Raw genomic sequence first — 57,671 nt, forward strand, 5'->3', positions numbered from 1 at the left:
CCGGCGGGCGCGGCGGTGGTGTGCGGGCCGGTGTCCGCGCCGGTGCCCCGGCCGGGCCCGTTCGTGGCGAGGCGCATGATGCTCTCCTCCGTGGCCCCGGCGGGCAGTTCGCCCACGAGGCGTCCGTCCGACATCACGAGGATCCGGTCGCTCATCCCGATCAGCTCCGGCAGTTCGGAGGAGATGATCAGCACGGCGAGTCCTTCGCGGGCGAGTTCGCGTACGAGGGTGTGGATGGCCGCCTTGGCGCCGACGTCGACGCCCCGCGTGGGTTCGTCGAAGATCAGCACCCGGGGGCTCGCCGCCAGCCATTTGGCGATGACGACCTTCTGCTGGTTGCCGCCGGACAGGAACTGGGCCTGCTGGTCCTCGCCGCGCGACCGCAACCGTACGCGCCCCAGCAGTGCGGTGACCTCACGTCCCGCCGGGGGTCTGCCCCGTACGGCGACGGCGCGGGTGACCAGCAGCGCGTTGTCCCGCACCGACTGGCGCAGGGCCAGCCCCTCGGTCTTGCGGTCCTCGGTGACCAGCGCGATGCCCGCGCGGATGGCCTCGCGCGGTCCCGTCGGCCGCAGCGGCTGCCCGCCGACGGTCATGGTGCCGGTGGTGAAGGGCGCGGCTCCGAACAGCGCGCGGGCCAGCGACGTACGTCCCGCGCCCTGAAGGCCCGCGATGCCGACGACCTCCCCGGCGCGCAGTGTCAGGTCGATGTCCCTGATCCGGGCGTTGCCGCCGCCGCTGACGGTGAGCGTCGCGTCGCCGATCTCCGCCTGCCGGGCGCGCGGCGGGTAGTACGCGGTCAGTTCGCGGCCGACCATCGCGCGGACGATGTCGTCGGGGGTGGTGTCGGCGGTGTGGACGGTGGTGACATGGCGGCCGTCCTTGAGGACGGTGACGCGCCGCGAGAGGTCGAAGACCTCCGCCAGGCGGTGCGAGATGTACAGGATGCCGAGGCCCCTCGCGGTCAGCCGGCGCACCAGGGCCGACAGGAGCGCGACCTCGTGGTCGGCGAGCGGCGCGGTTGGCTCGTCCATGACAAGCACACGCACGTCGGAGGCGAGTGCCTTGACGATCTCCACGGTCTGCTGCCGGGCGACGGACAGGTCACGCACCAGGGTGCGCGGGGTGATGCCCGTCTCGTCGATCTCGGCCAGCAGTTCGGCGGTGCGCCGTTCCATGGCCGTGCGGTCGACGAGGCCGTAGCGGGTCGGCTCCCGGCCGAGGAACACGTTCTCGGCGACGGTGCGGTGGGCCAGGAGCGCGAACTCCTGGTGGATGATCCCGATCCCGGCGGCCTGCGCCTGGCCGGGGTGGCTGAACGTGCGCGCGGTTCCGTCGAGAGTGATCGTGCCGGTGTCGGGGGTGTGCTCGCCGGCCAGGACCTTCATCAGAGTGGACTTGCCCGCGCCGTTCTCGCCCACCAGGGCGTGGACTTCGCCGGGCTGAAGATCGAGTCCCACGTCGTGGAGCACGCGCACCCCGAGAAAGCTCTTGGACACGCCCTGCATCGTCAGCATCCCCTGGCTCCTCGATGGCTCGGTCGCGGTCTGCTGTGCAATGTCGTGACTGGGCTTTGACCTGTCAAGGGTCCAAGCACCCTTCATTTCCGACGAGTTGACGCGGACTTACGCCGGTCGCCGAATCAATGACGTCTTGTGAGCAGCGAAAGTCGTCCCTAAGGTGATGCCATGTCTGCGCTGCCGGATCACAGCAGTTCCGCCGTCTCCCACACACCGGGCGAGGTGCTCACGCTGATCAGTTCCGGGGCCGCCGCGACGCGCGCCGATCTCTCCCGGATGACGGGTCTGGCGCGCTCCACGGTCTCCCAGCGGGTGGACGCGCTCATCGCGCACGGCTTCGTCGACGAGTCGGGACCGGAGGCCGGCGGCTCGACGGGCGGCAGGCCGCCGCGCCGGCTCCGGCTCCGTACCCGCGAGCACGCGGTCGCGGGTGTCGACCTCGGCGCCTCGCACTGCCGGGTGGCGCTGATGGACATCGGCGGTACGACCCTGGCGACACAGGAGGATCCGCTGTCGATCGGGGACGGCCCCGACTCCGTCCTGCGCCATGTGGAGCGCACGCTGCACACGCTGCTGGAGAAGTCGGAGCGCGATCCGCGCACCCTGCGGTCGATCGGGGTGGGGGTGCCGGGGCCGGTGGAGTTCTCGACCGGGCGTCCCGTCGATCCGCCGATCATGCCCGGCTGGCACCAGTATCCGATCCCGGAGTTCTTCGCCTCGCGCTTCGGCGCGCGGGCGCTGGTCGACAACGATGTGAACGTGATGGCCCTGGCCGAACAGCGGCGGGCGTTCCCCGACACCCGTTTCCTGCTCTACATCAAGGTGGGTACGGGCATCGGCTGCGGCATCGTCGCCGACGGCAGACTGCACCGGGGCGCGCAGGGCAGCGCCGGCGACATCGGCCACATCAAGGTCGGTGAGCAGGAGGACGCCTGCCGGTGCGGCAACTTCGGCTGTCTGGAGGCGGTGGCCGGCGGGGCGGCGATCGCGGCGAGGCTCGCGGGCCTCGGTCTTGACGCCGCGTCGGGCAGCGATGTCGTACGGCTGGTGAAGTCCGGCAACAGGGACGCCCTGCGCATGGTGCGCGAGGCGGGCCGCGCGGTCGGTGAGGTCCTGGCGGGGCTGGTGAACTTCTTCAACCCCGACACGGTGGTGCTCGGAGGCGCGCTGGCCGCCGTGCACGACCAGTTGCTCGCGGGGGTGCGCGAGGCGGTGTACCGGCGGTCGCACCCGCTGGCCACCCATGTGCTGCGGATCGAGCCGAGCCGTACCGGTGAGAACGCGGCGGCGTTCGGTGCGGGGATCCTCGCGATCGAGCACGCCCTGTCGCCGGCGCAGGTGGACCGGCAGCTGGCGCGCGGCGTCACGTCGTGAACGCCGCCCGGGCCCTCCGCCCGTGAACGCCGCCCGGACTCCCCGCCCGCACCATTTCTGACGATGCGTCAGATTCAAGAAACGTCCATGTCCGACCAACATCCTTCCAGGTCGGCCGAGTCCGCACATTGGTTCACACCACTGACGCGCCGCAGGCCCGTGGCCTGCGGCCCGGGAAACTCCCCGACACGCGCGCTGACGTGCGAAGTCCCCGCCGTCACGCCTGATTGACGGATCGCCTCCGAGCCGATACCCCTGTACCCCTGCCCTGTACTCCGCCACCGGCCCGCGACGCGTGCCAGGTGCCGGGTACGGCTCCGCGGGCGCTTCGCGCACCACGTCACTGGAGGCCGCATTGCCAGGTTCCGCCCCCACATCCGTCAGAACCGCCCGCAGACGTGCGACGCGAACGGCGGGCGCCGTCGCCTCGGCCGCCCTGCTGCTTCCCCTGGTGTCTGCCTCACCCTCCGCCACCGCCGAACAGCCCGCATCCGGCGCGCTCCAGCGTGACTTCGCCGCGGCGGCGGACCGGTACGACGTACCGGCGAGCGTCCTGCTCGGTGTCTCCTACCTCCAGTCGCGGTGGGACACGCACGGCGGCGCGGCCAGCGTGACCGGCGGCTACGGCCCCATGCACCTCACCGACGCCAGGACCGCGATCGCCGAGGCGCCCCACCACTCGCACGGCGCGGAGGACGCCCGCGGCGACACCTCCCGGCCGGTGAAGACGGGCGCCCCGGACTCCGTACGCGAAGTGGTCGTGCCCGAGAACTCCGAACTGCCGGCCCGGCTGCGCACCGTCGACCGGGCGGCGAAGCTCACCGGGCAGTCGGCGGAACGGATCAGGCAGGACACCGCCGCCAACATCCACGGCGGCGCCGCCCTGCTGGCCGACGCCCAGCGCGCCCTCGGCAGACCGCTGAGCGCCGACCCCGCCGACTGGTACGCCGCCGTCGCCCGCTTCTCCGGCGCCGACGACTCGGCCACGGCCGCCACGTACGCGAACGACGTCTACGCGGTGATCAGGGACGGTCAGCGGCGCACCACCGACAGCGGACAGCGGGTGGCGCTCCCGGCGGCGCCCGCCGTGTCCCCCGACACCTCGCAGGTGTCGGAGCTCGGGCTGCGCACCATCAACGCGGGCAGGACGGAGTGCCCGCGCAGCGTGGCCTGCGAGTGGATCCCCGCGCCGTACGAGGAGTTCGGCGAGGGCGACTACGGCAACCACGACAAGGCCGACCGGCCCAAGGCCGGGTCCCCCTCCATCAACTCGATCGTCATCCATGACACCGAGGCGACCTGGGACACCACACTCAAGCTGGTCCAGGACCCCACGTATGTCTCCTGGCACTACTCGCTGCGCTCGTCCGACGGCCACATCGCGCAGCACGTCCCGCTGAAGGACGTCGGCTGGCACGCGGGCAACTGGTACGTCAACTCCACGTCGGTGGGCCTGGAGCACGAGGGTTTCCTCGTCTCCCCCGACGCCTGGTACACGGAGGCGATGTACCGGACGTCGTCACGGCTGGTGCGCTACCTCGCCGACCGCTACGACATCCCGCTGGACCGGCAGCACATCATCGGCCACGACAACGTGCCCGGCACGACCGCGGCCACCATCGCCGGTATGCACACCGACCCGGGCCCCTACTGGGACTGGGCGCACTACTTCGAGCTGCTGGGCAAGCCGTTCAAGGCGGACGGCGGGCGGAACGCGGGCGCGGTGACGATCCGTCCCGACTACGCGTCCAACCAGCCGCTCTACACCGGCTGTGTGACGGCCGGTCAGGCGTGCGCCCCGCACGGCTCGGGGGCGGTACGGCTGCACACCGCGCCGGACGCCACGTCACCGCTGGTCAAGGACATCGGTCTGCGGCCGGGCGGCGGGGACTCCACCACCGGGGTCAACGACCTGGGCGCACGCGCCTCGACGGGCCAGCAGTTCGCCGTCGCCGGGCGCGAGGGCGACTGGACGGCGATCTGGTACCTCGGCCAGAAGGCCTGGTTCCACAACCCCCGCACGGCGCCCACGGCCGTGAGCGCCGAGGAGCGGGTGCTGACCCCGAAGGACGGGCTCGCGGAGGTGCCGGTGTACGGCAGGGCCTACCCGGAGGCGGCGGCGTACCCGGCCGACATCCCGGTGCAGGCGATCTCGCCGTTCCCGTACAAGCTGCTCGCCGGCCAGAAGTACGTGGTCGGGGACCGGGTGCCGGGCGCGTACTACTTCGCCCCCACCTTCGACACGACCGGGCACCGTGTGGTGAGCGGGAAGGAGCGGTATTACGAGATCCAGTTCGGACACCGGGTCGCCTATGTGAAGGCGTCCGACGTCCGAGTCCTGCCCTCGGGCCGCTGAGAGCGGGTCGGGCGGTCCTCGACCGGCCCGACCGGCTCTGATCCGCGGCTCTCGCAGGGCGACGGGCGCCACCGGCCTGTGGGGGGCCGGTGGCGCCGCTCTGCTTCCGGCTTTCCCCACCCCGGCGGTCCGTCAGTAGCGCAGTACCGCCGCGATCCGGTGATGGTCGTCGAGTACGTCGTCGTCGAGGAACACGACCTGCGCGCCTCCGTCCAGCGCCGTCTCGACCAGTTCGTCGACGATGTCGTCCTGCACCTCACGGCCGAGGGCCGCCCCGTCGTCGCCGTCGACCGGGGTCAGATGCCCCTCGCTGACCCTGGCGGACCGCTGGAAGTGCTCCTCCACCGCCACCAGGCCGGCCCGCCGCTCGCGGACCGCGTCCCACACCTCGTCCAGACCGGCGGCGAAGGTACGCCTGCCCTTGGCGTCGTCCAGCCGGGCCAGGGCCTCGCGCTCCTCGCCCCGCGCGTACTCCTGGACGACGGGCCGGACGGCCTTGGCCAGCACATGCGCCGGGCCCTCCGACAGCCCGCCCTTGGCCAGCCGGCCCGCGGCGGACCTGGCGGTGCTGCCCGCGTCCTCCAGCAGGGCGAGCGCGGGGGCGACACCGACCAGATGGAACGGGCGCGGATGCGCGGCCAGCACGGCCGCGAAGGCGTCGTCGACCGACCGCAGGAACTTGCGGGTCTCCTCGTCCATGAAGGTGCTCGGCGTGTCGCCGATCCTCTCCTCGCGCTCGACGTCCCACGTCTCCTCGGGGGGCGTCATGGGGAAGCCGTCGGCGCGGTGCTCGCGCAGGGAGTCCCCGGCGCCGTTCCACAGCGTCGCGCGGTCGGCGGCCACGCTCAGCACCCAGTAGCGGTGCTGCTGGGCGGTGGCGGCCACCAGATTCCGGGTGAGGTAGGTGTCGCTGACGACGACGGACTCGGGAGTGTCCCGGGGCAGGTACCAGACCTGGTGCTCCTGGGCGTCGGCGAGGATCAGCAGCCCGTCGAGCTTGTGCCGCAGGTCCACCTCCGCCACGGCACGGTCGAGGTGCGCCCGCACCGCCTGGCGCGTGGTCTTGGGCACGTCCGGATCGGCCTCCAGCCGGTGTACGGCCTCGGAGAGGACGTTGCGCAGGCGCACCGGGTCCTGGTCGTTCAGCGGCTCGTGCCGATGGGTGGGCATTGTCAGGGACACCGCCGGATACGGCCGCGGCTTGCGCAGGCTCCGCAGGACTTCGGGCGTCAGATCGTTACTGTCCATGCTGCCCCTTCGCTCGGCGGAGGTCCCACACCGGCGAGCGGCCGGCTGGAGTACCCCGGACCTGCTTCCATCTTGCGGGACGTCGCCGACATCCGCAGGGGCGCGGGAGCCGGTCCCCTCCCGGACGCGGCGGGGTCCCGCCCCGGCTGCCGCCGCTGCCGGGACGGGACCCCTCGTACCGCCGCCGTCAGTGCCGGCCGCGGCGCGCTGTGAATTCGTAGACCCGCCCCGCCGTGGCGCGGAACTTCCTCTCGCCGCCGGGCAGCAGTGTGCTGCGCAGGGTCAGGTCTCCGGTGCGGCTCGCGGTGAGGACGATCCGGCTCGCCTTCCCCGCCGCCCAGGTGATGTCGAGCGTGGCGCCGCCGCGTGCCCGCAGCCCGGTGACCGAGCCGTCGGGCCAGGTCGCGGGCAGGGCCGGCAGGACCTCGATCGGGCCGTGCTGGCTCTGGAGCAGCATTTCGGCGACACCGGAGGAGGCGCCGAAGTTGCCGTCGATCTGGAACGGGGGGTGGGTGTCCCAGAGGTTCGGCAGCGTGGAGCTCTTGAGCTGCTCGGTGAGCATCTTGTGCGCGTGGTCGCCGTCCCGCAGCCGCGCCCAGAAGTTGATCTTCCAGGCCTTGCTCCAGCCCGTGCCGCCGTCGCCGCGCGCCGTCAGCGACACCTTGGCGGCGTCGGCCCACTCGGTGCCGACCTCGATCTGCCGCCCCGGGTGCAGGCCGAAGAGGTGCGAGACGTGCCGGTGGTCGTTGTCCGGGTCGTCCAGGTCCTCCTTCCACTCCTGGAGCTGTCCCCACGACCCGATGCGCAGTCCGGGGTCGAGGTCGCGCAGCGCCAGCCGGAGCCGCCTGCGGAAGCGCGGGTCGTCGCCCAGGGTCTCCGACGCCTCCAGCGTGTTGGTGAACAGGTCGTACACGATCTGCTGCGACATCGCCGCGCCGGCCGTGAAGTCGCCGTTCTCGGGCGAGTAGCTGGGGGTGACGACGAGCTTGCCGTCGCGCGGGTCGGTCCGCAGGAAGCCGAGCCAGAACTCGGCGGTCTCCTTCATCACGGGGAAGGCGGTGGAGCGCAGGTAGTCGGTGGAGGCGTTGAAGCGGTAGTGGTCGTACATCTGCTGGGTGAGCCAGGCGCCCGCCTCCGGGAACCAGAACGACTGCGGGTACTGGTGCAGCCCCGTGAAGCCGTACGGATTGGTCTCGTTGTTCACCACCCAGCCGGCCGTCTCGAAGATCTCCCGGGCGGTGACACGGCCCGGTTCACGCATCGAGTCGACGTAACGGTCGTACGGCACGGTGGTCTCGGCGAGGTTGGTGACCTCGGCGAGCCAGTAGTTCATCTGGAGGTTGATGTTGACGTGGTAGTCCGCGTCCCAGGGCGGGTTGGTGACGTTGTTCCAGACGCCCTGGAGGTTCGCGGGCAGCGATCCGGCCCGTGACGAGGCGATGAGCAGATACCGGCCGTACTGGAAGTACAGCGCTTCGAGCGCCCTGTCGGCGTCGCTCGTGCCACCGGTGTACCGGGCGAGGAGCTGGTCGGTCGGCAGGTCGGGCAGCTGCTGGCCGATGTCGAGCGACACCCGGTCGAACAGCCCCTGGTAGTCCTCGACATGCTCGGCGCGCAGGTCGTCGTAACCGCGGTCGGCGGCCCGGTCGACGGCTTCGGTGACCGCGCCGTGCGGGTCGTCGGTGCGGTAGTCGGGATAGGTGTCGGCGTAGTCGGTGCCGGCCGCGAGGACGAACCACGCGCTGTCGGCGCCGCTGACGGTGAGGGTGCCGTTCCCGGCGGTGACGGTGCCGCCCTGCGTCCGTACGCGGATCTGGCCCTCGAAGACCAGCCCGTTGTTCTGGAGCTTGCCCCGGATGGTGAGCCGGTCGCCGGAGGCCGTGGCGGTGAAGTCGTTGCGGGGCGAGGTGTACCGGAGGGTGAAGCCGACCTTGCCCGGCTGGTCGGCGGCGAAGCGGCCCGCGATGACCTCGCCGGGGTGGGAGGCGAAGAACTCCCGTGTGTACGTGGCGCCCTGGTGGGCGTACGAGACCGAGGCGAGGGCGGTGCCGATGTCGAGGGCGCGCCGGTAGGAGGCGTCGGGGGCACCGGGTGCGCCGGGGACGTCGATCAGCAGGTCGCCGAAGACGTTGTAGGAGCCGAAGTTGTGCTTGGGCTGGCCCAGCTCGGCAGCGACGGCCTCCGGGGTCATGGACCCCTCGGCGTCGATGCGCTCCTGGACTCCGCGCAGTACGCCGGGCCGGGGGCTGGTCCAGTTGCCGTGGTCGTAGCCGGGGGCGCCGGGGCCGCCGGTCCACAGGGTCTTCTCGTTGAGGACCAGTCGCTCGGAAGCGAGGGTTCCGTAGATGCCGGCGCCGAGGGCGCCGCTGCCGATCGGGAGGCTTTCGCGCTCCCAGTTGGCGGCGGGCTTGGTGTACCACAGCGTCAATTCATCGGAGGGGTCGGCGGCTACGGCCCTACCGGCCAGAGCGGGTACACCCAGCGCGAGGGCGCTGGTTACGCCGAGTGCGGACTTCATCGTGGTTCTGCGGGTGATGCCCTGAGTCATGCGGCAGACGTTAAAAGTCCGATGACTGAATTGGCAAGGCACATGACAAAACCTCGCGGCAGGCAATTTTCCTGCCGCGAGGCGGTGGGGTGGGGAGGCGCCGGGCCGCGGGCGCGCGGCGCCCTGCTCAGCCCTGCTGGAAAAGCTCCGCGGGGAGCGGCTTCAGCAGCGCGTAGAGGTCGTCCGTGATCGGCCGGTCCCAGCTCGCGATGGTGACGAGGACGTTGTCGCTGCGGTCGAACTGCACGCAGGCGATGCGGCTTTCGGAGAGCTTCAGCCGACGCACGATCAGCAGGTTGTCCCCCTGCATGACCGGCACGTCCTCCGTACTGACGACGTCGACCTGCTCCTCGTTCTCCAGGGCGAGCAGCAGTTGCGCCACCTCGAAGGGGATCTGGCCATCCTCCACCTCGCGGGCCGGTGAACCCTCGGGGAGATTGCCGATGATCATCGCCGGTCCGCGTCCGCCGAACAGGTCGTACCGCAGGAAGACCCCCTGACAGCTGCCGTCGGGGGCGGGCAGCAGACCGGCGCCCAGATTTCCGGGCCAGTCACCCGGGTCCATGGCCAGGACGTCGAAGTCCGGGCCCGCGGGTGTGGCGGCGCTGCGGCGGCGGAGGAAGGACATGCGGCCATGGTACGTCTCCGCGGGATCCCGGCGACGCGGGACCCGGAGCACGCGGAGGGGCGCCGGGAGAGCGCCTGGGTCAGGTGAGGTCGAACTCCCCGTCGCGGGCGTTGAGTACGAAGGCCCGCCACTCCGCGGGGCTGAAGATCAGTGAGGGGTTCTCCGGTCTGCCGCCGTTGCGCATCGCGATGAACCCTTCGACGAAGGCGATCTGGACGTCCCCCGTGCCCTGGCTGCTCGAACGCCAGTCGGCCTTGCTCAGGTCCAGCTCCGGCTTGTCCCAGCCCGCCAGCGGCTGCTGGGTGGTGGTGCTCTCAGCCACGTCCCGCTCCTCCCGGTTCGTCGTCCGGGGGCCACACTATCGATCGTTGGCGGTCCCCGACAGGCCACCGCACGGGCTCTCCCCAACCCCCTTACTCCGCAGCAAAGTTGCCTGTCACGCGGCCGCCGGACGCGGGTTCGGCCGGGCGGGTCCGCCCGCACCGGATCCGGGTGCCGGCGCGCTGCGAGCCTTGACGGCGGTCCGGACGACTGGATTACTGGGCGGAAGGAAGATCAACCGAATGATCGGTCGACCGCCGGTCCGCCCGTCCGCCGTCCGTGCGTCCGGCCGGCACGGGACGAGTCAAAGAGTCGGGCAGTCGGAGAGTCGGAGTCGGGGAGTCAGCCATGACAGATCTGCTGGACGCCGGGGAGCGGCTCGGCCGGGACGAGCTGGAAGCGCTGCAGCTCACGCGGTTGCGGGCGACGCTGCGCCACGCGTACGAGAACGTGCCGTTCTACCGGGAGTCGTTCGACGCCTCCGGACTGCGGCCGGACGACTGCCGCTCGCTCGCCGACCTCGCCCGCTTCCCCTTCACCGCCAAGACCGACCTGCGCGACAACTATCCCTTCGGGATGTTCGCCGTCGATCAGGCGGACGTCCGGCGCATCCACGCCTCCAGCGGCACGACGGGCCGTCCGACCGTCGTCGGCTACACGCAAGGGGATCTGGACACCTGGGCCGACGTCGTCGCCCGCTCGATCCGGGCGGCCGGCGGCCGGCCCGGCCACAAGGTCCATGTGGCGTACGGATACGGCCTGTTCACCGGCGGCCTGGGCGCGCACTACGGCGCCGAGCGGCTCGGCTGCACGGTCGTCCCGGCGTCCGGCGGCATGACCGCGCGGCAGGTCCAGCTGATCACCGACTTCCGGCCCGAGATCATCATGGTGACGCCGTCGTACATGCTGACGCTGCTGGACGAGTTCGAGCGCCAGGGCGTCGATCCCCGGACGACCTCCCTGGAGGTCGGCGTCTTCGGGGCCGAACCGTGGACGGAGGAGATGCGGCGGGAGATCGAGGAGCGGTTCGCGATCGACGCCGTGGACATATACGGCCTCTCCGAGGTCATGGGCCCCGGCGTGGCGCAGGAGTGCGTCGAGACGAAGGACGGGCTGCACATCTGGGAGGACCACTTCTATCCGGAGGTCGTCGACCCGTTCACCGGTGAGGTGCTGCCCGAGGGCGAGGAGGGCGAGCTGGTCTTCACCTCCCTCACCAAGGAGGCGATGCCGGTGATCCGCTATCGCACCCGCGATCTGACGCGGCTGCTGCCGGGCACGGCGCGGGTGTTCCGGCGGATGGAGAAGGTGACCGGGCGCAGTGACGACATGGTGATCCTGCGCGGGGTGAATCTCTTCCCGACGCAGATCGAGGAGATCGTGCTGCGTACGGCGGGGGTGGCCCCGCACTTCCAGCTGCGGCTCACCCGTGAGGACCGGATGGACGCGCTGACCGTACGGGCCGAGGCGCGGGCGGGGGCGACGCCGGATCAGCGCGCGGCCGCCGCCCGGTCGATCGCCACGGCCGTGAAGGACGGGATCGGGGTCTCGGTGGCGGTCGAGGTGGTGGACCCGGAGACACTGGAGCGCTCGGTGGGCAAGATCAAGCGCGTCGTGGACCTCAGGACGGCCTGAGGCCGTCCGGCGGCTGAGCGCGAACCGGCCACCGGGCGGACCCGTTCGTTGCCACCGGCCGGATCCCGCTGCGGCGCCCGCGGCGCTCAGCCCGAGAACCGGTCCCGCAGCTCGCGCTTGAGGATCTTGCCGCTCGCGTTGCGCGGCAGCTCCGTCACGAACAGCACCTTCTTCGGCGCCTTGAAGTGGGCGAGCTTCTCCCGCGCGTGGGCCAGGAGTTCGTCCTCCGTGACCTCGCCCCGCGGCACCACGACCGCGGTGACGGCCTCGATCCAGCGGTCGTCCGGCAGACCGATCACCGCGGTCTCGGCGACGCCCGGGTGGGTGTACAGCGCGTCCTCGACCTGGCGCGAGGCGACCAGCACACCACCGGAGTTGATGACGTCCTTGACGCGGTCGACCACCGTGTAGAAGCCGTGGGTGTCGCGCACCGCGAGGTCGCCGGAGCGGAACCACCCGTCGCGGAAGGCGTCCGCCGTCTCCTCGGGCTTGCGCCAGTAGCCGGCGCAGAGCTGCGGGGAGCGGTAGACGACCTCGCCCGCCGTGCCGTCGGGGACCTCCTTGCCGTCCTCGTCCACGACCCGTGCCTCCACGAAGCGCACCGGGCGCCCGCAGGAGTCCATCCGGCCCTCGTGCTCCTCGGGGCCGAGGACGGTGGCGAGCGGGCCGATCTCGCTCTGGCCGAAGCAGTTGTAGAAGGCGAGTGACGGCAGGCGTTCGCGCAGTCGCTCCAGTACGGGCACCGGCATGATCGAGGCGCCGTAGTACGCCTTGCGCAGTCCGCCGAGTTCGCGGGTCGCGAAGTCCGGATGGCTGGACAGACCGATCCACACCGTGGGCGGCGCGAAGAGGCTGTCGGCGCGTCCCGCCTCCACCAGATCGAAGACGGCCGCCGGGTCGGGTCCGTCGAGAATGATGTTCTCCGCGCCCACGGCCAGGTACGGCAGCAGGAACACGTGCATCTGCGCCGAGTGGTACAGCGGCAGCGAGTGGATGGGCCGGTCGCTCTCCCGCAGGTCCAGCGCGTCGATGGCGCTGGCGTACTCGTGCACGAGAGCCCGGTGGGTCATCATCGCGCCTTTGGGCAGCGCGGTGGTGCCCGAGGTGTAGAGCAGTTGCGCCAGGTCGTCGGAGTCCTGGTCGGGGTCGTACGGCTCCGGGTCGGCGAGCGCGGCGAGCAGCGAGTCGTCGGTGTCGCGCAGCGCCCGGACGTCGATGCCCGGCGGGACACGGTCGGTGAGGGCCGGGTCGGCGAGCACGAGGGCGCTCGCGGACTGCTCCAGGATGTACGCGAGGTCGTCGCCGGTGAGGTGCTGGTTGACCGGTACGTGGACGAGCCCGGCGCGCGCGCAGGCGAGGAAGGCGATCAGATAGGCGTCGGAGTTGTGGCCGTAGGTGGCGACCCGGTCGCCGTCCTGGAGTCCGTGCCCTCTCAGGGTCGCGGCGGCCGTCGAGACGGCGGAGTCGAGTTCGGCGTAGGTCCAGGTCCGGTCCCCGTATCTGACCGCCGTGCGATCGGGGACGCGTCCCGCACTGCGGCGCACGACGCCGTCGACGGTGTTGTGGAGCAGTTCCCGGACGGCGCGTTCCTCGGCGTTCATGGCGTGATACTCCGTGCCCTGACGTGCCCGGTCAAGACTCTGCGCCGGTGGCCGCGAGGCCCTACGGGCTGACCGCGAGGAAGACGAAAGCCGCGAAGATCGCCATGTGGACACCGCCCTGGAGCAGCGTGGCGCGGCCCGGCACGACCGTGAGCGCGCCCACGACGACCGTGAGCGTGAGCAGGACCATATGGGTGGCGCTCAGACCGAGGACCAGCGGGCCCTCCAGCCAGATGGTGGCGAGCGCGATGGCGGGGATCGTCAGGCCGATGCTGGCCATGGCCGAGCCGAGCGCGAGGTTGAGGCTGGTCTGCACCCGCTCGCGGCGCGCGGCCCGGACGGCGGCCAGGGTCTCGGGCGCGAGGACGAGCAGGGCGATGACGACACCGACCACGGCGTGCGGCATCCCGGCCGACTCGACGCCCGACTCGATGGTCGGGGAGACCGCCTTCGCGTCGCCGACGACCGCGACCAGCGCGACGACGAGCATGACCGCGCTGAGCGTCGTCGCGCGCCGCGTGGGCGGCGGCGCGTGCTCGTCCAGCTTCTTGATCTCCCCTTCCTGGGTGACGGGCAGGAAGTACTCGCGGTGACGGACCGTCTGCATGGCGACGAACAGCCCGTAGAGCCCGAGCGAGGCGATCGCGGCGAATGTGAGCTGCGCCGTGGAGAACTCGGGTCCGGGCTTGCTGGTGGTGAAGGTCGGAAAGACCAGGCTGAGCGTGGCGAGGGTGGCGACCGTGGCCAGCGCGCCGCCCGAACCCTCGGCGTTGAAGACGGCGACCCGGCTGCGGATGGCGCCGACGATCAGGGATATGCCGATGATGCCGTTGCAGGTGATCATGACGGCGGCGAAAACGGTGTCCCGGGCGAGGGTGGCGCTCTTGGCGCCACCGTCGACCATCAGGGTGACGATGAGCGCCACCTCGATGACGGTGACGGCCACGGCGAGCACGAGCGACCCGAACGGCTCCCCGACCCGGTGCGCGACGACCTCGGCGTGGTGCACGGCGGCGAGTACGGCGCCCCCGAGCAACAGGGCCACCAGGGAGACCGCGTACCCCGGCAGGTCGCGGCCCCAGCTGAACACCAGGGCCGTCAGGGCGAGCAGCGGTACGACCGCCGTCCAGCGGGACCGCAGCGATCGGATCCCGGTACGCGTCGTCATACGCCTCACGCTGCCAGAGGTGCCCGGCACCCGCGCGGCGAGCCGCGGGGTCGTGGGCCGTACGGAGGCGGGGCAGTAGCCTCGTGCGCCGGACGGTTTCGGACGGATCGTCACGTCAGAGGGGTGGCCGGATGAGCGGGGACTCGGCGGGCGGCGGAACCGGCCGCCGAAGGCCGGGCGGCGCGCTCACGCCGGCGCCGGTCCCGTCCGCCGAGGGCGCGGGGGCCGGGCCGTCCCGGCTCGCGGGCCCGGGTTCCGGACGGCCGGCGCCGACGTTGCGGCGGGGCTCCCCCGCGCGCGCCGGGCTGCTGCCCGGACCGCTGGAGCGGCTGGTGAGTGACGCCGAGCGGTTCCTGGAACCCTCGCCGGCGCACCCCTGGTACGCGGGCGCCGTGCTGCTCGCCGGGCGCGGTGGCACGGTCGCGCTGCACCGGCCCATCGGCAGGGCCGTGCGCTACTCGGCGTACGACGAGTCGACCGGCACCGGTGTGGAGTTCCCCGCCGACCGGCAGATCGCGACGGCCGAGGACACCGTCTTCGACCTGGCGTCGGTCTCGAAGCTGTTCACATCGGTCCTCGCCGTTCAGCAGCTGGAGCGCGGCGCGCTGGCCCTGGAGGAGCGCGTCGCGTCGTATCTCCCGGACTTCGGCGGCGCGGGCAAGCAGGACATGACGGTCCGTCAACTGCTGACGCACACCTCGGGGTTCGCCGCGTGGATCCCGCTGTACCGGGAGCCGACGCGGGAGGCGATGCTCCGCAGGCTCCGGGACGAGGCGCCGGCGAGCCCGCCGGGGAGCGTCTACCGGTACTCCGACCTCAATCTGATCTCCCTTCAGCTCGTCCTGGAGAGGATCACCGGGCGCGCGCTGGACGTCCTGCTGCGCGAGGAGATCACCGCGCCGCTCGGTATGCACCGCACGCGCTTCAACCCGCCGGCGTCCTGGAAGCCGAAAATCGCGGCCACGGAGGACTGCCGGCAGCCGTGGTCGGGGCTCGACCGCGGTCTCGTGTGGGGTGAGGTGCACGACGAGAACGCGTTCGGCCTCGGCGGGGTCGCCGGCCACGCCGGGATCTTCTCGTGCGCGTGGGACCTGGCAATTCTGAGCCGGACGCTGCTGAGCGGCGGTGCGTACGGCCGGGCGAGGATCCTGCGCCCGGAGTCGGTGGAGCTGATGTTCACCGACTTCAACACGGACTTCCCCGGTGACGCGCACGGACTGGGCTTCGAGCTCTGCCAGCGCTGGTACATGGGAGCCATGGCCACGCCGCGTACGGCGGGTCACACCGGTTTCACCGGCACGAGTCTCGTCCTCGATCCGACGACCGACTCGTTCCTGGTCGTGCTCGGCAACTCCGTTCATCCGGTGCGCGGTTGGCGGTCCGGCAGTGCGCCGCGGGTGGCGGCGGCCGACCATCTGGCGCGCGCCGTGCCCGTCACCCCGGACACGGGACGCACCGCGTGGTTCTCGGGCATGACCGCCGGCGTGACCGCCACGCTCACCCTGCCCGCGCTGACTGTCGCCACCGGGCAGGGGCGGTTGCGCTGCTCCCTGTGGTGGGACACGGAGCCCTCGGACGAACTGGTCCTGGAGGCGCGGGAGGAGGACGGGGCTGGCGGTGGGTGGCGGCCGGTGCCCTTCACGACGACGCCGTCCGGTCAGGAGGCGGCCACACCGCGCCCGGCGGGCTCGGTCTCGGGCTGGTCGGGACGCGTCTGGCACCGGCTCCACGCCGGCCTCGCCGACTGGCGTGGCGGGCCGGTGCGGCTGCGCTGGCGTTACGCGACCGGTGGCCCGTACGTCGGCCGTGGCGCCTATGTGGACTCGCTGCGGGTCGAGGACGGTGGCCGTACCGTGTTCGACGATTCGCGTCCCGGGGACGCGGACCGCGTCGAGTCGGACGGCTGGAGCGTGTCGGCCGACTGAACCCCCGGTACGGGGCGTTCGAACGCCCGCGCACTAGGGTTTCCGGGGTGACTGCGACCACCACCTTCAGCGACGCCTTTCTCCGGACCACCGAGCGGCACGCCGCCTGGGGAGCCCAACAGCTCGAAGCCTTCAACGAGTTCATGCCGGCCGGGGCGTGGACGGCCGATCTCGACCAGCGCCTCTACCGTCAGGCGGAACGCGATCTGCGGATCTCGGTGCTGGGGAGCTTCGACACCTCGGAGGGCTCGTGGCTGTGGGGCTGGGCGAACCCCGGCTTCGGGGGAACGCCCGTCGTCGGCGCGGCGGACGAGATACGGCGGCTGGGCGCGGCGCACGGCATCCCCGAGTTCACGACCGATCTGGTCGACCTGTCGGCGTTCGACGACCCGCGCTTCGCGGTCGAGACGCTCGCGTTCGGGGCGATGGGCGCGCTCGGCGCCTCCGGCTACATCGGCGTGCAGGCCTCCCCCGAGGGCCGTCTCTACATGGTGCCGGACGACCCGCAGGTGCCGCGTGCCGTGCCCGACGCCATCACGTTGCCGCGTGTGCTGCTGACGGGCACGGGCCTGTTCGGCGGGAGTTCGGCCCGCGCCGTGGTGGCCGGGTACTTCGACCACCACGGGGTGACGTGGCGTCAGGAGGCGGACCGGATCAGCGCCGACATGCCCGGCGGCTCCACGGCCGACATCCTGTTCGACGACATCGGGCGCGTCGCGTCCGTCGGGATGAAGAACGTCACCCGGTAAGGGCTGTCCGCGGCCGGATCCCGGCTCAGCCGGCCGGGGCCCGGCCCGCCTCCAGCACCGCCATCGCCGCGTTGTGGCCGGGTACGCCGCTGACGCCGCCGCCCCGTACGGCGCCCGCACCGCACAGCAGCACGTTCGCGTGCGCCGTCTCCACGCCCCAGCGGCCCGTCTCGGCCGTGGCGTGGGGGAAGGCGAGATCGCGGTGGAAGATATGGCCGCCGGGCAGCCGCAGTTCGCGTTCCAGGTCCAGGGGCGTCTTCGCCTCGATGCAGGGCCGGCCGTCGCCGTCCACGGCGAGACAGTCGGTGATCGGTTCCGCGAGGTGCGCGTCGAGCTGGTCGAGGGTCGCCTTGAGCAGTTCGTCGCGTACGGCGTCGTTGTCCTCGGTGAACAGCCGCGCGGGTGTGTGCAGTCCGAAGAGGGTGAGGGTCTGACAGCCCCGCGCCGCGAGTTCGGGGGCCAGGATCGACGGGTCGGTCAGCGAGTGGCAGTAGATCTCGGAGGGCGGCGCCGAGGGGAGCGTGCCGCCGGCCGCCTCCGCGTACGCCGTCGCCAACTGCCCGTATCCCTCGGCGATGTGGAACGTCCCGGCGAACGCGTCGCGCGGGTCGACGCTCCGGTCGCGCAGCCGCGGCAGGCGGCGCAGCAGCATGTTGACCTTCAGCTGGGCGCCCTCGGCGGCCGGGGCGGGCGGTGCGTCACCGAGGAGGGTGGCGAGCGCCTGCGGGGAGGCGTTGACGAGGACGTGGCGCGCGGCGACGCTCCCGGTGGCGCCCTCCTCCGTACAGAAGGTGACCTCGGCGTGGGCGCCGTCCGTCTCGACGCGGGTCGCCTCGTGTCCGGTGACGATGTCTGCGCCGGCCGCACGGGCCGCGTCGGCGAGTGCGTCGGTGAGCGCGCCCATGCCGCCGACGGGCACGTCCCAGTCGCCGGTGCCGCCGCCCACCACGTGGTACAGGAAGCAGCGGTTCTGCAGGAGGCTCGGGTCGTGGGCGTCGGCGAAGGTGCCGATCAGCGCGTCCGTCAGGACGACGCCTCGTACGAGGTCGTCGGCGAACCGTTCCTCGATCGCGACCCCGATCGGTTCCTCGAACAGCATGCGCCAGGCGGCCTCGTCGTCGATCCGGGAGCGCAACTCGGCCCGTGCGGGCAGCGGTTCGGTGAGGGTCGGGAAGACACGCTCGGCGACCCGGAGGGTCGAGGCGTAGAACGACTGCCAGGCCGCGTACTCGCTGTCGCCGCCGGTCAGTGCCGCGAAGGACTCCCTCGTACGCTCGGCGCCACCGCCCACGAGCAGTCCGGTCGCCCTGCCGCCGCGCTCGGCCGGTGTGTAGGAGGAGACGGTCCGCTTCCGTACGGCGAACCGCAGCCCCAGCTCGTCCACGATCTTCCGGGGCAGCAGGGACACCAGGTACGAGTAGCGCGAGAGGCGCGCGTCGACACCGGCGAAGGGTCGGGTGGAGACGGCGGCGCCGCCGGTGTGGCCGAGGCGCTCCAGGACCAGCACGGTGCGGCCGGCTCCGGCGAGATAGGCGGCGGCGACCAGTCCGTTGTGGCCACCGCCGACGATCACGGCGTCGTACGAGGTGCGGGCGGGAGGGGAGAGTGCGGGCATGGCTCTTGGTAACACGTTTGCGGCCCCCACGGGACCCCGCCTCCCCTGGAGGGGCCATCCCCCGTGCGGGCCGTTCGTCCCCCTCCCGGAGCCGGGTCGACCCCCTGTGGCAGACCGGACCGGGCCCTGTCGCCGCCCGTCGGGGCCGAGTCGCACATGCGATGCCGCACGGAGGGGGTCACGCTTGAGGGTGTGGCCCGGCCAGAGGGCGGCACCCCAGGAGAGTCGGCGACACGCCGGAAGGAGTGCAGGACATGGAGCACCGCAGTATCGGTGAACTCATGACCCGCGACGTCGTGAGCGTGCGGCTCGACACGCCCTTCAAGGAAATCGCCAGAGCCCTGTCGGATCACGGCGTCAGCGCCGTACCCGTGCTGGACGACGGCGGCCGACCGGTCGGTGTCGTCTCCGAGGCCGACTTGCTGCGCAAGGCGGCCAACAGGTCCGATCAGTCCGGCAGAACGCCCCTGCCCCACCTCGACGCGTGGGAGCGAGCCAGGGCCGAAGGCGTGGTCGCCGCGGAGATCATGTCCGCTCCGGCGCTGTGCGCGTACCCCCGGTGGACGGTCGTGGAGGCCGCGCGCGTCATGGCCGACCGGCACGTCAAACGTCTGCCCGTGGTGGACGAGACGGACACTCTGCTGGGCATCGTCAGCCGGTCCGACCTGCTGCGGGTCTTTCTCCGGCAGGACAGCGCCATCCACGAGGAGATCACGCGCGACATCCTGGCGCGCACCCTGGGTCTGGCGCCGTCCGCCGTCACGGTCGAGGTCGAACAGGGACGGGTCTCGCTGCACGGCTCGGTCGACGAGGAGCACACCATCGCGGTGCTCTTGCGACTGTGCGGCAGCGTGGACGGTGTCGTCGCGGTCTCCGAGGACCTCGAACATCCGCCGGCCGTCACCGGCCCGGATGAATCCGTCGGGAGGGGGCCGTCCTCCTGAGCCCTGCTGTGACCGCCGGTCCGGACGGTTGGGACGAGGTTCCCGACCTACCGGCGAGCTTCGAGCCGCGCACCCGTACGGTCCGCGCCGGCGCAGGACCGTTCCGGCGCCGACGGCCGGAACGTGACCCGGTGAAGACATGGTGGTGCGGGCGGGATCGGCCCGTGCGGCGTTCGCGACCGGTACGGCTTCACCCGGAGGTCGGCGCCGTGTCCGGGGGCGAGGCCGGCAACGTCATGGTGAACACTGTGCGGCCGGGCCGGCTCTCGACCTCAACCGTGCCCCCGTGGGCCGTGACGACCGCGTAGACAATGGCCAGGCCCAATCCGGTACTGCCCGTCGTGCGCGAGCGGGCGTGGTCGCCGCGGGCAAAGCGCCCGAAGACCTCGGGCAGAAGCCCCTCCTCGATGCCCGGGCCGTTGTCCGTCACCGTCAGCCCGATACGGCTCGCTTCCGCTGAGAGCCGGACAGTGACCTCGGTACCCGCGGGGGTATGGGTGCGCGCGTTGGCGAGCAGATTCCCGATGGCCTGGTACAGACGGTGCTCGTCCCCCTCCGTCGTCACGGACCCCTGCGGCAGATCCAGCTGCCAAAGGTGATCCGGGCCTGCGGCCCGCGCGTCGTCCGTGGCGTCGAGGACCAGCCGCGTCAGGTCGACCCGGGAGCGGCTGAGGGCACGGCCGGCGTCGATCCGGGCGAGCAGCAGCAGGTCGTCCACCAGGCGGCTCATGCGTTCGGACTCGGACTGGATGCGGTCCAGTGCGCGGCGCACCTCGGGCGGTACGGGACTCCTGGTCCGGAGTGCGAGTTCCGCGTGCCCACGGATGTTGGCCACAGGTGTTCGCAGCTCGTGACTCGCGTCCGCGGCGAAGTGCCGCAGGCGTTGCTCGCCGGCCTGACGGCGCTCCAGGGCGTCGCCCACGTGGCCGAGCATGCGGTTGACGGCCGTACCGACCTGCCCCACCTCGGTCCTGGGGTCACCGACCGCTACCGGCTCCGGCATGGCGACCTCGCCGCTGGCCAGCGGCCGCTCCGCCACGCTCACCGCGGTACTGGTCACCCGGTTCAGTGGACGCAGCGAGAAGCGCACCCAGAGCGCTCCGAGAATCCCGGTGACCGCGAGGGCGGCGGCGAACACCACCGCCTCCACCCCTTCGAGCCGGCGCACCGTCTCCTCGACGGGGCGTAGGGGCAGTCCGGTGACGACGACATCCTTGTCGTCACCCCGGACGGCGGTGAGGCGGTAGAGGCCCAGTGCGGACAGTCTGCGGCTGTGGGCTTCCCCATCGACGGGCAGCTGTTCGAGTGTCCGTCGGTCGGCGGGGTCCAGTGGGACTTCGGCGTCCGTCTCGTCCCTGACGACCGCGGCCTGAATGACGGACCCGGTCAGCAGCCGGGCGCCGAATGTGCCTTCGGACTGACCGCGGGTGTCGGGCATGTTGTCGGCGTCGGGCGGGGACTCGTGCTCCAGGCTTTCCGCGAATCGTCCTCCGGAGGCGGCGAGTTGCTGGTCGAGGCGCCTCACGAGGAAGCCTTCGAGCGCGAGGACGGTGGAGAATCCCACCGCCAGGCACGCGAGGGCGAGCAGAACGACCATTCCGGTGGTCAGCTGGCTCCGCAGGGTGCGCGGCAGCGGGACCCGGGGAAACCGCGGGCGCATCAGCACTCCGGCTTGAGCACATAGCCCACGCCGCGCACGGTGTGGATCATCGCGGGCCGGCCGGCGTCGATCTTCTTGCGCAGATAACTGATGTACAGCTCCACGACATGCGCGCGCCCTCCGAAGTCGTAGGACCAGACACGGTCGAGGATCTGTGCCTTGGAGAGCACTCGGCGCGGATTGCGCATCAGGAATCGCAGGAGCTCGAACTCCGTACGGGACAGCTCCACGATCTCGCCCGCGCGGGTGACCTCCCGGGCGTCCTCGTCCATCACCAGTTCCCCGACGACCAGCCTGTCACCGCTCGGCTCGCGCGCCGTACCGGCCCGGCGGAGCAGGCCGCGCAGCCGGGCCAGGACCTCTTCCAGGCTGAAGGGCTTGGTCACGTAGTCGTCGCCGCCCGCGGTGATTCCGGCGACCCGGTCCTGGACGGAATCGCGTGCGGTCAGGAACAGCACACACACGTTGTCCAGATCGCCACGCAGGCGGCGCAGTACGTGGAGACCGTCCATGTCGGGCAGCATCCAGTCCAGGACGACGGCGTGGGGACGGAACGTCCGGGCGGTCTCCACGGCGGAAGCGCCGTCGGCGGCGGTGCGCACCTGCCAGCCCTCACCCGACAGGGCGCCGGAGAGGACTTCAGTGAGGTCCGGCTCGTCGTCGACGACGAGGACCCGCACGGGGCCGCCGTCGCCGCTGTGCGGGGTGCGGGGCGGAGAGCTTCGGTCGTCCATGGTCTCTCCAGCATCCCTCCGAACCGGGGCCGTGGCGTTCTGGGCTCGCTCTGAGTTTCCTCTGAATACGGCCGCGGTGACCTCTTTCAGAGGAGCCTCAGAGGTCGCGTTGCGACGGTGGTCAGCACCCGGCGGAAAGAAGGCCCATGACTACCACGACCCCCGCGCGACACCGTGCGGACCGTGCCCCGCGACTGCGACGTCCGCGTTCGGTGGTGCCCCTGGTGGTGCAGGCCGTGATCTGGCTGGGCGCCGCGGGAGTCGTCGGCCTGTGGTGGAGTCACACCGCGTCGGTGGTGGGCGCAGGCGCGTGGCTGACGGACGCGGGCCGGATCACCGGACTTCTCGCGGGCTACGCCTGTGCGGTGCTGGTGGCGCTGATGGCCCGCGTCCCCCTGCTCGACCACAGCATCGGCACCGACCGGCTGGCGCGCTGGCACGCCCTCGGCGGTCGCTACACGATCTCGCTGATCCTCGCCCACACCCTGCTGATCATCTGGGGATACGCGCTCACGTCGGGCGACGGGCCGGTGAGTCAGACGAGCACACTGGTGTTCCACTATCCGGACATGCTCAAGGCCACCGCCGCCTTCGTGCTCTTCGTCGTCACCGCGTTCGTCTCGGCCCGCGCCGCGCGCCGCAGGATGAGCTACGAGACCTGGCACTATCTGCACTTCGCGACCTATCTGGCCGTCTTCCTCGCCTTCTTCCACCAGCTGAGCAACGGTGCCGACTTCGTCGGGCACCCGACCGCCCAGGCGGCCTGGTACACGCTGTATCTCGGGGTAGCCGCCCTCATCGGCTGGTACCGCTTCCTGGTCCCCGTACGGCGTTCGCTCCGTCACCGGCTGCGGGTGGCGGACGTCCGGCACGAAGCCCCCGGCATCGTCTCGGTGCACCTGACGGGGCAGCACCTGGACGAACTGAACGCACGGCCGGGGCAGTTCTTCCGCTGGCGCTTCCTGGCACCCGGCCTGTGGTGGACCGCCAATCCGTACTCCCTCTCCGCCCCGCCCCTCCCCCGTCATCTGCGGATCACCGTGAAGGCGACGGGAAAGCACAGCGCGGCGCTGGCGGGACTTCGGCCGGGCACCCGGGTGTGGGCGGAGGGACCGTACGGCGCCTTCACCGCGGCCCGCAGCAGATCGCGCAAGATCCTGCTGCTGGCGGGCGGCGTGGGCATCACCCCTCTCCGGGCCCTCTTCGAGACCCTCCCGGGAGAGGTGACCCTGATCTACCGGGCCCGCCGTCCGCAGGACATGGCGCTGTGCGCCGAACTCGACTCCGTAGCGGCGGCGCGGGGGGCCGTCGTGCACTACGTCGCGGGCGAACCCGCCACCAGCCGCTCCCCACTGACGGCGAGTGCGCTGAGCTCCCTGGTACCGGACCTCGCGGCCCACGAGGTGTATCTGTGCGGTCCGCCCGGGATGACCGACACCGCCAAGCACGCACTGCGTGACGCCGGTGTGCCCCGCCGTCACATCCACCACGAGTCGTTCGAGTTCTGAGGAGGCCCACCGTGCGCGCAGCGCCCACCATGCGCAGAGCCGTACTCGCCGCGGCGTCGACCAGCGCCCTCGTCGTCCTGCTCCTTACCCTCAAACCGCACCAGCCGGCCACCCCGGTGGGCGGTGCGTCACCACCGGCGGGGACGTCACCGGCCCCGACCGGGCCGGCGGCACCACCGGGCGGGTCCCGGCCGGGCACCGGCACCTACACGGGTGACGCCGTGTCCACCCAGTACGGCACGGTGCAGGTCGCGGCCACCGTCAAGGCCGGGAAGCTGACGGACGTCAAGGTGATCCAGGTGCCGTCCGGCAACGGACGCGACCAGCAGATCGCCGCGTACGCCGTGCCACGCCTGACGAAGGAGGCTCTGGCCACACACAGTGCGCACATCGACGCCGTCTCCGGGGCGAGCTACACCAGCCAGGGGTACATCCAGTCCCTCCAGAGCGCATTGGACAGGGCCGGTGCCTGACACCGGGCGCGGTCTGCGCCATGTCGAGCACGTCATGGGCACCGTCGTCTCCTTCGACATCCGGGACGGACGCGCCCCCGCGATCGAGGCGGCACTGAGCGAAGCGGTGTCCTGGCTGCACCATGTCGACGAGGTGTACTCCCCGTACCGGCCCGACAGCGCCGTCAGCCGTCTGGCCGGGCACGAGATCGGACCCGCCGACTGCTCCTCGGAGGTACGCGAGGTCCTTGATCTCTGCCGGGACGCGGTGCGGACCAGCGGCGGCTGGTTCAGCCATCTCGCGACCGGGGTCCTCGACCCGTCGGGGCTGGTCAAGGGCTGGGCGGTGGAGGGCGCGTCCCGGATCCTGTACGAGGCGGGGGCCCGCAACACCTGTCTGAACGGCGGCGGTGACCTGCGGCTGAGAGGCGAGGCGGCACCAGGCACTCCCTGGCGCGTCGGGATCGCCCACCCCCTGCGCCACGGAGAACTCTGCACCGTCGTCGAGGGTGGCGACCTGGCCATCGCCACCTCCGGAACAGCTCAACGCGGGACCCACATCGTCAATCCGCACCTCGCCGTACCCGCCGACGGCCTGGCGTCGGTCACCGTCACCGGCGACGGGCTCACGATGACCGACGCCTACGCCACCGCGGCCTTCGCGAAGGGAGAGTCGGCACAGGACTGGCTGGAGTCACTGGACGGTTACGAGGGATTCGCGGTGTTGCCTGACGGCGGGTCATGGCGCACCCACGGCTTCCCCGGTGAGACGGTGCGGCCGGCGCACAGCGCATCCGGTGTCCCGTCCCCTCTGTCACGACGCCCCCCGCGGTGAGCTGTCCCGCGCAACGGTGTGCCCCGATCGGCCGCGTTGTCCTGGCGCGGTGGACGGAGAGAGGGGACCCGGGAAGCTTTCATGGCGCCTGAGGCATTTCGCGCGATGGGCGGAGAACCGCTGTGGAACACGCAAGGATCCGGGGACGGCGTGGGAGAGAACAGGCTGCGCATGCCCGGCGGCTGCTGGAACCCGCGCTGTTGGCCGCGACGGCGGCCGCTCTGCTTGTCGGCGGGATCTTCTGGCTGGTCGGCGACCGGACTGTCGCCGACACTTTCTGGGTGGCGGGAACGGCACTCGCCTTGGTCCCCGCGATCGGCTGGGTCGTGGCCGCGTTGCGTAAGAGGCGGGCGGGCGTCGACCTGATCGCCGTGCTGGCGCTGGGCGGCACGCTGGCGGTCGGGGAGTATCTGGCAGGCGCCCTGATCGCGTTGATGCTGGCGACCGGGCGGGCACTCGACGCGGCTGCCGAGCGCCGGGCCTCGCACGATCTGAGGGCGCTGCTGGAGCACGCCCCGAGATCGGCGCATCGCCGCAGGGGACAGACGGTGTCCGTCGTCGCTCTCGCGGATGTGGCCGTGGGCGACACGATCGTGGTCGGATCCGGTGAGGTGGTGCCCGTGGACGGCCGGGTCACCGCCGGTACCGCACTTCTCGACGAGTCGGTGCTGACAGGAGAGTCCGCGCAGGTGGAACGCGGCACCGCGGACGTCGTGCGCAGTGGCGTGGTCAACGCGGGCGGTGTCTTCGAGCTGGAGGCGAGCGCGACCGCGGAGGAGAGCACCTACGCGGAGATCGTGCGGTTGGCTCAGCACGCCGGAGCCGAGCGGGCACCGACAGTACGGCTGGCGGAGCGTTACGCGGCGTGGTTCCTGCCCCTGTCGCTGGGAATGGCCGGGCTCGCCTGGGCGGTGAGCGGTTCCGCGGTGCGGGCGGTGGCGGTCCTGGTCGTCGCGACGCCCTGTCCGTTGCTGCTGGCGGCCCCCGTGGCAATCGTCTCGGGACTGTCCAGGGCGGCCCGCAGGGGCGTCATCGTGCGTGACGGCGGGGCACTGGAGAGGCTGGGACGGGCTCGCACACTGGTGATCGACAAGACCGGCACCCTCACCGCCGGCCGGCCGCGTGTGCTTGAGGTCGCGGCGGCCCCGGGCAGGACGACCTCCGAGGTACTGCGGCTCGCCGCGTCGCTGGATCAGATCTCCGTGCACATTCTGGCGGAGGCCATCGTCCGCGAAGCAGGCGCCCGGGGGCTGACCCTGTCGATGCCCGACCGGGCCGACGAGGAAGCCGGACGGGGAACCGCCGGTACGGTCGACGGCCACCGCGTCACCGTCGGGAAGACCGGTCTCGCCTCACAGGACCTGCCCGGCTGGGCACGGGCCGTCGACAACCGTGCCCTGCTCGACGGCGCCGCCGTCGCCTGGCTCACCGTCGATGACGCTCTCGCCGGCGCCGTACTGCTTCAGGATCCCCTGCGTCACGACGCCCCACGCACGGTCCGACGGCTGAGGACAGCGGGGCTGACCCGGCTGCTGATGCTCACCGGCGACCGCGCCGAGCCCGCACTCGAGGTCGGGGCCGTACTCGGCCTGGACGACGTCCGCTCGGGACAACTGCCCGCCGACAAGGTCGCCGCGGTTCGGGAGGAATGCGCCCGCGCCGTCACCATCATGGTGGGCGACGGCGTCAACGACGCGCCCGCTCTGGCCACCGCCGACATCGGGGTGGCCATGGGTGCCCGGGGATCCACCGCGACCTCCGAAGCCGCTGACATCGTGCTGACCACCGACCGGGTGGACCGCTTGGCCGATGCCATGGAAATCGCGGTACGGGCCCGCAGGATCGCCGTGCAGAGCGCTGTCGGCGGCATGGTGATGTCCCTGGCCGCCATGGCAGCCGCCCTGCTGGGCTGGCTGCGGCCGGCCCCCGGAGCACTCCTGCAGGAAGCGATCGACACAGCTGTCATCCTCAACGCCCTCCGTGCACTCCTGCCGGCACGGGGCAATCGGGTCGCCCTCGAAACCGACACCGAGACGCTGATCCAGCGTTTCGCGATGGAACACGAGGACCTCCGGGACACCCTTGACGCCATCAGAGAAGCCGCGGGCCTGATCTCCACCGACCAGGGACCGCAGGCCCTGCAGACGCTGCACCAGATCGACCGTCTGCTCACCGAGAGGCTGCTCCCCCATGAACACGCCGAGGAACAGCAGCTCTACCCGGCGCTGAGCAGACAGCTCGGCGGCCCGGCACACACCGAAACCATGAGCCGCGCCCACACCGAAATCGACCGCCTCGCCCGCCGCATCGCCACCCATCTCCAACTCGCGGACGAGTCCGGGTCGCTGCGCCCGGAACAACTCGACGACCTGCGGGCCTGCCTCTACGGGCTGCACACGGTCTTGCGTCTCCACTTCAGCCAGGAGGAGGAGAGTTATTTCTCCCTCTCCGCTTCCCCACCGGCCCTGGAATCGAACAACCCGAACCTGACCCGTACGGGCGATGGCCGGCGGCCTGCCCGCCTCGATCCACCTCGGCACCGCGACGGGGATTGATCATGGCTGCCCACCGTCGGCCACGGGGCCGACCGGCAGAGTGCGGCTCAGGTACGGGGTCTCCCGGGCCCGCACCATCCCGCGCCTGCTGATCTACCGCTACGACTCCCCGTCTTCCGGGGAATGCGCCTGAAACCTCAGGGAGACGTTTGCTGTCGCCTGCCCGGTCAGCCGGACACTCCACCGCTGGCGGGACGCCGAGACCCTGTGGTCCTCTGGGAACGGTACCGGGAGGCCCGGCGAAGGAGGCGAGGGTGGTGCGGGACAAGCGAACATCGCCGGACGACGGGGCCGAAGGCGTACCCAGGATGTCGGACGACACGGCCGACCGGGTGGAACTGCGCCGAATCCAGCTGGGACTCTCGCTGGCCGAGGTCGCGCACCGCGCGCACATGTCGCCGTCCTACCTGCGGGGGCTGGCTTCGCTGCACGGAGACTTCGACCCCGAGGGGCTTACCCGGCTGGCCGAGGCGCTGGACATGACACCATTCGAACTGCTCCACGGACGCGTCGAGCCGCCGCCCGGTCAGGGTGGCGCCGGGGCCCATCCGCGTCTGAGGCGACTCACGGAGCGCGAGTGCTGGAACCGGCTCGACACCCATGGGGTCGGGCGTCTGGCGTTCCCCGGGGATACCGCCCTCGTGGTCGTCCCGGTCAACTATCTCGTGGACGGCCGGAGCGTGGTGTACCGGACCCAGCCCGGAAGCGTCCCGGCGGTCGACGCGGGTACACCACTGTCCTTCGAGACCGACCACCTCGACGAGGCGCGGGCCTGCGGCTGGAGCGTCCTGCTGACGGGGACGACCGAGCACGTCACGGATCCCGCAACGATGAACGCCCTCGCGGACCGGGCGGGTTCACGCCCCTGGGCGGGCGGCTCGCGGCCCCTGTGGATCCGGCTGCTGCCGGAACACATCAGCGGCCGGGTCATCGATACATCCTGACAGGGCTGCCGCGGCCACGGCTGACAGGCCGGTCACAGCTCCTTCAGCCGGAGCACGACCTCTTCCACGGCTCCGAACTCTCGGCCCAGCAGGTTCGGACGACTTCGCGTACGACACGAAAGGGCCCGGCGGCCGCTCGGCGTCACAGCGTCACTATCCTCGGACTACGAAACCAGTCGTCCGCCGCGTGCTGATCTGCGGCAACTGGCTTGATCGGCAAGGGCCCCGATGTCCCGGTGTCGACGGACAAGGGCGCCATCACGTGTGGTCGCCTAGCACGCGCTGCCGGCGGCCGACGGCATCAGCGGCCCGGCCGTCGCCGACCTGCGTCGGCGCCGGGCGGGCGAGCACGAATCCGGACGCTCCGCCTCGGGGATGACGGGTCACCGGAAGACGACTCGACCGTGCGACCAGGTTCACTGGCCAGAGCCCGTTCTCGCGAAGAAAGCCATCGACGGGCCCGTCGCGAACCTGCACGGGATCCCGCTTCACCTCCTACGGGGCGGACGGAAACCATGAGGCGTCCGCCCGTTCCCCGCATGCACAGGCACGAGGACGAGCCGACACTGGAGTCGAAGACAAAGAATGGCCGGGACAGGCCGGATTTCGTGACCGCCTCCCGCGCCGCCGCCGACGACACACGAAGGAGAACCGAGATGACCACCGCCCAGGAGATCATGCACGCCGGCGCCACCTGCATCAAGGAGAACGAAACCCTGGAGGACGCGGCGCGCAGGATGAAGGAACTGGACGTCGGCGCCCTCCCGATCTGCGGCCCGGACGACCGGCTCCACGGAATCATCACGGACCGCGACATCGTCGTGGCGTGTCTCGCCAAGGGCAAGGACCCAAAGACCATGACAGCCGGCCACCTGGAGCAGGGCAAGCCGATCACGATAGACGCCGGAGCCGAGACGGACCAGGTCCTCCGGACAATGGAGGTACACCGGATCCGGCGGTTGCCGGTCATCGACGACCATCGCCTGGTCGGCATGATCAGCGAGGCGGACCTCGCACGTCACCTGCCCGAGGACCAGGTCGGCCAATTCGTCGAGGCCGTCTGCGCAGCTGCGTGACCGCGCACGGGCGGTGAAGCTGTTACCTGTGTCTGGCTTCCCTCGGCACGACCGGCGTCGCGTTCGACTCTCCGGACAGCGGGCACCGCTCCCCCTCCGGCATGAAGTACCGGGCGAGGGTGTCCTCCGAGACGCGAGCAGGACGCCACCCTGGAGCGGCTCCGCACCGACCGGCAGCTGCCCTGCCCGGGCTCGACCCGCTCCACCTGGAGGCGAGGTGATCAGCCGAAGAACACTCCGAACTCGTCGTACAGCGACGGATCCACCCTCTTGGTCCCCGTCCCGGCATCAGGGAGGGGGACACGGACGATGTCGGTGCCGCGCAGGGCCGTCATCGTGCCGAAGTCTCCGTCGTTGACCGCGTCGACGGCATGCAGCCCGAAGCGTGTGGCCAGCCACCGGTCGAAGGCGCTCGGAGTTCCGCCGCGCTGGACGTAGCCGAGGACCGTCGTACGGGCGTCCGTGCCGGTGCGCTGCGAGATCTCCTGGGCCAGCCACTCGCCGACACCGGACAGCCTCGCGTGGCCGTACTCGTCCAACGAACGGTCCTTGAGGATCATCCGGCCCTCCCGGGGCACGGCGCCCTCTGCCGCGACGACGATCGGCGCGTAGTTGAACTCGAACCGGCTCTTCACCCAGGCACAGACCTGATCGATGTCGAACGGCCGCTCCGGGACGAGGATCACGTTGGCGCCGCCCGCGACACCCGCGTGCAGGGCGATCCACCCGGAGTGCCGCCCCATCACTTCCACCACCAGGGTGCGTCTGTGGGACTCGGCGGTGGTGTGGAGGCGGTCGATGGCCTCGGTCGCGACGCCGACGGCCGTATCGAAACCGAATGTGTAGTCGGTGCCGGGAACGTCGTTGTCGATCGTCTTCGGCACGCCGACGAGGCGGATCCCCTGACGGTTCAGTTCGGCCGCCACGCCGAGTGTGTCCTCGCCGCCGATCACTACGAGGGCGTCGATACGGTGCGCGGCGAGAGTGTCCTGGATGCGCCGCACCCCGTCCTCGTGCTTGAACGGGTTGGTGCGGGACGAGCCGAGGATGGTTCCTCCGCGCGGAAGGATCCCCCGCACACCGGAGATGTCCAGCGGCAGGACTTCGTTCCGGAGCGCACCGAGCCAGCCGTCGCGCAGACCGACGAAATCGAAGCCGTACTCCTGAACACCCTTGCGGACAACGCTGCGAATCACCGCGTTCAAACCGGGGCAGTCACCTCCGCCGGTCAGCACTCCGACCCTCATGACTTCCTCCTCTCCACACTGGCGTGACCTCACAACAACAGGCCGCGACGCATCCGGCTGCTGCGTTTTCAGCGTGGGATCCGAGGAGCCGCGCCCCGCGCCGTTTGGGGTGGCCGGCTCGTGGCCTCCGGAGAGGGCGCCGAGACGGGGCCGTACCCCGAAGAACCGCGCGCCGCGCCCTGAAGCGGCAACTGAACTTCCAGTGTCGGCTCCTCGTCCCCCCTGCGCATTCCGGGAGCCCTGCCCAGATCCCCGGAGCGTCGCGACCGCCCTCGTGCGGAGGACGGTTGTTGGTTCCCGGGCCAAGATGCCCCTTGCCGGCCGCTGAACGGCACACCGGCTCTTCCGGTCTCGCACTCGCCATAGGCCATACGGATGCGGGAGGGGTCTTCCTCGATCAGCCATCGTCTGCGCCGGGTAGTGCTGAGTGGGCCAGAGCGGGCCGTACAGATCCCGAAGAGAGAACGGCTATGACGGAAAGTGACCAGCGCCGGGAAGGCTGTCCCGGCCGGCGTGTCGTCGTGAAGGGAGCCGCGAGTGTCGTCGGGGCTGCGGGGCTGACCGGCACGATGGCGGTGGGCGCTGCTTCCGGCACGCCGGCGGTCGGCTCGGACGCGGGGCGGGTGCCGTTCCACGGTGCGCACCAAGCGGGGATCCTCACCCGGCAGCAGCGGTTCGGCGGGTTCGTAGCCTTCGACGTGCTCGCGCACGACCGCGCCGGGCTGACGGCGCTTCTCAAGAAGCTGACCGCGCGGTGCCGCACCCTGACGGCGGGTGTCACGCCGCAGGACCCGGACGTGGCCGCATTGCGGGACCCGGAGGACCAGCTGACCATCACCGTCGGGGTGGGGGCCTCACTGTTCGACGGGCGGTACGGGCTGGCGGGGGCGCTGCCGCCCGGACTCGCCTTGATGCCGGAGTTCCGGGGGGACCGGCTCGATCCGGGAAGCTGCCACGGCGATCTCTCGGTGCAGGTCTGCGCCCAGCACCCGGACGCCGTCCTCCATGTCGTACGGGACCTTGCCCGGGAGACCTCGGGACTGCTGCGGACCAGGTGGCGGGCCAACGGCTTCCTCAACCCGCCGCGCCCCGAGGGCGCCCCGCGGTCGTTCGTCGGCTTCAAGGACGGCACCGCGCACCCGGACACGGCCTCGGCGCGGGAGATGAACCGGCTGGTCTGGGTCGGGCCGGAAGGGCCGGGCTGGGCTCGTGGCGGGAGCTACCAGGTTCTCCGCACCATCCGGCTGCGGGCCGAGGCGTGGGACCGGGTCCCCCTCGGCGAGCAGGAACGAATCTTCGGGCGACGCAAGTCGACCGGAGCGCCGCTCGACGGACGCAAAGAGAGCGACCTGCCCGACTACGGGCGGGACCCGCAGGGGCGGGTCACACCGCTGGACTCCCACATCCGCCGGGCCAATCCGCGCACCCCCGGGAGCGAGGACTCGGTCCTGCTGCGCCGGAGCTACAACATCGACCGGGGCCTCGCACCCGACGGGACGCTGGATGTGGGTCTGATCTTCTGCTGCTACCAGCGGGACATCAAGCGGCAGTTCGCGACCGTGCAGAAGAGACTGGAGGGCGAGCGGTTCGCCGACTTCAGCACCACGACGGGCGGTGGCTACTTCCTCGCGCTGCCGGGGGTGGCCGACGCCTCGGACTGGTACGGCTCAGCCCTGCTCGGCTCGGCTCGGGAGTGACATCGAACGGCAAGCCGATCTGAGACGCGTCGCGGTCCGTGCGGCCCGATGCGGTGCTGAAGGCACGGACGGGCCCACTACTCTGCACACATGGTCGAAGGCCAGAGCGGTGAAGTCATAGACGGACGCTTCGAGTTGGTGGAGCGGCTGGGCAGCGGCGGCATGGGCACCGTGTGGCGGGCCCGTGATCTGGTGCTGCACCGCGAGGTCGCCGTCAAGCAGGTCACCCCACCGGCTCCGGATCTCGCTCCCGGGGGCGCCGGGGCCTCCGGAGTGCTGCGCGAACGCGTGCTGCGTGAGGCCCGCGCACTGGCCCGGATCAGCAACCCGCACGTAGTGACCGTCCATCATGTCGTGGAGGACGGCGAAAGCTCCTTCCCCTGGCTCGTGATGGAGCTGGTGCCGGGCGGCAGCCTGGCTGATCGCCTGGACCAGGGGACGCGGATGGAGCCGCGGGAAGGCGCTCGTATCGGCCGACAGGTGCTGGCCGCGCTGCGCACCGCACACGCCGCCGGTATCTGCCACTGCGACGTGAAACCCGCCAACGTGCTGCTGCGCCCGGACGGCACCGCGGTACTCACCGATTTCGGCATCGCGGCCCTCCAGCGGACCGACCCGGCCCTCGCCACGGGCGCGTCCGCGGCGCTGACCGCGACCGGTGAGCTGATCGGTACGCCCGAGTACATCGCACCCGAACGCATCAGAGGCAAGGACGACGATCCCGCCTCGGACCTCTGGTCGCTGGGCATCACCCTGTACGTCTGCATGGAGGGCCACAGCCCCATGCGACGGCCGACCGCGCTTGCCACCATGGCGGCCGTCCTTGACGGCGAGATACCACCGCCCGTCCGGGCCGGGGCCCTGGCCTCCGTGCTGAGGGAACTCCTCGTCGTCGATCCGGCGCAGCGGCCCTCGGCCGAACGGCTCGACGCGATGCTGGCTGCCGTCGCGGAGGGCACGGGACCGACCGTGCGGCTCCCGCAGGCCGGTCCACCCGCCCCGACCGTCAGGGCCACCGCCCCGGCGCCCGAACCCGACACCCCGTCTGCCGCACCACCCTCTTCGTCGCCCTCCCCTTCGCCGCCGCTCCGGCGCCGGCGGACCTGGCTGACCGCCGGCTCGGCGGTGTTGGCGGTGGCAGTGACGGCAACGGCGGTCTACCTCGTCAACGGCCCGTTTGACGACGCGGAAGGTTCGGCGGACCCGAGCAGCGGCAGCGCCCCACCGAACAGACTCGGTCTCTGGGAACCCGGAACCCTCAAGGTCGCGGTGAACGACGGCACGGTACCCCCGTCCGACGGCGACACCCCCACCATCGGCCCCGATCTGGCGCGCGCACTCGGCGATGAACTCGGCCTGAAGGTGGAGCTTTTCGACGTCGACGGCCCGAGCGACATGGTCAGCGGCCTCCTGAACCGGGAGAACGAGTACGACTTGCACCCAGGTCCACCCTCGGAAACTTTCGACGTGCTCATGCCGGGCACCCCGGACGACTTCGGCCGCGGGGAGGAGCGGGACATGGCCCTCATTCACTACCTCGACATCGGATACGCCGTCGTCGCCCCGTGGGAGACCGCTCAGGACATCCGGTCGAAGGCCGACCTCACCGATGACATCCCGCTGGGCATGGCCGTGGACCGCTCGGACACTGCCCTGCGCGACGCGCTGATGAAGGCCTTGGACAAGCTGATCACCAACGGTGAGTACGCAGACATCCTCAAGGCCCAGGGCCTGGAGCACGGCGCCGTCACCAAAGCCGGGATGGTCCGTCACGGCTTCTGAGCGGCACCGCCGTGCCGACGTCCAGGGGTTCCTGGACAAGTTACGCCGGGCTGTCCCTGATGGCGGTTTCCAAGGCGTACACGTTGTGGTCCGAGCTGCTGACGTGCACGACCCCGTCGGCCACCGCGGGCGACGATCGGACCTTGCCGCCGGTGGCGTAGCTCCAGTTCTTGCTGCCGTCGGCCGCGTCCAGGGCGTACACGCTCTGGTCCGAGCTGCCGACGTACACGACTCCGTCGGCCACGGTCGGCCTCCCTTCGACCCTGTCGCCGGTGCCGAACGCCCATTTCTTGTTGCCGGTCGCCGCGTCCAGGGCGTACACCCTCTTGCTGTTGCTACCGACGTACACGACCTCGTCGGCCACAGTCGGCGACGACCTGACCCAGTCGAAGGTGCTGAAGTCCCACTTCCTGTTGCCGGTCGCGGCGTCCAGGGCGTACACCCTCTTGCTGCTGCCGATGTACACCACCCCGTCGACCACCCTTGGCGACGTGAAGCCCCAGTCCTCCGGCTCGTTGCTCCACACATTCTTGTTGCGGAAGCCCCAGTCGCTCGCGCCGACTGCCCACGCCTCCGCCCCGGTGGCCGCGTCCAGGGCGGACATCGACTTGTAGCCCGCGATGTACACCACCCCGTCGACCACCGCCGGTGGCTTGAGGCCGGAATCGCGGGAGACCGCCCACCTCTTCTTCCCCGTTGCCGCGTCCAGCGAGGTCACGGTGGAGCTGCCGCCGATGTACACGGCCCCGTCGGCCACGGTCGGAGCCGGTTCGAGCTTGTCGGCGGTGGGGTAGTGCCACTTCCTCTCCCCGGTGGCGGCATCCAGGGCGTACACCCGCCCGTCGCTGCTGCCGACATACACCACCCCGTCGAGCACCGCCGGAGCCGTCTCGACCCTGTCGGCAGTGGGGTAGTGCCACTTCTCCTCCCCGGTGGCGGCATCCAGGGCGTACACCCGCCCGTCGCTGCTGCCGACATACACCACCCCGTCAGCCACCGTGGGCGACGATGTGACCGCGCCGCCGACGCCGTGCCGCCACCGGAGACGCGGATCGGAAGTGTCCGCACCGGACGTGTCCCGGTCGTCGAACAGGTTGGCCGCGGCGACGACACCCGTAGCGACGGCAGCGGCGCCACCGGCACCGATACCGAGCCGCAAGGCGGTACGACGGCTGATGCGGCGGCCCGGCGGCGGTGTGCCCGCGGCCGGTCGCGGCACAGGTGCCGGTTCCTGCGTTCGGGCTGTACCTGGGCCGGCAGCGGCGAAGGGGGTGGTGGCTGTCTCCGTGTCCGCGTCGGACACATGTGATCCGGCACCGGGAGCGGTGGCCGAGGCGGAGGCGGAGGAAGACAGTTCACGAAGGCGTTCGCAGACCTCGCCCGCTGACGAGGGGCGGTCGTCGGGATCCTTGGCAAGGAGCGCCATGACCAGATCGTCCAGGGCGGCGGGGACACCCGGTCGGGCCCGGCCCGGCGGCTCGGGGGCCGTGTACAGGTGCGCGGCCATCATCGCGACCGCTTCCGCGGACTGGAAAGGGGTGCTTCCGGTGAGAAGCTCGTGGAGCACGCAACCCAGGGAGTACAGGTCGGAGCGGGGATCGGCAGGGTGATCACCGAAGCGCTCGGGGGGCATGTAGGCGAGTGTGCCGATCACTTTGCTCGACTTGTGCGTGGCCGCGATGTACCGGGCGATGCCGAAGTCGAGGATTTTGATGTGATCGTCCGGGGTGGCCATGAGGTTCGCCGGTTTCAGGTCCCGGTGCACGACTCCGGCCGTATGGGCGGCCTGGAGCGCCGCGGCCGTCTGTGCCGTCCAGTCCACGGCAGTGGGTATCTGTGCCGCGCCGTCCTCACGGAGTACCGTGTCCAGGCCCCGTCCGGTGACGAACTCCATCACCAGGTAGAGGGTGCCGTCGTCAGGGTCCTGCCCCAGGTCGAAGACCGTCACCACGCCCGTGTGGCTCAGGCCGCCGGCGGTTCGAGCCTCGCGGAAGAACAGTTCCGCGCCGGACGCGTCCCGTCTGTCGTGCGGCAGCAGCTTGACCGCGACTCGGCGTTCGATCAGACGGTCGCGCCCCTCCCAGACCTCCCCCATACCGCCCCGGCCAACGAAATCGACCAACTCGTAACGGCCGCCCACAACCCGCAAAGCCACCCACCCCTGTCCGGACGCCACGCGTCACACCCGACCCGCTCCTGCGGAACCGCATCGACGATCCCACACCCACTACCTGCGCACCGGCAGTTGCCCGACGACCAGCCGGAAGACCGCGCGGGGCCGGTCCTCGGTCAGCGTCCGCGGGTGGGCACCGGGCACGGTCGGGTGGCCGTGGCTCATGCGTCTCGGGGCGAACCGGCTCACCTTCAGCGGGATGTGCCGGACACGGCCTGGGGGGTGTCCGCGAAGTGGCGCCGTCCGCCCGTAGGGCGGGGCCCGCGGCGGCTGGTGCGGTGCATCGCAAGGCGGAGGACCGGCGTTGTGGATGGATCTGCCGTACTCGGCCGGGTCCGACAACGCGGCGAGGTGCCGTGCCAGGCGCTGCGGGCCAGGCGGGACTTCGCGGACACCCCCTAGCGGCGCCCCGCCTCGCGGCGTTGGCGGAGGGCCGCCACTCGGCGGTAGAGCTCGACCGCCTCGCCGCCCCTGCCGAGCTGTTCGAGGCAGTGCGCCTCGTCGTTGCGGCTCGCGAGCGCGTCGGGGTGGTCCGGGCCCAGGACGCGTTCGCGGGACTCCGCCACCCGGCGGTAGACCGCGAGGGCGTCGGCCCAGCGACCCAGCCAGCCCAGGGCGACCGCGACCTCGCGGCGGCTGACGAGGGTGTCCGGGTGGTCGGGGCCGAGGACCCGTTCGCGGATCGCGCACACGTCGCGGGACTCCGCGAGGGCCTCCTCCCACCGGGCGAGCCGGCCGAGGTTCACCCCCAGCCCGTGGCGGGCACGCAGCGTCTCGGGGTCGGCGGGGCCGTGTACGCGGGTGCGGTCGTCGACGAGGCCCCGGTACAGCTCCAGGGCCTCGGCGCTGCGGCCGAGCCGGCCGAGGCTTATGCCGACCTCGTAGCGCGCCGCGAGGCTGTCGGGGTGGTCGCCGCCGAGCGCGTGGGCGCGGCCGGCCGCGACGTCGCGGTATGTCTGGAGCGCTTCCGTCCAGCGGCCGAGCATGCCGAGCGCGTAGGCGACCTCGTAGAGCGTGACCAGGGTGTCGGGGTGGGTGGCGCCCAGGACCCTGGTGCGGGCCGTCGCCACCTCGTGCGCCATCCGGTACGAGTCCTCGATGCGCCCGAGCCGGCTGAGGTTGAAGGCGAGGTTGTGGCGGCAGCGCAGCGTGTCGGGGTGGTCGGGGCCCATGGTGCGCTCGCGGGAGGCGAGGACCGCCGCGTACACCTCGTGCGCCTCGAAGTGCCGGCCGAGCTGTCCCAGTACGTACGCCGTCTCCTGACGTGCCGCCAGGGTCTCCGGGTGGTCGGGGCCCAGCGCCCGTTCGCGGCCTTCGGTGACGCGGACGAACTCCCGCAGCGCGTCGGCCGTCCGGCCGGTCCGGCTGAGCGTGAAGCCGACCTCGTAGCGGCTGCCGAGGGTGTCGGGGTGGTCGGGCCCCAGCGCGTGCTCGCGCTCGGCCGCGACCGCCCGGTGCACCTCGCCCGCCTCGTCCCAGCGGCCGAGTCTGCCCAGGCTGAGGCCCGCGCTGTGTCTGCTGTTGAGCACGGCGATCTGTTCGGGCGAGGGAGTGGGTCGTTCGGGGCGGGCGTAACCGCCGGAGGCGGGGCCCGCGGGTCCCGACGGCGTGGTCCACTCGCCGGTGAGCCCCGCCGTGTGGTCCGGGGGCGTGATCAGCGCCGGGGAGGAGCCGGTCGCCTTGTGACCGATGGTCATGCCGTACGTCCAGGAGGGCAGCCGCGAGCCCGGACCACCGTGCGGCGTCGATCCGTCCGCCGCCGGAGGGTGCGCGAGCACCGGCACCGGCACCGGCGGCCGGCCCTCCCGGCCGGACACGGAACGGGCGGCGATGATCTGGTGCCGGAGCGCGGTGGCGTCCGACGGCCGCTCCTCCGGCGTCTTGGCGAGCAGGTCGAGGACGATCCGGTCCAGGAACTCCGGCAGTTCGGAGCGGTGGCTCCGCAGTGGTGTGGGGACGGTGTCCCGGTGCCCGACCAGGACGGCCCACGCGTCGTCCTGGTCGAAGGGCGGGACCCCGGTGGCGATCTCGTAGAGCACACAGCCGAACGAGTACAGATCACTGCGGTGGTCCACGGGTCCGCCGCCGATCTGCTCGGGCGACATGTAGTGCGGCGTGCCCATCGCGATGCCCGTGCCGGTGAGCTTGGAGGTGAAGCCGATGTCGTGGCCGAGGCGGGCGATGCCGAAGTCGCAGATCTTCACCGCGCCGTCGGTCAGCCGCATAATGTTGGCGGGCTTCAAGTCCCGGTGCACGATGCCCTGTTCGTGCGTGTACGCGAGCGCGTCCGACACCTGCTCGGCGATGTCGACGATGTCGGGCACCGCGAGCGGGCCCTGTCTGTTGTCCTCCAGGAGCTGGCTGAGGTTGCGCCCTTCGAGCAGCTCCATCACCAGGTACAGCACGCCGTCGTGTTCGCCGAAGTCGTGGACGACGGTGACGCCCCGGTGCTGGAGGGCGGCGGCGACGCGCGCCTCGCGCCGGAACCGTTCGCGCAGCACCCGGGTGAACGACTGATCCTGCTGCGGGCCGAGCGGCTTGAGGCATTTGACGGCCACGTGCCGGCCGAGCGACTCGTCCTGGGCCCGCCACACCTCGCCCATGCCACCGCGCCCGATCAGATCGAGCAGCCGGTACCGGCCCTGGATCAGACTCGTTTCCGCCATTGCCCGCTGTCGCCCCCGTCGCCTCTCTGCGCCCTCCCCGGCCCGTCCAGTATGGCCGCCCGTCTGCGGAGTTTGGCAGCCTGTCTCCTGAGTTTGCGTGGGGTTGGGCGGGCGTCGGGCCCGAGTCTGGCCATCGCGCCCCTGATGTGGCCCGGTGGGATGCGTCTGCGCAGCCGGCCCGGGACGGCGCGCAGGAGTACTCCGGTGAGGACGAGACGGCGGGTCACGCGCCGTGGGCCGGGGGCTTGTCTGCCGTACAACTCGTGGGCGCAGGCGGGCAGTGAGTCGTACGCGAGGGCGGAGACGTGCCGCCACAGCACGGCGCGGGCCGGGACGAGCAGGGGGTGTACGGGCGGGCGGCGCAGGAAGTCGTCCACTTCCCGTGCCTCGGGTCCGGCGGCCAGCTCGGGTCCCACCCGTGCGAAGTACGCGGCGAGTTGGGCTCTGTCGGCGGGCACTCGCGCGGGGTCGAGGCCGACGAGGCGGGCGCCCTCGCGGTGTTCGTCGATGTAGCGGTCGGCCTGCTCGTCGGTGAGCGGGAAGCCGGAGCGGCGCAGGACGTGCAGGTAGGAGTCGACCTCGGCGCAGTGCACCCAGAGCAACAGGTCCGGTTCGTCGACGCCGTAACGCTCCCCGGTCGCCGGGTCGGTGACCTTGATGCGGGTGTGGATGCGGCGGACGCGGGCGCCGGCCTTCTCGGCGGCTTCGGTGGTGCCGTAGCTGATGGTGCCGACGAAGTTCGCGGTTCTCCGCAGCCGTCCCCAGGCGTCCTTCCTGAAGTCGCTGTTCTGGATGACGCCGCGCACGGCGCGCGGGTGCAGGGCCTGGAGGTAGAGCGCCCGGACGCCGGCGATCCACATCATGGGGTCGCCGTGCATCTGCCAGGTGACGGAGTCGGGGCCGAAGAGGCCGGGGTCCGCGTGAGCACGGGCGTCGGCTGGGACGCGGGCGCCGGCCTGGGCCTGGGCGTCGGCTCGGACGTCGGCCTCGGCCCGGGCGTGGGCGTCGGTGCGGGCGTCGCTGTCCCCGTGGCTCACCGTGCCTCACCCCTCCGCCGTCGACCGGACTGCCCAGGTTAGCCTCGCGCCGGCCGTCGCCCGCCGGTGGGCGCGGTGCCGGCTCCCGGCACGGCGCCGGCCGCCTCGGAGGGCGCGCGGGCGCGAGGCGTTGCAGGATGGGCCGCATGCTGCTGGCCACGCTCGCCCATGTCTCACGGGAGGTCGCCGCGACGTCGGCGCGCTCCCGCAAGATCGCCCTGCTGGCCGAACTCTTCGGCGCGGCCGAGCCCGCCGACGTACCGGTCGTCATCCCGTGGCTGGCGGGCCGGCTGCCCCAGGGGCGGATCGGTGTCGGCAGACAGGCGCTGAAGGACCCCGCGCCGCCGGCGGAGACGGCCACGCTGACCGTCCGCGAGGCGGACGACGTCGTCACCGCTCTCGCCGCCGTCTCCGGCCCCGGCTCACAGACCGTCCGCAGACGACTCGTCCAGGACCTGCTGGGCGCGGCGACCGAGGAGGAGCAGCGATTCCTGATCGCGCTGCTGTTCGGTGAGGTGCGCCAGGGCGCGCTGGACGCCGTCGCCGGGGAAGCGCTGGCGCGGGCGACACAGGCTCCGCCCGCCGCCGTACGGCGGGCCGTGATGCTGGCGGGGTCGCTGCAGAGCGTCGCCGAGCGGCTGCTGGCCGACGGCCCCGGAGCGCTCGCCGAGTTCCGGCTGACGGTGGGCCGCCCCGTACTGCCGATGCTCGCGCAGACGGCGGGTGGCGTCACCGAGGCGGTCGGGCGGCTGGCGCCGTGCGGTGTGGAGGAGAAGCTGGACGGGATCAGGGTCCAGGTCCACCGGAGGGGCGATGTCGTACGGGTCTATACCCGCACCCTCGACGACATCACCGCCCGGCTGCCCGAGGTGACGGCCGCCGCGCTGGCGCTGGACGGTGACCGCTTCATCCTGGACGGCGAGGTCATCGCCCTGGACGCGGACGGCAGGCCCCACGCCTTCCAGGACGTCGCGGGGCGGGTCGGCTCCCGTACCGACGTCGGCGCGGCGGCCGCCGCCCTGCCGCTGTCGCCGGTCTTCTTCGACGTGCTCGCCGCCGACGGCGAGGATCTGCTCGACCTGTCGTACGCGGAGCGCCGTACGACGCTGGACCGGCTGGTCCCGGAGCCGATGCGGGTCCGGCGGGTGGTGGTGCCCGCGCCGGACGGCGGCGGGGCGGGGGACGGTGACGGGGACACGGCTCCCGACACGGCGGAGGCGGAGGCGTTCTGGCGCGCGACGCTGGACCGGGGCCACGAGGGCGTCGTGGTCAAGGCGCTCGACACCCCGTACAGCGCGGGCCGGCGCGGCGCCGGATGGGTGAAGGTCAAACCCGTCCACACCCTGGATCTGGTGGTGCTGGCGGCCGAGTGGGGCCACGGCAGGCGCACCGGTCGGCTGTCCAATCTGCATCTGGGGGCCAGACGGCCGGACGGCTCGTTCGTGATGCTGGGAAAGACCTTCAAGGGCCTGACGGACGCCATGCTGGAGTGGCAGACGGCGCGTCTGCGGGAACTGGCCGTGGCCGACGACGGCTTCACGGTGCGGGTGCGTCCGGAGCTGGTGGTGGAGATCGCCTACGACGGGCTCCAGCGCTCGTCCCGCTACCCGGCGGGGGTGACGCTGCGGTTCGCGCGGGTGCTGCGCCACCGCGAGGACAAGCCCGCGTCGCAGGCGGACACGCTGGAGACGGTGCTCGGCGGTCACGGCCCGTCCGCTGATCCGGCCGGGAAAACCTTGGACGAAGACGGATCGTCCGAACCCGGGATCTGAGGCGGCGGGGCGCGCTGGACCGCGCGCCCCGCCCCGTCCGCGGCCCCGTCTACCTCCCCGCGCCGCGCTCCACGACCGTGGCGAGCACGGACGGCAGCGGGTACCAGTCCGCCGACACGATGCTCGCGTGCCGCCCCGCCAGCAGCGTGACGCGGTCGCGCGCCTGCGCCTCGGTCGGATTCGTGCCGTCGATGGCGGGCGCCACCGCGTGCGCGTCCGTCATGACCACCAGGTAGTGCCGCTGGTCGTACCAGGCGGTGTCGAAGCCCTCCGCGGCGTAGAGGGACGCGGCGCCGTCGAAGACGACGAACCACGGCCGCAGCGAGGCGTCGGCGTACCGGGTCCGGGGGTCCCCGGCGGCGGCGCCGAGCACGGCGGGGAAGGCCGCCGCGTCGCCGAGCCGGCCGGCGGCGGCGAGGTCCCGCAGATGGGTGGCGTACTCGCGGTCGGTCCACAGCGTGTCGAGCGGGTTCTGCTGCTCGACGGTGCCGGGAATCAGCTCGAAGACGAACTTGCCCGCGAGCGCGGAGCGCGCCGGCCAGCCGCGTTCACGCACGGCGCTGTCGAGGTCCGCGCTGCCGCCCACGAGATCGGCGGGGCGGTAGACCGCGTCGCCGAGCGTGGAGGTCAGGAGCGCGTCGAGCGCGGCGGGGCCGCGTCCGCCCTTGCCCTGGAAGCCGTCCTTCAGCTCGACCTTGACGAGGATCGGCCGGTGGCCGGGGTTGGCGTCGTGCCAGACCTTCATGTCCTTGAGGCAGCCGGGCAGGCCCTGGTCGCGGGCCTTGGTGCGCAGTTCACCCACGTTGGCGGCGTTCACACAGTTGCTGTTGCTGCCGAGCGGGTTGCTGTGCGAGACCCGCCACGACGCGCCGAACACATTGGTCCACACGTCGAGTTCGAGCATTCCGGCACCGGAGTCCAGCGCGTCGGCGAGATACGGGAAGGTCGTCTTCTCGTACGCGTTGTGGACCCCGACCCCGGTGGAAGAGGAGTACGGCAGCTGTTCGTCGGCGACGGCACCGCTCGCCTGGCCGAGCGCGCCCACCAGGGCCAGCGCCCCGGCCGCGCCCGCGGCCACTGTCGTACGCAAGAGTCTTCCCATGTTCCCGGCCTTCCCGTCATACGAGTGAAGTGACGCCGAACAGTAGGGCAGTTGGGTGACGGGCGGGGGGACTGAGGCTTACGTGACCCGGCACCGTCCGCAGTACGGCGGGAACAGACGCACCCGGTGGCCGGTATCCGCGGCGTCCCGCCGGTCGGACCGGGTCGTCGTGGATCGACGGTCCGGCCCTACGGTGCCGGGGGCCGGGGTGAGTTGATTGCCTGACGGCCCATCAGTTCGGCCAGTCCGCGCCGGGTGGCGGCCAGTACGACACGGTCCTGGGCGCGCAGTACATAGCCGGGGTCCAGATCCCAGACCAGGCCGTCGGGCCGGTCCTCGTCGTGGGCGCGCCGGGTGTCCGCGAGATCGGGCAGCCGGTCCCCCGGCGGCGCCGAGTCCAGCGCGATGACCCGCCACGCGCCCGGCCTGAACACCTCCGCGACGGTGCGCCCCTGGAGCCTCGGGTGGCCGGCCACATCGATGGCCGCGACCAGCAGCACCTTGCGCTCGACCGGGATCGCACCGAGGATCTGACGCCCCATCATGGCGATGGCGAAGGCGGGGGCCGCGAGCGTGGAGACGCTGCGGCTGCGGGTCAGTGCCCGGGGGTGGGCGGCGCGCAGCGTCCGGTAGACGGCGGTGGCGAACTCGTCGTCGTACAGCCGCAGGGCGACCCGCAGGTCCGGTTTGACGGACCGCGCGTACAGGGCGGCTTCGAGGTTGGTGACATCGATGCTGGTGAGCGCGAGCAGGGCATGGGCCCGGTGCACCTTGGCCGCCTCCAGGACCCCTTCCTGCGTCACGTCGCCGACCACCGTGGGCACGCGCAGGCTCCGCGCCAGGGCGATGCCCCGGGCCTCGGGGTCCTCCTCGACACACACCACCGGGATGTCCAGTTCACGCAGCCGCACCAGCACCCTGCTCCCGATCTTGCCGAGGCCGAGCAGCACGATATGACCGGAGAGTCCGCGGGGCGGCCTGCGCAGCGCCGACGCGCTGCGGAACGTGCCGAGCGCTTCGAGTACGGCGGCGAGCAGGACAGGCAGCAGCAGCAACCCGGCCACACCGGACAGGAGTTGGATCACCTGACGGTCCAGGTCCTCGCCGGTGGCGGGGTCCCCGATGGCGAACAGGTCGAGCAGGACGATGTACGTCGCGTGCAGGGGGTGGTCGTCGGTGGTGATCGCGGACGCGACGGCCAGGGCCAGTACGGCGACGGCGATGCCCGCGAACGACCAGCGCAGCCGCCGGGAGAAGAGCGAGCCCAGCGGGGCGCCGCGCCCCGTGGTCCGGCGGCGTGACAGCGGCTCGCCCTCGTGGGAGACGGCCTCCAGGACCACGGTGCCCCGGCCGGTGGCCGCGGCGGTGGTGTCGTCGTCGGGCAGCAGCCGGGGGCCGTCGTTGCCGCTGCTGTCCGAACCCTCCGCGCCCGCGGGGTCGTTGGTCGTGGACGAGAGCAGGGCGAGGGTGCACAGACCGGGGTCGGCGACCTCGCCGGGGCCGGGCGGATCGCGCTCGACGGCCCGCAGCATCAGCCCGTCGGCCCGGACGATCTTGCTGGTACCGGCCACGGCGGTGGCCGCCAGCGCGGGCGCGGCGGTGTCGGCGTCGGAGAGCACGGTGGTGGACGCGTCGAGCGCGGCGATGTCCAGACCGGGGACGGCGACGGCCGCCGCCTGATCGAGCAGTTCTTCGAGATGCTGGCCGAGTTTGCGGTTGTAGAGCCGGATGACGAGGCGCAGTTGGGGATTGAGGCGCCGGGCGGCGAGGGCTGTCCTGATGTTGACCTCGTCGTCGTCGTGGACGAGCGCGAGAGCCGCCGCCTCGGCCACTCCCGCCTCGACGAGGACATCGGTGTCGAGCTCCCCGGCCTCGATGAGCCGCGGGAGTTCGAAGTCGCCGGGCCGTCCGTCGGGGCCCCCGGTGGCGGGGCCGTACGTCCGGGCCATCACCGCCGACATGCGGCCGATGAGGCCGGAGGCCCTGCCGCGGCCGGTGAGCGGCGCGGGATCCCGGCGTTCGGCCCGTACGGGCGGCACGACGAGGGTCACCTGCTCGCCGTAGACGCCGCGCAGTTCACCGGCCAGCCGGTGGCCGAGCGCGTCGTCGCCGCACACGATCATGTGACCGGGCTGCGAGCCGTGTTGTACCTGAGGCGGAAGTTGCGGCGGTGACGTCACAGGCCCAGTGTGCCGAACTACCGGGCGGAGCAGGCACGTTCCGGCCGGTCGGACCCGGTGCCCCGCGTGATCTTCACCGGATCCGACAGCCGGTCAGCGGCGGACCGCCCGCAGGACCACGAACTTCGGATCGCTCGCCATGACGTCGCAGTTGCCGAACAGCCGCCGCAGCTTGGCGTGGTAGCCGAGATGTCTGTTGCCGACCACCCACAGCTCGCCGCCGGGCCGCAGCGCCTCGCGGGATCCGGTGAACATCCGGAAGGCCGTGGCGTCGGTGGTCGCCTGATGGCTGTGGAACGGCGGATTGTTCAGTACGAGGTCGGCGGACCCGGCCGCCACGGTGGCCAGGCCGTCGCCGACGACGAACTCCGCCCGACCGCCGGTGCCGGCGTTCTTGGCGTACGTCGCCTCGGCGGACGCCACGGCCGAGAAGGACTCGTCGACGAACGTCAGCCGGGCCTCGGGATTGGTCACGGCGACGGCCGTGCCGACGACACCGTTCCCGCAGCCGAGGTCGACGACGTGCTGCGGACCGCGCCGCTCGGGCAGATTGCGCAGGAAGAACCTCGTACCGATGTCGAGGCGCTCCGCGCAGAAGATCCCGGCGTGGTTGACGACGGTCAGGCCGGAGCCGGCGCCGGAGCCTTCGGGCACGGTGTACGAGATCGGCCAGGCACCGGCCGTCGCGCGGGAGCGGGCGTGTTCGGCGGCCGGCGCGCAGAAGATCAGACGCGCCTTCTTCACCGCGAGCGAGGTCCGGGTCGGGCCGAGGATCTGCTCGAAGAGCCGCAGCGTGGAGGTGTGGATCTCGGTGACCTTGCCGGTACCGACCACGACGGTCCCCCGGTGCACGGCCGGCGCCAGCCGGTGCAGCTGGTCCTCCAGGAGGGAGAGACTCTTGGGCACCCGGATCAGCAGGACGTCGATCCGCTCGGGCGGGGTGTCCCGCACCGACAGCAGCCGGACCGCGTCGGTGTCGATGCCGTTGCGCAGCAGGGCGGCGTGGGTCGCCCGCTGCGTGAGGTGCGAGTCGGTGATCTGTACGGGGTGGTGCGCGGCGAGCGCGGTGGCGAGGGCGCCCCACCGGTCGCCGACGACGACCACGTTGCCGGACAGGTCCACACCGGCGCCCCCGGTGACGGCGGTCCCGGCTCCGGCCTGTTCCGCGGCCCCTGTCCCGGCCGCGGCTTCGGCGAGGTGGCGCAGCAGATACTCGTCGGCCGCGTCCCAGGCCCGCAGGGTGTCGCGCGGCTGCTCGGGGAAGCGGGCAAGGTCGAGATCGCCCCAGGGCGTCGTCAAACGGTTCATCGTCCACTCAGGCTAACCGAGCGGCCGGACCGCCCCGTCCGGGACGTAACCCGCTGAGCTGGCGTTCAGCCGTTCCCGCCGTCCGTACGCTCCCGGCGCCCGGCGCCGTCCCGCTGGTCCCGCGCGTGTTCTCTGGCCATCTCGCGGGCCCGCTGGAGCGCGATCCTGGCCTGCCGCACGGTCAGTACGGCGGCGAACTCGGACCGCGCGATGTCGAGGACGACGTCGGCGTCGGCGGGCGGTTCCGGGTGGTTGCGCAGGGCGATGTCCGCGGCGGCCAGCGCGAGGATGTCGTCGTCGGGCGACGCGCCCGGCTGCGACATGGTCCGCATGACCTGGTGCCAGAGTCCGCTCACGCACTCACGCTCCCTCGTCCGCGCGGCCGGCGCCGGGTCCCGGTGCCGTGGGGTGGCCGATCGTGCCGAGCACGTCCCGGATCATCTCGTCCGCCACCAGTTCCCGGGGCACCGCTCCCCCGCTGCGCGCCCAGTGCGCCATCAGCTCGTTGATGGCGCCGATGAGGGCGACCATCGCGAGGGTGTAGTCGCGCGGCACCGCCTCGCCCCGTGCGACGGCGCGGTCCGCCTCACCGACCAGGAAGTCCGACCACAGGCTGCGCCAGAGCACCCGGTGGTCCTCCACGGCGCGGTTCACACCGATCACCTCGACGAAGGCGACCCGCGCGGACGCGAGGTCGGCGGTCACCGCGCCGACGTACGCGCGGATCAGCGCGGTGATCCTGGTCCGGGTGTCGGCCGTGTCGATCGCGGGATCGCCGAGGACCGCGAGTGTCGCCTCCATGCCGGCCCGCGCGACCTGGTTGTGCAGGGCGATCAGCAGGGCTTCGCGCCCCTCGAACTCCTGGTAGAACGCGCGGATCGACACACGCGCCGTGGTGCAGATCCGTTCGATCGACGTGCCCACGTAGCCGCGTGTCGTGAAGAGGTCGGTGGCGGTCGTCATCAGCCGCTCGCGGCGCCGCGCCCTGCGCATGTGTCCCGTGCCGAATTCCGCCCCGGGGTCCGCACCGTCCCTGTCGACACCGTCCGCACCGTCCCCGCGACCCGCGGGTTCATCTGCCGGCTCCATCGCTCTCCCCGAATCCCGCCGTGCCCGGCTCACGCCATGCGCCCATGGCGGAGTCACCGGTAAGAGTGCTTACCGAGCATGGCACGCGCGGTGCGGTCACCGGCCGGGTTTCGGTGAATTGCCGGGGCCCGTACGGCGCGTGCCCCCGTGCCCGTCCACTCACCCGAGCGGCGGCGCAGACGGTCTCCCGGCGTGCGCCGGCACATCATCACTTCTAGCGTCGGGACAACTGTGCGGTGCGTCCGGCTGTCCCCGGCCGTGCCGCCTCCGACGGTCACGCGACGATCAGGAGTTGGGAGATCCGATGCGCAGGATAGGTGCGGCCTCGGCGGCGATCGTGGGCGCCGCGGCTCTCGTTCTCGGGGCGGCGTGGCCCGCGGTCGCGGGCGACGGGGCCGAATTCGAGTACAGCGTCTCCCCCGAGGCGATCGAACCCGGCGGCCAGGTGGAGATCCGGACCAAGGGCTGCCGGGTCCCGACCGTGACCGTCTCGTCGGGGGTGTTCGAAACCGTCACCCTGAACGAGGGCGAGGCGAAGCCGGCCAGGATCTTCGACGATGTGAAGCCGGAAGCGGAGTACGAGATCACCTTCGACTGCGACGGCGCGGTCCGCTCGCTGCCCCTGATGATCAAAGCCGGTAAGCCCGGTAAGCCCAGCAAACCGGGCAAGCCCGAGAAGCCGGCCGAGTCGGGCAAGCCGCCGGGGCCGTGGGAGCCGCCCCGGCCGGAACACCCGGAGCGGCCGGAACACCCCGAGCAGAAGCCTCATGAGCCTCAGCCGCACGAGACCACCGCGCACAAGGGTGTGAAGGCCGGCGTCGGCGGCAGCACCGGCGGTGAACCGAACACGGCCGGACTGGCGGTCGGATCCGCGGTCATCGCGGTCGCGGTGGGCGGCGCGGTCCAGCTCGTCCGCCGCCGGCCGGTGAACGGCTCCTGACCACGTCCCCGCCCGTGGATCCGGCCGCGCCTCGCCGCGCGGCCGGATCCACGGGCCCACCCCCGGCGCCGGACGGTGCGTGATGACGGAAACGGAAAGACTCCGGGCCTCCCGGTGGTCCACGGTCGTACTGCTCCTGCTCGTCGGCATCTTCGTGGTGCGGATCAGCGGCGAGGGGCAGCTCGTCCTCCCGCCGCAGCCCGCCGGAGCGGCGTCCGCCGTGCCGGACGACGGGAGGGACACGGCGAAGGGCACGGCGAAGGACGCGGACGCGGTGCCCAGCCCCGCCGGAGCCGCCGCGAGGGCCGCGCCTGCGCTGCCGGGCTCCACCGCGACCCGGATCCGCATCCCTTCGGTACGGGTGGACGCGCCGCTGACCCGGGTGTCGCTGGACGCCGACGGCTGGATCGACGCACCACCCGCCGGACGGCCCGAACTGGCGGGTCACTTCCAGGGGTCGGTCACACCCGGCGAGCAGGGCACCTCGGTGATCGTGGGCCATGTCGACACCGCCGAAGGCCCCGCCGTCTTCTACGACATCGGCCGTCTCGCCGAGGACAGCCGCGTCGAGGTGACGCGCGCCGACGGCACCACGGCCGTGTTCACCGTCTACGGCGTCAAGTCCTTCACCAAGCGGGGTTTTCCGGCCAGGAGCGTCTACCGCGCGACGGGGGCGCCCGAACTGCGTCTGATCACCTGCGGCGGGGCGTTCACCCGGAAGACCGGGTACCAGGGCAACGTCGTCGCCTTCGCCCGCCTCACCGAGACCCGCAAGGCGGCCTGACCGGCGACGGCGCCGCAAACCCGGTTGCGGCGCGGGCGGCGCCCCGCTGAAGTGGGCGGATGGACACCGAAGCGGTACGCGCGCTCTTCGACCGCCAGATGCGCAGGCAGGCCCCGGCCGACGGTCCGGGGGCCGTGGTCGAACGGGTGGGCGCCGTGGTGCGCCAGACGGCCACCGGGCCCGGCGCGGAGTCGGACGGCGGCTGGAACGGTGTCCTGTGGTCGGACCTGGACGCGGACTCCGCGGACGCGGCGATCAGCGAGCAGATACGTCATTTCACCTCCCTCGGCCTCGAGTTCGAGTGGAAGGTCTACTCCCACGACGCACCCCACGACCTCCCGCGACGGCTGGCCGCGGCCGGGTTCGCACCCGAGCCCGCGGAGACCCTGATGATCGCCGAGACCGCCGCACTGCCGCGTGACGTCGCGCTGCCCGAGGGGGTGCGGCTGGTCGCGGTCACGGACGCGGCGGGTGTGGAGCTGATGGCCGAGGTCCACGAGCAGGCTTTCGGCACGGACCGCACCCGCCTGCGGGAGCGGCTGCTGGCCCAGCTCGCCGCCGCTCCGGGCAGCGTCGCGGCGGGTGTCGCCATGGCCGGTGACCTGCCGGTGAGCGCGGCGCGGATGGAGCTGCCGGCCGGCACGGAGTTCGCCGGCCTGTGGGGCGGTGGCACCGTCCCGGCCTGGCGCGGCCGGGGCCTCTACCGCGCGCTGGTCGCCTTCCGTACGCGTCTGGCCGCCGAACGGGGCTACCGCTACATACAGGTCGACGCGTCGAGCGACAGCCGCCCCATCCTGCGACGGCTCGGCTTCGAGGAGCTGAGCAGGACCACCCCGTACGTCCACACCCCGCGGACGACGTCCCGAGACACAGACGCCGCGCCGGACGGCGGGCAGGGGCGCGGCGAGGCCCCGGGCGGCGGCGCCTGCCGCCGACGGTGACGCCTGCCACCGGCCGGGGCGACGAGCACGGGGATCGGTCGCGCGGTGGTCGGCGCACCGGCTCGCGGGTCAGCGCTCCCCCACCCGCACCAGGCCCGTCTCGTACGCGAGGACGACGAGCTGCGCCCTGTCCCGTGCACCGAGTTTGATCATGGCCCGGCTGACATGGGTCTTCGCGGTCAGCGGGCTCATGGCCAGCTCCGTGCCGATCTCCGCGTTGGTGAACCCGGCGGCGACCAGCGCCATCACCTCGCGCTCCCGGCCGGTGAGGTGGTCCAGCCGCTCCGCGCCCAGCGCCTCGGGCACCCGGAGCCGGACGAACTCCTCGACGACGGAGCGGGTGACGGCGGGCGCCAGCAGGCTCTGTCCGGCCGCGACCGTACGGATCGCCGCCCGCAGTTCGTCCGGCTCCATGTCCTTCAGGAGAAAGCCCGCGGCGCCCCACCGCAGCGCCTCGAAGATGTACGTGTCGACCTGGTACGTCGTGAGCATCACGACCCGGACCTGGTCGAGCGCCCGGTCGGCGGCGATACGGCGGGTGGCCTCGATGCCGTCGATGCCCGGCATCCGGATGTCCATCAGGACGACGTCCGGCCGGGTGGTGCGCACCGCCTCCAACGCCCTGATCCCGTCGGCGGCCTCGGCGACCACCACCAGGTCGTCGGTCAGGTCGAGCAGGGCACGGAAGCCCGCGCGTACGACGCTCTGGTCGTCGGCCAGCACCACGCGCACCGTCACGGCCGCCCCTCCCCCCGGCCGGCGCGCGGTCCGACAGGCAGCCAGGCACGTACGAGGAAGCCGCCGCCCGGAACCGGGCCGTACTCCACCTCGCCGCCGGCCGCCGCGGCGCGCTCGCGTATCCCGAGCAGTCCGAACCCGCCTCCCGGTCCCGCCCGTTCGCCGTCCACGGGCTCGGCGCGCCGCCCCCCGGCGGCCTTCCCGTCGTCCACGACCTCCACCGTCAGCCGGTCGCCGTGGCGGACGACGGAGACGGCGGCACGCCGGGCGCCCGAGTGCCGGACGACGTTGGTCAGGGCTTCCTGCACGATGCGGTGGACGGCCAGTTCGGCCATCGGCGGCAGCCCCTCCAGCTCGCCCTCCCGCCGCATCACCAGCTCGACGCCGCCGCCCTCGAACCGTTCCGCCAGCTCGCCGAGCCGGTCGATCCCGGGCAGCGGCGCCGTCGGCTCGTCGTCGCTCTCGCGCAGCACGGTGACCGTGGCCCGCAGTTCACGGACCGCTTCCCTGCCCGAGTCACGCACCTGCCGCATCGCCTTCCTCGACACCTCCGGCCGTAGGTCGAGCGCGTCCAGCGCCACGCCCGCCTGCACGGTCATCGCCGTCACCGTGTGCGCGACGATGTCGTGCAGCTCGCGTGCCATACGTACGCGCTCCTCACGCACCCGCCGCGCCGCCTCCCGCTCGCGGTCCTCCTCCGCGCGGGCGGCCCTGGCCTCGTACGCGCGCAGCAACTCCCGTCTCGTACGCACCACTTCACCCAGCAGCAGCGGTACGAGCGGCCAGAGCATCTCCAGGAAGGGCAGGCCCTGCGGGTTGACCACGTCATGGCCCACCCGGATCGCCACGGCGCCCGAGACGACGGCGGCGACCACCGCGGTCCGCACCGTGCGCCGCCGGTCTCCGGCGACCGCCACGGTGTAGAGCGCCACGATCACCGGCAGATTGAGCATTTCACCGATGTGCCCGTACAGCGCCCATCCGGCGCAGGCGGCCCCCGTGATCACGGCGACGGCCACCGGCTCGCGGCGCCGGCGCACCAGCGCGAGCAGCGAGACGGCGAGCAGCAGCCAGGTGAACCAGTCGGCCTGCCGGTACCCGGGTTCGTTCACGGCGGCGTCGGACGCGGTGAACAGACCGACGCCCGCCGCCACCAACAGGTCGGCGGTGAGCGGTGGCAGTTCTCCGGCGCGGGCGCACAGGCGCTCGAAGGTCATCACCAGGTTCACACCGTGAACGCTAGGCGCGCCGGCCGGGGCGCGTATACGCCGCCGGGAGTAGGCACCGGGTGAAGAACCGGAGAATATTCCCGATCGCGGATCCGGAAATCTCCTCCGACGGCCCGGCCGATTTTCCGGTGCGCCGCCCCGGGCGGCCAAGACGTCCCGTACTCGATCGCATGCACCGTGCTACTGTGGACATCAGTTGCAGTTGTGGTTCCCGAAGACTTCAAGTGCTCTCGCCGACTATGTGTGTCGGTGAGTGCGCTTTTGTATTTCCGGTGCTTTTCCGGACGGGGTAATCATCTAAAGGCGACGTGGGGTTCGCACAGTGCGGATCCCCGGGCAGCATTGCCCTGAAGGAGATCAAAATGGCCAGTGGCACCGTAAAGTGGTTCAACTCGGAAAAGGGCTTCGGCTTCATCGAGCAGGACGGTGGCGGCGCTGACGTCTTCGCCCACTACTCGAACATCGCCGCCTCGGGCTTCCGTGAGCTCCAGGAAGGCCAGAAGGTGAACTTCGACGTCACGCAGGGCCAGAAGGGCCCGCAGGCGGAGAACATCGTTCCCGCCTGACGCCGATGCGCGAGACGTAGCCGGCGCCCGCACCTTGCGATGCGGGCTCCGGCTACGTTGCTTTTTCTCCGGGGCCCGCCCGGTGCGCGTGACACCTCCGAGTGTGGCGCGGGACCAGGTTTCTCCTCGCTGTCCTGACGGCCGGCCGACGAATGTTCACCGATGTCGGCCCCGCACCGGATGGCCGGGCCCCCGTACTCCGGCGACCCGTTCGCCTGCGCTCGGTCGATTCCGAGCATTTCCACGTGCCGGTTCCGGCGTTCCACGCCCCGGCGCGGCTCTGTTTTTGTTTTCCCCGGCTCGTTCTTGCGATTCCTTGCGCGGTCATTCTGCCCAAGAGTTCCTCGATACGTGCCGCATCGAGAGAGGTTCAGCATGAACCGCACGCCTCGCACGAACGACCGTTACTCGCGTACCCGCTCCGGTGGCTCCGGCGGTGGGGGCAGCCGCTTCCGCCCGCAGTCGTCCGGCTCGGGCCGCCCCGGTTCCTCCGGCCGGTCCTACGGCCGCCGTCCCGCCGCCGTGCAGGGCGAGTTCGCCCTGCCGGTCACCATCACGCCCGCGCTGCCCGCCGTGGCGACGTTCGCGGAGCTGGACATGCCCGCGCCGGTGACGACGACGCTCACCGGACTCGGTGTGAGCGAGCCGTTCCCGATCCAGGCGGCGACGCTGCCGAACTCGCTCGCGGGACGCGACGTCCTCGGCCGGGGCCGTACCGGCTCCGGCAAGACCCTCGCCTTCGGCCTGGCGCTCCTGGTGCGCACCGCCGGACAGCGCGCCCAGCCGAAGCAGCCGCTCGCGCTCGTTCTCGTACCCACCCGTGAGCTGGCGCAGCAGGTCACCGACGCGCTCACGCCCTACGCCCGCGCGCTGAAGCTGCGGCTCGCCACCGTCGTCGGCGGCATGTCGATCGGCCGGCAGGCCGGCGCGCTGCGGGGCGGCGCCGAGGTCGTCGTCGCGACGCCCGGACGGCTCAAGGACCTGATCGAGCGCGGCGACTGCCGGCTGGACCGGGTCGCCATCACCGTCCTCGACGAGGCCGACCAGATGGCCGACATGGGCTTCATGCCGCAGGTCACCGAGCTGCTCGACCAGGTGCGGCCCGAGGGGCAGCGGATGCTGTTCTCGGCGACGCTGGACCGCAATGTCGACCTGCTGGTCCGCCGCTATCTGAACGACCCGGTGGTCCACTCCGTGGACGCGGCCGTCGGCACGGTCACGACCATGGAGCACCACGTCCTGCATGTGCAGAACGCCGACAAGTACGCGACCACCACGGAGATCGCGGCGCGTGACGGCCGGGTGCTGATGTTCCTGGACACCAAGCACGCCGTCGACCGGCTGACGGAGCACCTGCTGAACAGCGGCGTACGCGCCGCCGCGCTGCACGGTGGCAAGTCGCAGCCGCAGCGCACCCGGACGCTCTCGCGGTTCAAGACGGGTCATGTCACGGTGCTCGTGGCGACGAACGTCGCGGCGCGCGGCATCCACATCGACAACCTCGACCTCGTCGTGAACGTCGACCCGCCGAGCGACCACAAGGACTATCTGCACCGCGGCGGGCGTACGGCGCGTGCCGGGGAGTCGGGCAGCGTCGTCACGCTCGTCCTGCCCAACCAGCGTCGTGACATGACCCGCCTGATGGCCGACGCGGGGATCGTGCCGCAGGTCGCGCAGGTGCGTTCCGGTGAGGCGGAGCTGAGCCGGATCACCGGGGCGCAGGCGCCCTCGGGGGTGCCCGTGGTCATCTCCACGCCCCCCTCGGAGCGTGTCAAGAGCGGTTCGGGCGGCCGTGGCCGCCGTCCGTCCCAGGGCCGGAGGTCGTCGGGGAGCGGCGCCTCGCAGGGCCGCTCGGGCGGCGCGCGTCAGTCGTCCTCGCGCAGCTGGTCCGCGTAGCCGCGCGGACCGGGTCCGCATACGGCGGGCCCCCGTCACCGGTCGGTGACGGGGGCCCGCCGTATGCGGTGCGCGCGGATCAGTTCCGCGCGGGGGTGCCGAGCATCGCCGACGCGGTCTCCAGCGGGCTGGCCTCCACCACCGGCGCGGGGGCCGGGACGGGGCGGCAGGTGAAGCCGAGACGGGTCAGGGCCCGGGTCACCTCGGAGGCGGAGAAGTCACGGCGGTCCTGGCGCGTGATCACCTCGCCGACCTGCTTCACCGGGTACGTACGGCGGCTGATCACGACGGACTCGCCCGTGATCGGTTCGGGCTTGATGCCCTTCATCGCCGCCTGCACCTCGCTCTTGACCAGGTCGAAGGGGAAGCGGGCGATGACGCAGCGCATAGTGCCTCGGCAAGGAGAAGGGGGATGCGGAGCCCTCAGCATCCCACATGAAACCCGGGCCCGGAACCGGAACCTCCCCCGCCCTCGTGGGCCGTTGTCCGCGGATTCATAGGAGCGCCCCGGAATGGGATTCCCGGAAATGGACCCGAATTGGCCGGTCGGAGGGGATTCGGCCGGGGAGATCGGGGCGGTGATCCGGATCCGGGAGGTGATCGCGGCGGAAAACCGGGCAGTCACAGAATGAGGCGCGAAGCCCGACCCCGCACGGCGGGGGCCGTCAACGCCAGGAGTTCGCATGACCGCGTACGTCATCACCGTCCCGGGCACTTTCCTGCGCACGCTCGACGCGGATTCCCGCGCGGCGCTGCTGCGCGCCCTGCGGCCCGCGGACCCGCAGCACACGGCTCTGGGTGAGGCCGAGGACCTGGACATGCTGACGGTGAACGAGGGCGGCACCTTCAGCATCCGGCTGGAGATCGAGGCGGAGAACAAGCGGGGCGCCGAGACGGAGGCGAAACGGGTGGCGGGCGCCGCGCTCGGCGAGGCCGGGTTCTCGCAGGACGAGGCGCCGCTGGGGTCGGCGTTCGTCACGGGCATCGACAGCGAGTACTGAGCACGGCACCGGGACCGCCGGTCCTGATCGGTCCTCCGGGGGCGTCCCGGCCGCCGGACTCAGCCGCCGGACGTACTCAGCTCCTCGACGATCCCGTCGTCCAGTGAGGCGCGTACCAGCGCGGCGGCCAGGGCGGCGGGGCCCGCGTCCCCGGCGAGCCGGGCGAGCGCCGCGGTGTCGGTGCCGAGGCCCAGTCGTTCGGCGCCGCGCAGCGCCTTGGTGTCGAAGTACGGCGCCACTTCCGGCCAGACGGCCTGCGCCTCGCGCAGGAAGATGTCCGCCCCGACGGGACCGATCCCCGGCAGGTCCTGGAGCAGCCGGCGCAGCACCTTGATGTCGCCGTCCGCCTCGCCGCGCATACGGCGCGGGTCACCGTGCCACCGCCGGATCAGCAGGTCGGCGCCGTCGCCGAGCCGGGTGGCGGTGCTCTCGTCGTAACGGCGGTAGCCGCCCCGGCCGAGGGCGTCGACACGCTGCTGCCAGGTCGCCTCGGTCATCCGGCGTGGGTTGCGCAGGCCCGCCTCGTCGAGGGCGCGCGCCGTGCTGACGGCCACGCCGGCGCGGATGGGGGCGCTCAACAGGAGGGCGAGGAGCAGGAGTTGGTAGAGGGGCTGCGGTGTGTCACGGAGCCGGATGCCGGCTTCCCGGGCGTAGGTGCTGCCGTGGGAGCTCAGCAGGGCATCGGCGACGGCGCGCCGGTTCACCGGAATCGCAGGGGGGTCGTCCGCGCGCCGCGCGGGGGGCCGGTGTTGGTACGGCCGGCGGCTCGCGGGGCCCCGTAGGCGCGGCGGCGGGCCGAGCGGCGCAGGGCCTCGGCCCGCGCTCTGGCGAGGTCGGCGCGGGCATGGGCGAGCCGGATCTCCTCGGCGTGGAGATCCGACTCCCGGGTGTCGTCGTTCGCGCCGGAGTCCGCGTCCCGTGAGGCTGTGTCCCGCGATTCCACGTCCTGTGAGTCCGCGTCCTGTGAGTCCTCCGCCCGGGAGTCCTTCGACGGGGCGTCCGTCTCTCCCTCGGCCGGCCGTGGTGCCTGGAGATGTGGCAGCAGGATCTCCTCCATGCGCCCGAGCGCCACCATGACGAACAGCATCAGCACCGGAAACACCAGGGATATCAGTACGGTCGGCAGCAGCCCCATTTACCCAGTCCCTTTCTCTTCCCGGCCCGGGAGGCGCCGGATTGAGCGGTGCCGGCCAGGAACGCGCCGACCTGAGATGCGCGTGGAACACGAGCGGGCATGTCGTTCACGGGCGTACTTCGCTTGGGGGCCGTACTTCGCTCACGTATGCCGGGCGGGTACCACGTCTGTTGGAGTTCACTCTGACGTGCCTGATTCGCACTCCTGAGAAGCGTATGGGCTCCGGGCGGACCTCGCTCGTCGGCTCCCGAACGGCCGAATCCGGGTTGACAGACGCCGGTGTCGTCCGACGGCTCCGTCACATGGCGGAGTCGGCGCCGCCGAGCGGCTGTTCGGTCCAGATGACCTTGCCCTGGGGGCTGTAGCGCGTTCCCCAGCGCTCCGCGAACTGGGCGACCAGGAAGAGCCCGCGGCCCCCCTCGTCGGTGCCGGCCGCCTGCCGCAGATGCGGCGAGGTGCTGCTGTGGTCGGAGACCTCGCAGATCAGGCTCCGGTCGCGGATGATCCGTACCCGGATGGGCCCGGAGGCGTAGCGGATCGCGTTGGTGACCAGTTCGCTGAGGATCAGCTCGGTCGTGAACGCCTCCTCGACCAGCCCCCACTCCGTCAGCTTGCGTGTGACGTCGGCCCGCAGTCTGCCCACCGCGGCGGGGTCGGCGGGGATCTCCCAGTCGGCGACGTGCGCGCCGTCCAGCACACGTGTACGCGCGACCAGCAGGGCGGTGTCGTCGCGCGGGTGCTCGGGCAGCAGGGCCTGGAGGACCGCGTCGCAGGCCTGGTCCGGGGTCCGGTCGGCCTGGGCGGCGAGCGTACGGCGCAGCAGGTTCAGGCCCTCGTCGATGTCCCGGTGCCGGTCCTCGACGAGCCCGTCGGTGTACAGCACCAGCAGGCTGTTCTCCGGCAGATGGACCTCAAGGGTCTCGAAGGGCAGTCCGCCGAGTCCCAGCGGCGGGCCGCCGGGTACGTCGGCGAAGGCGGCCGTGCCGTCGTCG

Annotated in this window: 47 protein-coding genes (1 of these 47 running past the window's edge); 21 read left to right on the plus strand and 26 right to left on the minus strand. The window is 71.9% G+C overall.

The features are described 5' to 3' along the window. Positions 1 to 1,517, minus strand: a 1,517-nt coding sequence (locus GXP76_RS02540) for a sugar ABC transporter ATP-binding protein (RefSeq protein WP_242569732.1), incomplete at its 3' end; no start/stop codon positions are given. Positions 1,518 to 1,688: 171 nt separating this feature from the next. On the opposite strand from GXP76_RS02540, the gene GXP76_RS02545 reads away from it, so the two are divergent. Continuing rightward, a complete protein-coding gene (locus tag GXP76_RS02545; protein ID WP_242569733.1) occupies positions 1,689 to 2,894 on the plus strand; it encodes an ROK family transcriptional regulator in 1,206 nt (401 codons plus the stop codon). 355 nt (positions 2,895 to 3,249) lie between these two features. Next, a complete protein-coding gene (locus GXP76_RS02550) occupies positions 3,250 to 5,250 on the plus strand; it encodes an N-acetylmuramoyl-L-alanine amidase (RefSeq protein ID WP_374359671.1) in 2,001 nt (666 codons plus the stop codon). Positions 5,251 to 5,382: 132 nt separating this feature from the next. On the opposite strand, the gene GXP76_RS02555 is transcribed toward GXP76_RS02550, so the two are convergent. The 4 genes from GXP76_RS02555 to GXP76_RS02570 all read right to left on the minus strand — a co-directional run bounded on the left by GXP76_RS02555 (position 5,383) and on the right by GXP76_RS02570 (position 9,996). Beyond that, positions 5,383 to 6,498, minus strand: coding sequence for a chemotaxis protein (locus tag GXP76_RS02555; RefSeq protein WP_242569735.1), 1,116 nt, complete (start codon positions 6,496 to 6,498; stop codon positions 5,383 to 5,385). A 187-nt stretch (positions 6,499 to 6,685) separates the two neighbouring features. Then, the gene (locus tag GXP76_RS02560) at positions 6,686 to 9,016 is read right to left on the minus strand and encodes a glycoside hydrolase N-terminal domain-containing protein (protein ID WP_242569794.1); all 2,331 of its coding nucleotides are present in this window, start codon (positions 9,014 to 9,016) and stop codon (positions 6,686 to 6,688) included. A gap of 157 nt (positions 9,017 to 9,173) precedes the next feature. Next, positions 9,174 to 9,674 (minus strand): hypothetical protein, encoded by a 501-nt coding sequence (locus GXP76_RS02565; protein ID WP_147876234.1) that lies wholly within the window; start codon positions 9,672 to 9,674, stop codon positions 9,174 to 9,176. Positions 9,675 to 9,753: 79 nt separating this feature from the next. Next, the gene (locus tag GXP76_RS02570) at positions 9,754 to 9,996 is read right to left on the minus strand and encodes a DUF397 domain-containing protein (protein WP_242569736.1); all 243 of its coding nucleotides are present in this window, start codon (positions 9,994 to 9,996) and stop codon (positions 9,754 to 9,756) included. A 347-nt stretch (positions 9,997 to 10,343) separates the two neighbouring features. Here GXP76_RS02570 and paaK point away from each other — a divergent pair, with 347 nt between their 5' ends. Then, complete coding sequence (gene paaK, locus GXP76_RS02575) at positions 10,344 to 11,630, plus strand: phenylacetate--CoA ligase PaaK (RefSeq protein ID WP_242569737.1); 1,287 nt, start codon at positions 10,344 to 10,346, stop codon at positions 11,628 to 11,630. A gap of 86 nt (positions 11,631 to 11,716) precedes the next feature. Here the strand turns inward: paaK and GXP76_RS02580 are convergent, their stop codons facing one another. Together GXP76_RS02580 and GXP76_RS02585 are read right to left on the minus strand one after the other, a co-directional pair. Continuing rightward, positions 11,717 to 13,231 carry an acyl-CoA synthetase gene (locus GXP76_RS02580; RefSeq protein ID WP_242569738.1) on the minus strand — a complete coding sequence of 505 codons (1,515 nt, stop codon included), beginning with the start codon at positions 13,229 to 13,231 and terminating at the stop codon, positions 11,717 to 11,719. Positions 13,232 to 13,292: 61 nt separating this feature from the next. Next, the gene (locus GXP76_RS02585; protein ID WP_242569739.1) at positions 13,293 to 14,399 is read right to left on the minus strand and encodes a calcium:proton antiporter; all 1,107 of its coding nucleotides are present in this window, start codon (positions 14,397 to 14,399) and stop codon (positions 13,293 to 13,295) included. A 131-nt stretch (positions 14,400 to 14,530) separates the two neighbouring features. Here GXP76_RS02585 and GXP76_RS02590 point away from each other — a divergent pair, with 131 nt between their 5' ends. Beyond that, positions 14,531 to 16,324 carry a serine hydrolase domain-containing protein gene (locus tag GXP76_RS02590; protein WP_242569740.1) on the plus strand — a complete coding sequence of 598 codons (1,794 nt, stop codon included), beginning with the start codon at positions 14,531 to 14,533 and terminating at the stop codon, positions 16,322 to 16,324. Positions 16,325 to 16,371: 47 nt separating this feature from the next. Then, positions 16,372 to 17,073, plus strand: coding sequence for a DUF6882 domain-containing protein (locus GXP76_RS02595; RefSeq protein WP_242569741.1), 702 nt, complete (start codon positions 16,372 to 16,374; stop codon positions 17,071 to 17,073). A gap of 25 nt (positions 17,074 to 17,098) precedes the next feature. Here GXP76_RS02595 and GXP76_RS02600 read toward each other — a convergent pair whose 3' ends face one another. Further along, a complete protein-coding gene (locus GXP76_RS02600) occupies positions 17,099 to 18,688 on the minus strand; it encodes an NAD(P)/FAD-dependent oxidoreductase (RefSeq protein WP_242569742.1) in 1,590 nt (529 codons plus the stop codon). Positions 18,689 to 18,942: 254 nt separating this feature from the next. Between GXP76_RS02600 and GXP76_RS02605 the strand changes: the two genes are divergently transcribed. Then, a complete protein-coding gene (locus tag GXP76_RS02605) occupies positions 18,943 to 19,632 on the plus strand; it encodes a CBS domain-containing protein (protein ID WP_242569743.1) in 690 nt (229 codons plus the stop codon). Positions 19,633 to 19,822: 190 nt separating this feature from the next. Here the strand turns inward: GXP76_RS02605 and GXP76_RS02610 are convergent, their stop codons facing one another. After that, positions 19,823 to 21,292, minus strand: a complete 1,470-nt coding sequence (locus tag GXP76_RS02610) for a cell wall metabolism sensor histidine kinase WalK (RefSeq protein WP_242569744.1) — start codon at positions 21,290 to 21,292, stop codon at positions 19,823 to 19,825. Beyond that, on the minus strand, positions 21,292 to 22,026 hold the full coding sequence (locus GXP76_RS02615; protein ID WP_242569745.1) for a response regulator transcription factor: 735 nt from the start codon (positions 22,024 to 22,026) through the stop codon (positions 21,292 to 21,294). Before GXP76_RS02615 ends, GXP76_RS02610 begins: the two co-directional genes overlap by 1 nt. Positions 22,027 to 22,172: 146 nt before the next feature. Here GXP76_RS02615 and GXP76_RS02620 point away from each other — a divergent pair, with 146 nt between their 5' ends. The 6 genes from GXP76_RS02620 (at position 22,173) to GXP76_RS02645 (ending at position 29,396) form a co-directional block, all read left to right on the plus strand. Beyond that, positions 22,173 to 23,534 (plus strand): ferric reductase-like transmembrane domain-containing protein, encoded by a 1,362-nt coding sequence (locus GXP76_RS02620; RefSeq protein ID WP_242569746.1) that lies wholly within the window; start codon positions 22,173 to 22,175, stop codon positions 23,532 to 23,534. Between the two features lie 29 nt (positions 23,535 to 23,563). Further along, on the plus strand, positions 23,564 to 24,007 hold the full coding sequence (locus tag GXP76_RS02625) for an FMN-binding protein (RefSeq protein WP_242569795.1): 444 nt from the start codon (positions 23,564 to 23,566) through the stop codon (positions 24,005 to 24,007). A gap of 34 nt (positions 24,008 to 24,041) precedes the next feature. After that, positions 24,042 to 24,821: an FAD:protein FMN transferase gene (locus GXP76_RS02630; protein WP_277992914.1), complete on the plus strand. Its 780-nt coding sequence runs from the start codon at positions 24,042 to 24,044 to the stop codon at positions 24,819 to 24,821. A 122-nt stretch (positions 24,822 to 24,943) separates the two neighbouring features. Next, complete coding sequence (locus GXP76_RS02635; protein ID WP_374359678.1) at positions 24,944 to 27,376, plus strand: heavy metal translocating P-type ATPase; 2,433 nt, start codon at positions 24,944 to 24,946, stop codon at positions 27,374 to 27,376. Positions 27,377 to 27,633: 257 nt separating this feature from the next. After that, entirely contained in the window at positions 27,634 to 28,320 is a 687-nt protein-coding gene (locus GXP76_RS02640) for a pyridoxamine 5'-phosphate oxidase family protein (RefSeq protein WP_242569748.1), read from the plus strand. A gap of 656 nt (positions 28,321 to 28,976) precedes the next feature. After that, positions 28,977 to 29,396 carry a CBS domain-containing protein gene (locus GXP76_RS02645; RefSeq protein WP_242569749.1) on the plus strand — a complete coding sequence of 140 codons (420 nt, stop codon included), beginning with the start codon at positions 28,977 to 28,979 and terminating at the stop codon, positions 29,394 to 29,396. Between the two features lie 221 nt (positions 29,397 to 29,617). Here GXP76_RS02645 and GXP76_RS02650 read toward each other — a convergent pair whose 3' ends face one another. Continuing rightward, complete coding sequence (locus tag GXP76_RS02650) at positions 29,618 to 30,643, minus strand: 6-phosphofructokinase (protein ID WP_242569750.1); 1,026 nt, start codon at positions 30,641 to 30,643, stop codon at positions 29,618 to 29,620. A 470-nt stretch (positions 30,644 to 31,113) separates the two neighbouring features. Here GXP76_RS02650 and GXP76_RS02655 point away from each other — a divergent pair, with 470 nt between their 5' ends. Together GXP76_RS02655 and GXP76_RS02660 are read left to right on the plus strand one after the other, a co-directional pair. After that, complete coding sequence (locus tag GXP76_RS02655; RefSeq protein WP_242569751.1) at positions 31,114 to 32,340, plus strand: Dyp-type peroxidase; 1,227 nt, start codon at positions 31,114 to 31,116, stop codon at positions 32,338 to 32,340. Positions 32,341 to 32,430: 90 nt separating this feature from the next. Beyond that, positions 32,431 to 34,122 (plus strand): serine/threonine-protein kinase, encoded by a 1,692-nt coding sequence (locus GXP76_RS02660; protein ID WP_242569752.1) that lies wholly within the window; start codon positions 32,431 to 32,433, stop codon positions 34,120 to 34,122. A gap of 40 nt (positions 34,123 to 34,162) precedes the next feature. On the opposite strand, the gene GXP76_RS02665 is transcribed toward GXP76_RS02660, so the two are convergent. From GXP76_RS02665 to GXP76_RS02675, 4 genes are all read right to left on the minus strand, one after another. After that, positions 34,163 to 36,244: a PQQ-binding-like beta-propeller repeat protein gene (locus GXP76_RS02665; RefSeq protein WP_242569753.1), complete on the minus strand. Its 2,082-nt coding sequence runs from the start codon at positions 36,242 to 36,244 to the stop codon at positions 34,163 to 34,165. 105 nt (positions 36,245 to 36,349) lie between these two features. Then, the gene (locus GXP76_RS35500) at positions 36,350 to 36,484 is read right to left on the minus strand and encodes a hypothetical protein (protein WP_277992909.1); all 135 of its coding nucleotides are present in this window, start codon (positions 36,482 to 36,484) and stop codon (positions 36,350 to 36,352) included. Between the two features lie 209 nt (positions 36,485 to 36,693). Continuing rightward, complete coding sequence (locus GXP76_RS02670; protein ID WP_242569754.1) at positions 36,694 to 38,961, minus strand: serine/threonine-protein kinase; 2,268 nt, start codon at positions 38,959 to 38,961, stop codon at positions 36,694 to 36,696. After that, positions 38,943 to 39,839, minus strand: a complete 897-nt coding sequence (locus GXP76_RS02675; protein WP_242569797.1) for an oxygenase MpaB family protein — start codon at positions 39,837 to 39,839, stop codon at positions 38,943 to 38,945. The genes GXP76_RS02670 and GXP76_RS02675 overlap by 19 nt, the downstream gene beginning before the upstream one ends. Before the next feature lie 305 nt (positions 39,840 to 40,144). Between GXP76_RS02675 and GXP76_RS02680 the strand changes: the two genes are divergently transcribed. Continuing rightward, positions 40,145 to 41,770, plus strand: a complete 1,626-nt coding sequence (locus GXP76_RS02680) for an ATP-dependent DNA ligase (RefSeq protein ID WP_242569755.1) — start codon at positions 40,145 to 40,147, stop codon at positions 41,768 to 41,770. 49 nt (positions 41,771 to 41,819) lie between these two features. On the opposite strand, the gene GXP76_RS02685 is transcribed toward GXP76_RS02680, so the two are convergent. The 5 genes from GXP76_RS02685 to GXP76_RS02705 all read right to left on the minus strand — a co-directional run bounded on the left by GXP76_RS02685 (position 41,820) and on the right by GXP76_RS02705 (position 47,449). After that, positions 41,820 to 42,872, minus strand: coding sequence for a phosphatidylinositol-specific phospholipase C domain-containing protein (locus GXP76_RS02685; protein ID WP_242569756.1), 1,053 nt, complete (start codon positions 42,870 to 42,872; stop codon positions 41,820 to 41,822). Positions 42,873 to 43,060: 188 nt separating this feature from the next. Continuing rightward, on the minus strand, positions 43,061 to 44,995 hold the full coding sequence (locus GXP76_RS02690; protein ID WP_242569757.1) for a potassium channel protein: 1,935 nt from the start codon (positions 44,993 to 44,995) through the stop codon (positions 43,061 to 43,063). A 150-nt stretch (positions 44,996 to 45,145) separates the two neighbouring features. Then, positions 45,146 to 46,351 carry a methyltransferase gene (locus GXP76_RS02695; protein WP_374359696.1) on the minus strand — a complete coding sequence of 402 codons (1,206 nt, stop codon included), beginning with the start codon at positions 46,349 to 46,351 and terminating at the stop codon, positions 45,146 to 45,148. Positions 46,352 to 46,425: 74 nt separating this feature from the next. Next, a complete protein-coding gene (locus GXP76_RS02700) occupies positions 46,426 to 46,716 on the minus strand; it encodes a hypothetical protein (protein WP_242569759.1) in 291 nt (96 codons plus the stop codon). Positions 46,717 to 46,720: 4 nt separating this feature from the next. Beyond that, positions 46,721 to 47,449 (minus strand): TetR/AcrR family transcriptional regulator, encoded by a 729-nt coding sequence (locus GXP76_RS02705; RefSeq protein ID WP_242569760.1) that lies wholly within the window; start codon positions 47,447 to 47,449, stop codon positions 46,721 to 46,723. Positions 47,450 to 47,753: 304 nt separating this feature from the next. Here GXP76_RS02705 and GXP76_RS02710 point away from each other — a divergent pair, with 304 nt between their 5' ends. The 3 genes from GXP76_RS02710 to GXP76_RS02720 all read left to right on the plus strand — a co-directional run bounded on the left by GXP76_RS02710 (position 47,754) and on the right by GXP76_RS02720 (position 50,114). Next, the gene (locus GXP76_RS02710) at positions 47,754 to 48,389 is read left to right on the plus strand and encodes a hypothetical protein (RefSeq protein ID WP_242569761.1); all 636 of its coding nucleotides are present in this window, start codon (positions 47,754 to 47,756) and stop codon (positions 48,387 to 48,389) included. An 82-nt stretch (positions 48,390 to 48,471) separates the two neighbouring features. After that, positions 48,472 to 49,173 (plus strand): class F sortase, encoded by a 702-nt coding sequence (locus GXP76_RS02715; RefSeq protein WP_242569762.1) that lies wholly within the window; start codon positions 48,472 to 48,474, stop codon positions 49,171 to 49,173. 59 nt (positions 49,174 to 49,232) lie between these two features. Then, positions 49,233 to 50,114, plus strand: a complete 882-nt coding sequence (locus tag GXP76_RS02720) for a GNAT family N-acetyltransferase (RefSeq protein ID WP_242569763.1) — start codon at positions 49,233 to 49,235, stop codon at positions 50,112 to 50,114. Between the two features lie 69 nt (positions 50,115 to 50,183). Here the strand turns inward: GXP76_RS02720 and GXP76_RS02725 are convergent, their stop codons facing one another. Next, entirely contained in the window at positions 50,184 to 50,852 is a 669-nt protein-coding gene (locus tag GXP76_RS02725; RefSeq protein ID WP_242569764.1) for a response regulator transcription factor, read from the minus strand. Continuing rightward, complete coding sequence (locus tag GXP76_RS02730; protein WP_308354083.1) at positions 50,849 to 52,081, minus strand: histidine kinase; 1,233 nt, start codon at positions 52,079 to 52,081, stop codon at positions 50,849 to 50,851. Before GXP76_RS02730 ends, GXP76_RS02725 begins: the two co-directional genes overlap by 4 nt. A gap of 362 nt (positions 52,082 to 52,443) precedes the next feature. Between GXP76_RS02730 and GXP76_RS02735 the strand changes: the two genes are divergently transcribed. After that, positions 52,444 to 52,647 carry a cold-shock protein gene (locus GXP76_RS02735; protein WP_242569765.1) on the plus strand — a complete coding sequence of 68 codons (204 nt, stop codon included), beginning with the start codon at positions 52,444 to 52,446 and terminating at the stop codon, positions 52,645 to 52,647. A gap of 375 nt (positions 52,648 to 53,022) precedes the next feature. Beyond that, complete coding sequence (locus GXP76_RS02740) at positions 53,023 to 54,543, plus strand: DEAD/DEAH box helicase (RefSeq protein WP_242569766.1); 1,521 nt, start codon at positions 53,023 to 53,025, stop codon at positions 54,541 to 54,543. A gap of 79 nt (positions 54,544 to 54,622) precedes the next feature. Here GXP76_RS02740 and GXP76_RS02745 read toward each other — a convergent pair whose 3' ends face one another. Further along, positions 54,623 to 54,931, minus strand: a complete 309-nt coding sequence (locus GXP76_RS02745; RefSeq protein WP_242569767.1) for an SCO5918 family protein — start codon at positions 54,929 to 54,931, stop codon at positions 54,623 to 54,625. Positions 54,932 to 55,226: 295 nt separating this feature from the next. On the opposite strand from GXP76_RS02745, the gene GXP76_RS02750 reads away from it, so the two are divergent. Continuing rightward, on the plus strand, positions 55,227 to 55,544 hold the full coding sequence (locus GXP76_RS02750; protein ID WP_242569768.1) for a hypothetical protein: 318 nt from the start codon (positions 55,227 to 55,229) through the stop codon (positions 55,542 to 55,544). Between the two features lie 59 nt (positions 55,545 to 55,603). Here the strand turns inward: GXP76_RS02750 and GXP76_RS02755 are convergent, their stop codons facing one another. The 3 genes from GXP76_RS02755 to GXP76_RS02765 form a co-directional block, all read right to left on the minus strand. Continuing rightward, positions 55,604 to 56,248: an endonuclease gene (locus GXP76_RS02755; protein ID WP_242569769.1), complete on the minus strand. Its 645-nt coding sequence runs from the start codon at positions 56,246 to 56,248 to the stop codon at positions 55,604 to 55,606. Further along, positions 56,245 to 56,679 carry a hypothetical protein gene (locus GXP76_RS02760; RefSeq protein ID WP_242569770.1) on the minus strand — a complete coding sequence of 145 codons (435 nt, stop codon included), beginning with the start codon at positions 56,677 to 56,679 and terminating at the stop codon, positions 56,245 to 56,247. Before GXP76_RS02760 ends, GXP76_RS02755 begins: the two co-directional genes overlap by 4 nt. A 298-nt stretch (positions 56,680 to 56,977) precedes the next feature. Further along, positions 56,978 to 57,671: the end of a SpoIIE family protein phosphatase gene (locus GXP76_RS02765; protein ID WP_242569771.1), read on the minus strand. The gene runs 1,994 nt beyond the window's last position; only the last 694 of its 2,688 coding nucleotides appear in the window; its start codon lies off the right edge, out of view — the gene reads right to left on this strand; it ends in the stop codon at positions 56,978 to 56,980.

The organism is Streptomyces sp. NP-1717 (genome assembly GCF_022695985.1).
Classification (GTDB): Bacteria; Actinomycetota; Actinomycetes; order Streptomycetales; family Streptomycetaceae; genus Streptomyces.

Bases quoted from the DNA above. Each gene is read 5' to 3' on its own strand.
- GXP76_RS02545 (WP_242569733.1), top strand. From the start codon at position 1,689: ATGTCTGCGCTGCCGGATCACAGCAGTTCCGCCGTCTCCCACACACCG.
- GXP76_RS02555 (WP_242569735.1), bottom strand. From the start codon at position 6,498: ATGGACAGTAACGATCTGACGCCCGAAGTCCTGCGGAGCCTGCGCAAG.
- GXP76_RS02560 (WP_242569794.1), bottom strand. From the start codon at position 9,016: ATGAAGTCCGCACTCGGCGTAACCAGCGCCCTCGCGCTGGGTGTACCC.
- GXP76_RS02565 (WP_147876234.1), bottom strand. From the start codon at position 9,674: ATGTCCTTCCTCCGCCGCCGCAGCGCCGCCACACCCGCGGGCCCGGAC.
- paaK (WP_242569737.1), top strand. From the start codon at position 10,344: ATGACAGATCTGCTGGACGCCGGGGAGCGGCTCGGCCGGGACGAGCTG.
- GXP76_RS02580 (WP_242569738.1), bottom strand. From the start codon at position 13,231: ATGAACGCCGAGGAACGCGCCGTCCGGGAACTGCTCCACAACACCGTC.
- GXP76_RS02585 (WP_242569739.1), bottom strand. From the start codon at position 14,399: ATGACGACGCGTACCGGGATCCGATCGCTGCGGTCCCGCTGGACGGCG.
- GXP76_RS02590 (WP_242569740.1), top strand. From the start codon at position 14,531: ATGAGCGGGGACTCGGCGGGCGGCGGAACCGGCCGCCGAAGGCCGGGC.
- GXP76_RS02600 (WP_242569742.1), bottom strand. From the start codon at position 18,688: ATGCCCGCACTCTCCCCTCCCGCCCGCACCTCGTACGACGCCGTGATC.
- GXP76_RS02605 (WP_242569743.1), top strand. From the start codon at position 18,943: ATGGAGCACCGCAGTATCGGTGAACTCATGACCCGCGACGTCGTGAGC.
- GXP76_RS02610 (WP_242569744.1), bottom strand. From the start codon at position 21,292: ATGCGCCCGCGGTTTCCCCGGGTCCCGCTGCCGCGCACCCTGCGGAGC.
- GXP76_RS02615 (WP_242569745.1), bottom strand. From the start codon at position 22,026: ATGGACGACCGAAGCTCTCCGCCCCGCACCCCGCACAGCGGCGACGGC.
- GXP76_RS02620 (WP_242569746.1), top strand. From the start codon at position 22,173: ATGACTACCACGACCCCCGCGCGACACCGTGCGGACCGTGCCCCGCGA.
- GXP76_RS02625 (WP_242569795.1), top strand. From the start codon at position 23,564: ATGCGCAGAGCCGTACTCGCCGCGGCGTCGACCAGCGCCCTCGTCGTC.
- GXP76_RS02630 (WP_277992914.1), top strand. From the start codon at position 24,042: ATGGGCACCGTCGTCTCCTTCGACATCCGGGACGGACGCGCCCCCGCG.
- GXP76_RS02645 (WP_242569749.1), top strand. From the start codon at position 28,977: ATGACCACCGCCCAGGAGATCATGCACGCCGGCGCCACCTGCATCAAG.
- GXP76_RS02650 (WP_242569750.1), bottom strand. From the start codon at position 30,643: ATGAGGGTCGGAGTGCTGACCGGCGGAGGTGACTGCCCCGGTTTGAAC.
- GXP76_RS02655 (WP_242569751.1), top strand. From the start codon at position 31,114: ATGACGGAAAGTGACCAGCGCCGGGAAGGCTGTCCCGGCCGGCGTGTC.
- GXP76_RS02660 (WP_242569752.1), top strand. From the start codon at position 32,431: ATGGTCGAAGGCCAGAGCGGTGAAGTCATAGACGGACGCTTCGAGTTG.
- GXP76_RS02670 (WP_242569754.1), bottom strand. From the start codon at position 38,961: ATGGCGGAAACGAGTCTGATCCAGGGCCGGTACCGGCTGCTCGATCTG.
- GXP76_RS02675 (WP_242569797.1), bottom strand. From the start codon at position 39,839: ATGCACGGCGACCCCATGATGTGGATCGCCGGCGTCCGGGCGCTCTAC.
- GXP76_RS02680 (WP_242569755.1), top strand. From the start codon at position 40,145: ATGCTGCTGGCCACGCTCGCCCATGTCTCACGGGAGGTCGCCGCGACG.
- GXP76_RS02685 (WP_242569756.1), bottom strand. From the start codon at position 42,872: ATGGGAAGACTCTTGCGTACGACAGTGGCCGCGGGCGCGGCCGGGGCG.
- GXP76_RS02690 (WP_242569757.1), bottom strand. From the start codon at position 44,995: ATGATCGTGTGCGGCGACGACGCGCTCGGCCACCGGCTGGCCGGTGAA.
- GXP76_RS02705 (WP_242569760.1), bottom strand. From the start codon at position 47,449: ATGGAGCCGGCAGATGAACCCGCGGGTCGCGGGGACGGTGCGGACGGT.
- GXP76_RS02710 (WP_242569761.1), top strand. From the start codon at position 47,754: ATGCGCAGGATAGGTGCGGCCTCGGCGGCGATCGTGGGCGCCGCGGCT.
- GXP76_RS02715 (WP_242569762.1), top strand. From the start codon at position 48,472: ATGACGGAAACGGAAAGACTCCGGGCCTCCCGGTGGTCCACGGTCGTA.
- GXP76_RS02720 (WP_242569763.1), top strand. From the start codon at position 49,233: ATGGACACCGAAGCGGTACGCGCGCTCTTCGACCGCCAGATGCGCAGG.
- GXP76_RS02735 (WP_242569765.1), top strand. From the start codon at position 52,444: ATGGCCAGTGGCACCGTAAAGTGGTTCAACTCGGAAAAGGGCTTCGGC.
- GXP76_RS02740 (WP_242569766.1), top strand. From the start codon at position 53,023: ATGAACCGCACGCCTCGCACGAACGACCGTTACTCGCGTACCCGCTCC.
- GXP76_RS02745 (WP_242569767.1), bottom strand. From the start codon at position 54,931: ATGCGCTGCGTCATCGCCCGCTTCCCCTTCGACCTGGTCAAGAGCGAG.
- GXP76_RS02750 (WP_242569768.1), top strand. From the start codon at position 55,227: ATGACCGCGTACGTCATCACCGTCCCGGGCACTTTCCTGCGCACGCTC.
- GXP76_RS02760 (WP_242569770.1), bottom strand. From the start codon at position 56,679: ATGGGGCTGCTGCCGACCGTACTGATATCCCTGGTGTTTCCGGTGCTG.